Genomic DNA, 57671 nt, shown 5'->3' on the forward strand with positions numbered 1-57671 from the left:
CCGCCCGCCGATCTCGCCCTCCTCCTGCGCAAGCAGAATGGCAGCCCCTTTGGAGACAATCGGCTCGATGCCGATACGGTTGAGGCAGTGTACCGCCTCCGTCAGTTGCGCGATCAGCCGGCGATTGCGCTCGGCGTTTCTTTCGTAGATCAAAGACAGGTATTCGCAAACGTCTTGTGGCAGGTTCTGCGCGGTTCTTGTCGCCAGGGCGAGGGAAGAAACGGTTAGGCTTTCATTGGCCAGGGCTATGATGCCGTCCCAATCCGCGTTGCTCGGCGGATTGCCATTGAGGCACGACACAAGTGCAAGCAGGTTTCGGTAGCTAAGCCGCTTCATGATGCCGACTCAGCGCCTCCACGGCTTCGTCGAGCCGCGAGTAGGAAAGTTCGATCGCGCGAGCGCGGCGCATGACGCCGAGCAGGGTTTCGAACTGCGACAGGTCGAGACGCCCCGCCGGCGTGAAGGCCCCGGAAAAGAGCTCGGACAGGACCCGTGCCGGCTCCACGGCCGAAATCGTAACCGGACCCTTCCTGCGGCGGCGAAGAAGCACGATACTGCCAAGCGGAACCCCCTCATGCGGTGCGTAGGGGATCGATGCGAGATAGCGAACGCGCTTCTTGTCGAGGCGGCGGTGGATCGGGGCAGCGGCGATCGCATCGCGGACGACGCCGTCGATCAGGCCCCATGAGCCGCGCTTCAGTGCCGGCGCAAAAGGCACCCCCTGCACCAGGCCATCGGCACCCACAACCGCGATATCATCCCCAGCACAGGCAAAACCAGCTTGGAGAAGGGCTAGCGCGAGCGTCGTCTTGCCGGCACCCGGCGCGCCACAAATGAGCAGGCCCTGTCGGTTCTTTACGAGAAGCGCGGCATGGAGCGCGACATTCCTCCCGAGGCATGCGAGCACATCGTCCGTCAGCATGGTCTTCAGCGCAGGCGCCGCCTCTTCGGCCGCAATGATGGTTCCACGAGAGTGGTTGCGGCTGATGCAAGCTCCGTTGCCGAAGGCCGCCACCTCGTAGACGAGCGAAGACTTTCGCTCCGGCGTCTCCAGATGCTCGAAAACGGGCAGCACGAGCTCGGCGAGAGGACTATCGTAACAGACTATCGAGACAGCAGTTCCTGCCAGATCAAGCACCTGGCTGCGCAGTGGCGGGCCCTCCTCCTCATCAAGGAGGATGTCCAGCAGGCCCTGACGGGACCAATGCGCAAGGTATTTCCGCACGGAGGCGCGTGCCGTCGCCCGGCTGGCACCGCGCGCCACGAGGCCCGACACCAATTGCTGGAGCGACGCCGGCTCGGTGAGAGCGCATGTGAAATAGGCCGTGAGGTCATCGACCTCAAAAATCTGCTGCGACGATTCTACGAAAATCGTCTTGCGTTGGCCCAGCAGAAAAAAACGTGCCCCCGCGGAGATGCTGAACTTCATTCCAATCGCCCACACCTGCCGTCGCCCAAGGGCGACCCCGCACATGCCTCAAGCATGCGTGCCTATTTGTGATGGAAAATCCGAGTTCCCGCCAGCCCAGACTGCCTTGAACACACGAGAATCAAACACGTAAGGCGGTGTTTCGGCGTCTTGTCACGCAAAAGCGGGCCCGCGCCTGACGCATGGGCCCAGTCCGCTAATCCGCCTGAAAACATCGGTTATTGTAGCTAATAAGCAGGAAGCTTAGGATTCCCGGCTGCTCCGATCCATGGACTTAAGTCCCATGCGACAAGGGCAAAGGTCTTAGGACCATTGCATGCGGACTCTCGTGATACATACTGGCCTGTCGGCGGGCAGCTTTGTAAGCCGCTGAGGCGTTGGCAGGTCCCCGAGATAACCGCGATTTTCGGCAGCAAACCAGTCGCGGGACATGCGAGTGAGTTAACGCCAAAGAGTTATATCCCTTTTTAGCAATTGCTGTAATATAGACAGCGACGAAACCCGGAGGACGCAAGATGGAGAAGGCTCAAAGGGAACATTCTCCCGCCGAGGAAGATAGACGCGCGTTCCTGAAAGCTTGCGGCCGTTTTGCGGCCGTCACGCCACCTGCAGTGACGATGCTTTTGTCCACAAGCCTCACATCAAATGCAATCGCGAAATCAGGTAGCGGTGGCGGATCTGGCGGCGGAAAGGGCAAGGGTGCCGGCAAGGGTAATAAGGGCGGCAAGGGCAAAGGGAAATCCAAGCCCTAAAAACATTTAGCAATTCAGAGTGCTACAGCGACCTTTGCGCGTCTGATAAGACGCGCGGCGGGGGAGAGCCGATGCGTCGCTCTCGCGGAGCGCCTTCTGCGGCGTCCCCGCCTTTCCGATAATGCAGGCGACCTCGTGTCCTGGGCGGAACTGCGACCACGGTCTCGGTCGTCGTCTTTGCTCGGCAAGCAGCATCTATCGCACCGATGTTTCCGCTTACGCAGGAACCTCAAGCCAGTCACCTATCGATGTCCAATCCAACGCCGCCGTCCATGTCAGCCCCGAGCACATCGCGGAATTGACCGGAGCGGAGTGGTTTACGGCAACGTGATCGTTCTGCCACGGAATAGCCACAGAGCTTAATTGAAACCTCGGACGCCGAGCGGACAGTGATTCGCGCGGTCGCCCGCGCGGTTTGGCGCTTACCTGAAAAAATGAGCAGCCACTCTTTCGGAGGAGAACACCGAGAATGAAAGCACTCGCCTGCGCGTTTGTCCTTGGCCTGTCGATCGCAAATCCGGTAGCTGCGATGGATCAGACTCTCGTGCGACAGTTCGAGAAGCTCGACCCGCAGACGCGCCTGGAACAGCGTTGCGATACCGAGGCGATGGAGCGGATCAGCGCGGACAAGACGTCATTCAAGCCGGACAAGGTGATCGCCTACACCTTCGCCGATCCAATCTTCAAGGGCGACAAGATGAAGGCGCCGGGTGCGGTGTTCCGAAGTGGGGGCGATTGGTACAAGCTTGCCTTCAAGTGCCGCACCAACTCAGAGCACCTCGACGTGTTGTCGTTTGAATACAAGATCGGGGAACTTGTGCCGCGGGAACGCTGGGACCAGCTTTATCTTTACCCCTGACACAGCACGCGGACCCGTAGTCCTGCCCATACTGCCCGCACGGCTAGGGAACGCTGCTTTCACATCTATATCAGTGAAAGCAGAAAAGACGCCCCAGGTTCGAAATCCTAGAGCACGGCAATAAGGAACATCAGCGAGCCGAGCGAAAGCGCGGCCATGATGCTCATGAGCACTTTCATCATGTGTTCCGTCATTTCGTACATCCCAGCCTCATTCCCCGACGAACGAACCTAAAGCGCGCCGCATTCAATCGAACTCATGCGCCGCGCTTTAGGTCATTGCTTTATGCACGTCGTTGTCCCAAAACCGCTGCACACTTTTGGGCGACATGCATTAACCGCCAGACCGGCGAAACATGCGTCCGATGCGCCAGCCACGCGCCTGCCGGACAATGACAATTTTCTGACAAATCGGTTAATAAATCACCATATACATGGGGATTAGCCCGCTACGCGCAGACCGGCATGGACGAAGGCATCCGGAACTGCACCTCAGTTCCGTCTACCTATAGCGCATCGCGCTTGGTATCATGCATTCGCTCATGGGCACCGCTAAACGCCCAGCAGGAATGGATTGCATCGCATTGGAAACGACCCTGATAGGAAAAAAGGCGGCCACGAAGAGCCATCGCGCCGGCCAAGGGGTGCTACGCGTCGGTTTCATTCTCGCACGGAGCTTCACGCTCAGCGCCTTCTCGCTGTTTGCCGATGCCTTGAGGCTTGGCAGCGATATCGAGGACAAGTCGGGCCGGGTGAACTGCGACTGGGAGGTGCTTGGCAGCACGAGAAACTTCGTCATGTCCAGCTGCGGCATACAGGTGGCGCCCACGGCCTCGCTCCGCCCGCCGACCGAGTTCAGCTACATCGCCGTCGTTGGCGGGCGGCTCAACGTCGAAGAGCCGATCGACCGGGAAACGATCAACTATCTTCACCGGGCGGTACGGGCGGGCGTGCCGATCATCGGAGTGTGCACGGGAAGCTTCATCCTGGCCGAGGCGGGCGTGCTCGATGGGCATGCCGCCTGCGTCAGCTGGCTCCATCACAATGAGTTTCGATCACGCTTCCCCGCAATCGCGGTGACGTCAAAGCACATCTTTGTCGAGGACGGCAATGTCATCACCTGCGCCGGAGGCAGCAGCGTCGCTGACCTGGCCACCTATCTGATCCGCAAACATGTCGGCGAAGAAGCCGAGCGCAACGCGCTCGAAATCATGCAGATCACCCGCCGCAGAGATGCTACCGAAATGCAGACGCGAAATCCGCTCGGCACGGTCACCGTGCAGGACAAACGGATCAGTCTCGCCCTCATGGTGATGGAGCAGCATCTTGAGGACATCATCGGCATAGACGATGTGGCGAACGCGCTCGGCATATCGCGCAGGCAGCTCGAACGCCTGTTCCAGAACGAGCTCGGCGCCACGCCGGTTTCGGTCTATCTGAAACTTCGCCTCGACGCGGCGATGCGGCTGGTTGCATCCACCGAAAAGCCGTTGATCGACATTGCGCTCGAAACCGGCTTCGAGAACGTGTCTCACTTTATCCGGAAATTCAGGGAAGCGTTTTCGCTCACTCCCGGCGCGGCCCGCAAGCAGCTTGCGGCGGCAAAACGCCCGGCTTCTACAGCGCCCCGCGTTTTACCCAACGCGCAAAGCAGCCGTTAACCCGTTCGCATTACGCGGTTCCCAGCGGAATTACGCTAACCGAAAAGCAATAAAACCGCGCCCACTGCCATCAGAGCCAACCCGGGCCAGTTCCGCGCGAGGCTGAGAAAGCCCAATCCCTGCCGCTTCGGCTCGAGCGTCGGTCCGGTTCCACCCTGGTCGATTCGGTCCTGCGATTGGGGCGACGGGTTGCTCAAATCTCGACGGACGAGCGCCTCCCGCGCCATGAAGAGCATGCCGCAGACGAAAAGAACCGCGCCGACCAGAATTGTCCACACACGCGCCTCCTCCGGCGTTCCTACAGCGCCGCGCGTCCGATCAGACGCGCAAGGTCGCTGTCTTTGTGCCTCAGACTTACCGGTCAGCGGATGCGGCTTTGAGGCCGGACGATGTTCATCTGCAACTCGTGACTCGATGCGTACCTGCCGAGTACTTTGATCAGGCGCTTTTCTTCGGCTTTGTGTATGCCGGCCCGCCTGCAATAGTCTGCCACGTCCCAAACATGCCTGGCCCGAGACTTGTCGAGCGTTCTGATATCAGCATGTGTCATGCTTCGCCTCCCGGATAGCCTTCAAAGAACGCCGGCAGCGGGGTTTGGTTCCGCGGGGGCGGGAACTTGACTCGATGTAGCAGCAGGCCACGTCGACAAGCAGGTAACCTCGGTTAGGCGCCGGGTGTCATAGGCATGTCATCTAACGGTGATGTTTATTCGATGCCTGAGTCCGTCGGAATGGCGCCGCGACTCGTCGCTGGGTAGATGATGCTGAATTTGTTTGACGCCGCCGGTGCGTTCCTGGCCATCAATGTGTTGAGCCTGATGATTGCGGGCTGGCGTATCTGGCCGCGTCTGGGCTCGCAGCCTGAGACGCTGCATCGACCTCCAGTTTCTGTCGTGATCCCGCTATGCGGCCTCGAGGTATTTTCGCGGGAAACGCTGGAGAGCGCGTTTCGCCTGGATTGGCCCGATTATGAAGTCATCTTCTGTGTCGCCGACGCGGGGGATGCCGTGATCCCATTGATCGAGGAAGTGCGCGAACGCCACCCAGCTATTCCCGCAACGGTTCTTGTCGGTGACGACCTGATCAGCGCCAATCCCAAGCTGAACAACTGCGTAAAAGGCTGGAATGCGGCATCGCATGAATGGGTGGTTCTCGCCGATTCGAACGTTCTCATGCCGGCCGATTATCTCATTCGCCTGATGGCCGTGTGGCGGCAGGATACCGGATTGGTATGCTCGACCCCGCTTGGTTCCCGCCCGCATGGGTTCTGGGCGGAAGTTGAATGTGCGTTCCTCAACGCCCACCAGGCGCGCTGGCAATACGCCGGAGAAGCCCTTGGATTCGGCTTTGCCCAGGGCAAGAGCATGCTCTGGCGCAAAAGCATGCTGGATGCCCACGGCGGCATTCAGGCACTGGCGTCGCATATCGCCGAGGATGCGGCCGCAACGAAGCTGGTGAGAAGCCTCGGCTTGAAAGTGCACCTGGTCTCCTCGCCGTTCGAACAGCCATTGGGTACCAGGACCTTTCGCGAGGTCTGGGCGCGGCAGTGCCGCTGGGCGAGATTGCGGCGTGTCACCTTTCCTCAATTCTACTCGCCGGAAATCCTGCTCGGCGTGATGCCGCCACTTCTGTTGTCGCTGCTCGCCGCCTTCGTTGCAGGTCGCAGCCCGTTTGCGGTTACTGGTTTTGTCGTCGGTGCTGCCTATTTGCCGGAACTCGCCCTCACCTATCGGAAGAACTGGCACATGTCCCGATGGTCGCTCATCGCCATGTTCACGCGCGATGCTTTGCTTCCAATCATATGGGTTCGAGGCTGGCTGGCGGGCAGCGCCGATTGGCGAGGCAACAGGATGTCGATCGGCTCGCACGAGTCCCGGCTCGAAACGATTGCGCCCCGGCCGCTCGCAAGCACCTCGTAATCGCGCTGGTGAGGCAGATCAGCAACGGTGATCTGCGGCGTGATGACGGAAAGGACTCGCGTTTGCTGAAAATAGGCGTACCCTGCCTCCATCATCGGCTCGTTATACGGGCGCCGATGCCTGGAAGATCATAGCGCTTTCGCCCCAAGTTGATGGAATCCGGCGCTATGCCTCGTCTCCACCCTCCCCAATCCTTGCGCCGTGGCGAGATCGATCTGCTCGCCCTGTTGTTCGAGCAGCTGCTGGAGGAACGTCAACTACCAAACTGCGGCGAGGAGGCGGAAGCGCTCGCTGCTCGGTTGTTCTCGATTTTCCAATCCGGCGAGCGAAACGTCGAACGGCTGAGAATGCTGACCATGCATTCCTGAAGGCCACCGGCAGCGGATCAGCCAGACGTAAGGCAGACCGCAGGAAGGAAAAATCATGAGATCTTACGTTGGGAGCTTCGGGTATCGCTTCAGACCGGTCGAGTTTGCAATCAGGTCAACCCCCGCACTCTGCATTGGAATGATTGTTTTTATTACCCTGTACGGCGTTCTTTGGTGACCGCATCTTGAAAACGGAGCCGGGCGGAGCAGGCCATCCAAATCCTGGTGCGAAGCCGCTCCAATGCGCCTTGGCGACGAAGAGGCATGCTGTTGCAAGAGTTCCTGTGAAAAATGAAGAGATCCGCAGCCCGCTATAGTGACGAATAAGCCCAGCTGCCTCGCTCCCCTTCCACGCCGCGCAATCTCCAACGTCGTGATGATGTCGGCCGGCGCAGCCTCGCGGGTCGCCGTCCGTCCTATGTCACGACTCGTACTCTGTGAGCCTCTTACGAAGCTCGTGCGAGGAACGCGTCCCGGATTGGTAGAGGTAAAAGATCTGGCTTGCGAGATTCTTCGCGCGCTCGCCTCGGCGCGACCACCCCCTTCGTACAAGTTCGTCGTCAAAGACCCTGCGCAGATGCACCAGTTGAGCAGGATACATGGGGGAGCGAGTATGTGGGAATTGAAGATCAAGCATGGCGCTTTCCCTTACCGGGGCGAAAGCGTGACGAACTTCCGGCCATCGGCGCCCGTATCACTTGCCGATGATCAAACCAGTCTACGCCTATCTGCCGGAAGCGCGAGTCACTACAGCGCCGCGCGTCTTATCAGACGCGCAAAGGACGCTGTAGCACTTTGAATTGCTGCATGTTTTTGTCCTTATATCGGCTACGATTTAAGGAAACATGCAGTAGGGAAATCCGTTGCAGGGTGCGCAACGTGAAATTGGCCCGAGAGACTCGCCCGGAAGGGCTTAACCGATGGAGATTGGTTCCTAAATGGAATGGTGCCCGGAGGCGGATTCGAACCACCGACACGCGGATTTTCAATCCGCTGCTCTACCAACTGAGCTATCCGGGCATCCTGCCTTTGACGGCAACGGCTCTCTTCAGAGCCATCGGGGCGGTGTGTTCGCCCCGGAAGCGAGCGGGGTTATAACATCTTGTTCGGCCGTGTCCAGCACCAAATGACTCTTTTTTGAAAGGAATTCGGCGCGCGGTGGAAAAGGCGAAAAAGATAAGGCTATTCAGCAGGATCGCGCCGGATCGCCAACGATTTCGGAGCGTCTCACGCGGAAATCGAAGCAGGGCGACTGCCGCAGGGAACAGTTAAGATACGGCGGAAATCGAAGCACGGACCGGACGCATCAATAGGCGTCAGCGATCCTCGTCGTCCGCCTTCGACTCGTCATCGGCGACCGGAATCGCATAGGATCCGGAAAGCCAGCGATTGAGGTCGACGTTGCGGCAGCGCTCGGAACAGAACGGATAATGCTCGCGCGCGGACGGGCGGCCGCATTCCGGGCAGGGCCGCGTCGCGCGCAGGGGTTCGACGTTCGAACCGCTCTTCTTGCTTTCGCCGCTCAATTCTCTTCAGCCTTCCAGCCAGCGATTGTGCACGTCATATCCTTCACCGATGAGAAGATTGACGGTTTCGTAGAGTGGCAAGCCTACCACATTGGTATAGGAACCGACGAGCTTGACGACAAAACTGCCGGCAATGCCCTGGATGGCATAGCCACCCGCCTTGCCGCGCCACTGGCCTGAGGCGAGGTAGCTTTCGATATCGTGGCCCGAAAGACGCTTGAAGCGCACCTTGGTGTCGATGACCTTCTGGCGGATGGTGCGATCCGGGGTGACGAGGCAGATGCCCGTATAGACGCGATGGCTACGGCCGGAGAGAAGATGCAAGGCGCTCGACGCCTCGCTCACCAGCTCCGGCTTCGGCAGAATGCGGCGGCCAACGCAAACGACGGTGTCGGCAGCGAGAATGTAGCTGCCGTCCCAGCCCGGCTCCCCCTTGATCGCAGCAAGCGCCGCCTTCGCCTTCTCGGCCGACAGGCGCCGCGCCAGAGAGCGGGGATGCTCCGCACGCTTTGGTGTCTCATCAAGATCCATCGGCAGCAGGCGCGCAGGCTCGATGCCCGCCTGCGCCAGAAGCTCCACACGACGCGGCGACCCGGACGCCAGTATCAGTTTTTGGTTCACTGCCATCGAAGCGAGCCGTTGTTTCCCGGTTGGTAAGCGCTGTGTCGCCGGGACCTACTTGAAGCGGTAGGTGATGCGGCCCTTCGTCAGATCGTAGGGGGTCATTTCGACGAGCACCTTGTCACCGGCGAGAACGCGGATGCGGTTCTTGCGCATACGGCCGGCCGTATGAGCGATAATCTCATGCTCGTTTTCAAGCTTCACGCGGAAGGTCGCGTTGGGAAGCAATTCGGTGACCACGCCCGGAAATTCTAGGACTTCTTCTTTCGCCATACAGGATTGTTCTTTCTCGTTTTCATTCTGGGATGCGCCACGCATCCGCGAAAATTTGCCGGAAACTACACAATCGGGGAAGCTTTGTGAACCGCTTTGATCCGGCTTTTTCAGCAATTGTACGCCATGCTTCCTCAATCGGCATCAATGCCGTTTGCCCTTGGACGGAACGGCACTGATTTTTGACGGTCAGGCCTCCTCGCGGCGCGCGTGCTCGACAGCCAAGCGGCTGGCGATCAGCGTCGCCAGATGGTCACGAACTGAGCGATAGGCCGCAACGATCTGCTCGCGCGTCCCGGTCGCAACCGTTGGATCCGGTGTCGGCCAATAGACGACATCGACGGCCATGGACCGGGTCAGTTCAAGCGCCACGTGGTGGGCTTCCGGCGCGAGCGTCACGATGATGTCGAAGTAATCGTCCTCAAGCTCATCGAGCGTGCGCGGCTGATGGCGGTCGATCGTCAGGCCGACTTCGGCGAGGACCACATCGACGAAGGGATCTCGCTCCCCATGCCGCACGCCGGCTGATGCGACGTAAGTCCCCTTCGGCAGTGTTGCCTTGGCAAGAGCTTCGGCCATCGGCGAGCGGATGGCATTCATTCCGCACATGAAGAGAACCGAGCGGGGCGATTTCGCTTGCGGCAAGGCGGTACCGGTCATATCGCCCCCGTCAACCACGCCAATAGAGCACACAGACCAGTGTGAAGAGCCGCCGCGCCGTATCGAAATCCAGCCTGATCTTGCCGGACAAGCGATCCATCAGCGTCTGCGAGCCCTCGTTGTGAATGCCGCGGCGGCCCATGTCGATCGCTTCGATCTGGCTCGGCGTCGCCGATCGGATCGCGGCGTAATAGCTTTCGCAGATCATGAAATAGTCCTTGACGATCCGCCGGAATGGCGTCAGCGACAGGATATGCGTAGCGACATCCTCCCCGCCATCGGTCGAGATCGCGAAGACGAGCTTCGAGTCCACCAGCGACAGGTTCAGCCGATAAGGACCACCGGGATGCCCCACGGGCTCGAAGAGATTTTCCTCGAGCAGGTCGAAGATCGCAACCGCGCGCTCGTGCTCCACGTCGGGGGTCGAGCGGCCGATCGTTGTTTCGTCCAGCACGACATCGCAGAGCCGCAGGTTGCGATCGGCCTTCATCCCTCGCCCCCGAGATTGAGGCGAATGGCGACCGAGCGGGCATGGGCCTCAAGACCTTCCGACCGCGCGAGCGCGATCGCAGCGGGACCGAGCGCGCGCAACTGATCCGCACCGAGCCTGAGGATCGATGTCCGCTTCATGTAGTCGAGCACGCCGAGGCCGGACGAGAAGCGCGCCGAGCGCGCCGTCGGCAGCACATGGTTCGAGCCGCCGACATAGTCGCCGATGACCTCCGGCGTATGGCGACCAACGAAGATGGCACCGGCATTGCGGATCTTCGGAACCATCTGATCCGCATCCGCCATAGCCAGTTCCAGGTGCTCGGCGGCGATCCGGTTGGCAAGGGGTACCGCCTTCTCGAGATCCGGCACCTCGATGATGGCGCCGAAATCGCGCCAGCTTGCAGCCGCGGTTTCGGCACGCGGCAGCGTCTTCAACTGCCGTTCGACCGCCGCCGCCACCGCATCCCCGAAGGCCGCATCATCGGTGATCAGGATCGCCTGGGCGCCGGCGTCGTGTTCGGCCTGCGCCAGAAGGTCGGCGGCGATCCAGTCCGGGTCGTTACCATTGTCGGCGATCACCAGCACTTCCGACGGACCGGCAATCATGTCGATGCCGACAGTGCCGAAAACCTGCCGCTTGGCGGCCGCGACATAGGCGTTGCCCGGACCGACGATCTTGGCCACCGGCGCGATCGTCTCGGTACCATAGGCAAGTGCGGCGACCGCCTGGGCGCCGCCGATACGGTAGATTTCCTCGACGCCGGCGAGACGCGCGGCCGCGAGCACGGCCGGGTTGATCGCGCCGCCGCTTGCAGGCACGACCATGACGATGCGCGGCACGCCGGCAACCTTGGCAGGCAGTGCATTCATGAGAACCGAGCTCGGATAGCTCGCCGTGCCGCCCGGCACATAGAGCCCGACCGCGTCAATCGCCGTCCAGCGCGAGCCGAGCCCAACGCCCAGTCCATCTTCGTAGATATCGTCCTTCGGCAATTGCCGGCGGTGATGCGCCTCGATCCGGGTTGCGGCGACCTTCAAGGCGCCGAGAACCTCGGGCTCGACCGCATCGATCGCCGCGTCGATCTCAGCCGCGCCGACGGCCATCGCGGTTGTGGCGAAATCGATGCCGTCGAAGCGAGCGGAGTACTCCGCCAACGCCGCGTCGCCCCGGGCGCGAACATCGTCGATGATGGCGCGTACGGCGGCATTGACGTCTTCCGAAACTTCCCGCTTGGTTGTCAAAAACGCGGCAAACGCCTGTTCGAAGCCGCTGTCGAGATAGTTCAGCCTGGTTGCCAATGCGAGATATCCTTCTGGTGATGACCGGTCGGGTGCTCAGGCGCCTTCGGGATGCCGGGGTCTGAACGCGGTTTCCCACGCCCCGCCCGTGTCGGCAAGCTGTACCTCGATACATTCCACATCGAGCACGATCGATGCCTCTCCGGCGAGCACCAGTTCGATCGCACCTTCCGGCCCCTCGCCCTTCATGGAAAAACGCAGGGCCAGGAGGTCGAGAACCGCTTCTGCATCCCCCCGGTCGAAACCGAGCGAGCGCACGGCGACCACGCGCTTGAACGAGAGCACGGCCCGGCGCCGCTCGAAACTGCGCCGCTTGCCGTCGGCGTTTTCCCAGACGAACCGGTTGATGACCAAGGAAAGCTGACCACGGCGGGCGTCATAGGAAATGCCCGCCACCTTGAAGACTGCGTCCTGCACATGCGCGGAAACGACGCCAAGGTCTTCCTCGTCGAGTGCCAGCAGCTTCAGAGCATCCATGCGATCCATCCTGTTTTCAGGCGCCATCTTTTTGCGCCACAATCGCAATGGACATAAGGCGTCGCGCCAGAAACCGCAACGGTTCCGGGCGCATTACAGCGCCGCGCGTCCAATCGGACGCGCAAAGGTCGCTGTAGCACCTTAAATTGCCGCATCATTTTGTCCTTAAATCGATTCCGATTTAAGGAATCATGCAAGTTGAGCGGGACGAAATGGCGCGGGACGCGGTTTTACGCGCGATCCGCTCCCGCTTTTCCTGAAATCGAACCATCCTGCAATCCTGGACAGGGCGACCCGCCGGGAATTAGTCGCTGACGCGCTCCACGTGCGCGCCGCAGCGCGTAAGTTTCGCTTCCAGGCGCTCGAAGCCCCGATCGAGGTGGTAGACGCGCGAAACCATGGTTTCGCCCTCGGCCGCAAGCCCGGCAATGACGAGCGAGACAGAGGCACGCAGGTCGGTCGCCATCACCGGCGCGCCCTTCAGCCGGCTCACCCCTTCGATCTTCGCCGTCTGGCCCGAAAGCGAGATCTTCGCGCCGAGCCGCGCCAGTTCCTGCACATGCATGAAACGGTTCTCGAAGATCGTTTCCGTGATGTGGGAAATACCGCTCGACTTGGTCATCAGCCCCATGAACTGGGCCTGCAGGTCGGTCGGGAAGCCAGGGAAGGGATCGGTGACAATATCGACGGGCTTGATGCCGGCGCCGTTGCGGACGACGCGGATGCCGCTGTTCGTCTGGCTGATCTCTGCGCCCGCCCGCCGGATCGCTTCGAGCGCGGTGTCGAGGAGGGCGGCGTCGGTGTCTTCGAGAATGACGTCGCCGCCGGCCATGGCGACCGCCATGGCATAGGTGCCGGTCTCGATGCGGTCGGGCAGCACGCGATGGCGGGCGCCGGAAAGAGAGCGTACGCCCTCGATCGTGATCGTGCTCGTGCCCTGCCCGCTGATCTTCGCGCCCATGGCATTGAGGCACTTGGCGAGATCGACGACCTCCGGCTCGCGGGCGGCATTGCCGAGCACCGTCGTGCCGTTGGCGAGCGTCGCGGCCATCATCAACACATGGGTGGCGCCGACGGAGACTTTCGGAAAGACGTAGCGCGCACCGATCAGCCCGCCTTCCGGCGCCTTCGCGTTGACGTAGCCGCCGTCGATCTCGATATCGGCGCCGAGCGCGGTCAGCCCCTCTATGAAGAGATCGACGGGCCTCGTGCCGATGGCGCAGCCGCCCGGCAGCGACACACGCGCCTTGCCTTCGCGGGCGAGCAGCGGCCCGATGACCCAGAAGCTCGCGCGCATCTTCGATACGAGTTCATAGGGCGCGGTGGTGTCGACGATGTTGCGGCTGGTAAAATGGATCGTGCGGGCGTAGCTCTCGCCCTGGCGCTCGCGCCGGCCGTTGACGGAAATATCGGCGCCATGATTACCGAGGATGCGGATCAGTTGCTCGACGTCGGCCAGATGCGGAACGTTTTCCAGCGTCAGCGTATCGTCGGTGAGCAGCGACGCGATCATCAGCGGCAGGGCCGCATTCTTGGCGCCGGAAATGGGAATGACCCCGTGAAGTTGATTGCCGCCTACAATCCTGATGCGATCCATGAGGCCTCTTGAACGGGCTCAAAGCCCGCCTTTCCGTAAATTCAGTGTTGTTTGAAGGCGTCTCTTATTGGAGATGCCGTGAAATTAGAAGTGCGTTGAAATGCGGGTGACGGGAGACCGCCGAGAATTTCCGAAGAATTCACGACAATCGTCGCCATCTCTGTCTAATCGTCCGATTCGTCCGTTTTTGCGGCAGGCAATCCGGATGTCTCGTCGGCGGCGCCTGCGCGGCGCGCTCGCATCTGCTGCTTGCGGCGTTGGAGATTGTCGCGCAAGTTCTTTGCGAGCCGCAATCGCTTGGCGTCTGATTCCACGGTGCGGCCGCCCTTTGCTGCCTTCGGCGGGTGCTGCTTGTCGTCATCGTCCTGCATGGCCAATGCATTAGCGCAAAATCGGGACCTTCGAAAGCATGAGGCCGATTTCTGATGGATCGGGCCAAAAACTTCGAATTGCGGCTTGCGCTCGCCCCAAAGCTATGGCAATAGGCGCCTCGCTTGATGCGGCTTGTCACAAACCGGCCGCCGGAATGCTGCTATAGCTCAGGGGTAGAGCACTCCCTTGGTAAGGGAGAGGCCGAGAGTTCAAATCTCTCTAGCAGCACCAGTTTTCCCGAAATGAAATCAACATCTTGCCCATATATCAATGGGTTAGACTTCCGTTTGGTCCATCATATTGGTACAGCGGAGCTATGGACGACATGCCCCTTCCCCCTCGCTTGAAGCGCAACGGAAACGTCTACTGGTTTCGGTGCGCGATCCCTCGCGACATTTCGGCCACCTATCCGAAGACCGAGGAAAAGTTCTCGCTGAAGACGAGCGACTACCAAGAGGCCTTGAAGAAGCTACGGAAAGCCTCTGCCGAAGTCGACGAGCGGTTCGAAGAACACAGAAGGCGGCTTGCGAAGGAACGCGAGCCGGCCCTCCCTGAATTGACCGAACAGCAGATCAAATACGTCGGCCAAGTCTACTACACGCATCTGCTTCAGGAGGACGAGGAGGTACGGGAGAGCGGCTTCGTTGATCGCGACTTTGATGAGGATGCAGAAACCACCGAGGCGCTAGAGGCTGTCGTTCGTCGCGATTACGCGCGCGGAATGGTCGATGAGTTCATGGTCGGGGAAGCGGAGGAGGTGCTGACCTGGGATGGAGTCGGCCTGAAACTACAGCCTACCTCACCAAGTTGGCCGAAGCTGGCCCGCGAACTCCAAGCCGCATGGATAAAGGCTTCAGCAGCCAAACGGCAACGCAACGAGGGGACGCCGGTCGAGACCCCTGCCATGCCCGACGCGAAGACGGCGAAGGCTGGCAAACTGTTGTCCGTGATCATTGATGAATGGGTCGCTGAGAAGGGCAGAGGCAACGGGGAGTGGGTGGCCTCAACCCTGGCCGCGAACAAGCTGTGGGCAGAACGCTTCGTTGAGATGGCCGGAGACAAGCCCATCAACGAATACGTCAAGGCGGATGCGCGGGAGTTCAAGGTGGCGCTGCTGAAGCTGCCCCCGAACTGGACGAAGAACAAGGAAATCGGTCAATTGCCGATGAAGGACGCGGCAGCTAAGGCTGCTGCCTTGGGCATTGACCCGATGTCGAGTAAGAACGTGAACAAGGTTCTCGGCTTCCTCCGGGCTCTGTGGAATTGGGCAGTCGCCAATCATGACGATGTGTCGGGCAACCCCTTCGATGGGCTGAACGTCAAGATCAGCGGCAAGGCGCGTGACGAGCGGCATCCATTTACGACCGAGGAACTCATGAAGCTGTTTCGCTCGCCGCTCTTCACCGGTTGCCGTAGTGAGCGATACCACAACACTGTCGGTTCCTTTGTGCCCAACGATCAGGGCATCTATTGGGTGCCTCTGCTGGGCCTCTTCACGGGCTGCCGATCTGGCGAAATCATCCAGCTTCGTTTGGAAGACATCCGAGCCGATGCCGGGATCACCTATTTCCAAGTGACGGACGACGGGGAAGACCTGAACCTGAAGACAGCAGCATCTTTCCGCCGTATACCCGTCCACCAAACGCTAATCGATCTGGGTTTCCTGCAGTTCGTGGAGCAGCAGCGCAAGCGTAAACACAAGCGCCTATTTCCCGAAATGCCGAAGGCGGCGGATGGCTACTACTCAACCGCGTATTCGACCAAATTCAAGAACACGCTTAAGGCGATCGGCGTTAAGCACGAAAAGAACGCTTTCCATAGCTTCCGCCACAGCTTCGAGGACGGCTGCCGCAACAGTCGCATACCTGGGGACTTCATGAATGCGCTTCAGGGTCACGCCGAAAAGGGTATGGTTGGGCGCTATGGCAACGGGACGTACGGGCTTCACTTGCTGAACGAGGAAATGCAGAAACTCAGATACGAGGGACTGGACCTGTCACACCTGAAACGCAATTGAGATAAGTCATAACGTCCTCGCTAGTGGTAAAAATCTGACGCTTGGTGCCCGATGCGGATTACCTGTTCCGACCTCAGAGAGGCCATTACAGCGTTCGTGATCAATGCCTAGAAGCAGTCGTTTGATTATCCAAGCAGCGGTTCCCCCGCCCACAGGGCTCTTCGGCTCTGTTAGCTCGGGATTGACCAGCACCAACAAAGCATGTGGGATGCCATCAAGTCAGCCAATCGCAACCAGCAGCCTTGCTACTACACGCACACCCCTCTGGAGAATGCCTGTGCCGAAGCCGAGCGGTTGCTCACTAAGGACCCATGGCAGGCCGTGATCTGGTTTGCCGAATACATGAGAGCCGAGAGCAAGCGCGCAGCCGAGCAAGCGCGATGGCTCTGATCAGACGTAAGTTGATCTGAGATACGAAGACACCTACCCATTAAGGTTCGACGACGCTTAGCAGTTTCTTGGGACGATTTCCGTCAACCTGTTGAATTTCTTTCAAAAATCGAGCCTATTTGCCCGGTTTGATCTTGATCGGAAAAGCCCGGCCAGGAGGCCGCGTTACCGCCGAAGCTAATGGGCCAGATGAGTGGCAGCTTTCCGGCGAAGCTGACCAGTACCTGCCAGTCCGTTTCCCACCCTAAGCGGGCCTACGGCTCCGGTACCAAGCGTCAGATTTTGACCACCAGTTAGCCGGGGTCGCACCTGAAGGTCAGTACTCTCGGAGTTGCACGGATCGGATCATAAACGACCCCGGTTATATATCGAGGGCGGACGCAGAATCAGATGAGAGCCTGCGTCGAAGCGTTGAAATTGCCACCGATCGACCACGCTGGAGGAAGCCTCCGTGCTGTGATGAGTGTTCACACAGCCTCTGCGCGCTTTGCCTCGACTATTTGATGGAGGGCTTGAAGCAACTGCCCTTGATTGACCCTCTGGATCAAGCCGCCCGTTCCAATAGACCGCCCAGCGGCGGTGGCATAAGCTTGTTCGACATCCTCGTCCTTCAATATGGTAGGTGGATTTTTGACCCCGAGATTTGCTCGCTTTATCTCGTGTTTGATGTACACATCGGCCATAGCTCTGGCTTCTGATTCGCCTGACAACGGTGAGAGAACAGCTTGTGATCCCTCGTCAAATCCCAGGCGTTGGTAGAGAGGATAATTGTAGTTGCGAAGGTTTGCTGCTCCATTAGGGGTTGACGCAGATAGCATAAGTAGCGAGTAACCTTCGACGCCCCGAACTGCTTCGTCGAAGAAATATCGTAGATCTTGAAGAAACCCCTGTATTCTAGATGCGCTTACTCCAGATGAAAACAATGTTTCCACCTCATCTAAGCAGAGCATAATACCGTCAACTACATTCTGCTTTCGCGCGAGTGTCAGCAACTCACTCAGCAAGCGTGTCATCAGCGCCGCACTGCCAAGGCGGGAAAATACACCCAGGTATCGCTTTTCCGTATTGCTCAGCGCTGCACCCGCCAGCCATTTTTTCGCGAGATCACGTAGGGGTTCAAACTGCATTCTTCCGTCCCTGTCCGGGGGAACAAAGCCTTTCTGCATCGCGCGGAAGAGCAACTGTAAGACTGACCGGAGTTCCACCTGGCGAACGGTCTCAAATGCCGCCTCGTTTTCAACACTTCGGACCACGGCCGTTAGAAGATCGTACTCGCCTTTAATTTTCACAGCTTCATCCGCTTCGCGGTAGATTTCGCGAACAAGATGGATGGCCGAACTCGCGCCCGCTAACACTTCTACGACGATGAACGGCCGAGGAGCGCTCTCCCGAAAGTTTTTCATCAAGTATTCGCAATGCCGAAGGAAATGCGTTTTTCCTCCACCCGTGCCGCCCAAAACACCAATCGAACGCCTTTGCGGGTTCTCAACAAGGACCTCACGCACGAGTGACACGAATTGGTCGCGCGCGCCGACTTGGTTATAAAGGACTTCTTCGATGATGGTTCGCGCAGCCGGAAAAGGATTCCGCTTGAAGCCGAACTTCGATAAGAACCGGTCCTCTTCACTAGATTGTTCTGGTACCCGACCCAGCAGCTCTGCGAGTGAGTTCATCGCTTTACCCTTCCGAGCGTCAGAACAGGCCGACCACCAATCTCTATTCTGTCTAGTGGCACGACTACTTCATCCAAATCTAAGAGCGATCCCGTCAAAATCTTATCGGCTCCCGTCGGCTTTCCGCCCGCAGCATATTGCAAAGAATACTCTGTCGACAACCGCTTGGCGTAGTCCTGAGCCGCCCGCGCGGCAGCCCATGGTGACATTCTCGTGGCGCGACAAAACCGTGGCAAAAAGTCCGCCACCTTGGCTATGTTGTCCACCGCCACTTCATCAAATGCGCGGTTGGCGGCTTCAAAATACTCGTCTTGCTCTGGCCTATTTGATCCATCCAACCATTTATCTCCGTCCGTCCAGGCTTGGCCCAGTAGCGTGTGATACCTTACGAGCCTGACGCTGGCGTCTTGTGCTGCTTCAGCATTCAATCCGGCTTCAAGAATCTTGTTCACATCTTTCCGGTCAAGACTGCCCTTTTCTTTCAATGCGCTTAGGATCAATTCGTAGGCGTCGTAGTTTTGAAATTGCTTACTAATTTCGTCGAGGTCGCCAGCCCTGAGGTTTGAATCCAGCGCGTCCAGCTCTTTGCGCGCGAGCAAGACTGCACCATCAAAATCAATCAGGTTGGCTCGTCTGAGTACTTCATAGGCTCTCGTAGCATTGCCCTTTGCGGGGCGACCCTGATCGGAAAGCCCCTCCAACAACTCATCAAGCGAGCCTTTCCCAGCGGCATACAGCACGCCCGCCAACTTCATCACGAGTGGCAGTGATGCTTGCGGTACTGCCGCTTTAGACAGCGTGGGCACTTGATCGTTAGCAACAATCATGGGAGCTTGAATCGGAGCTTCCGCTTGCTTTGCCTCTTCCGTTTGAGTTTCTTGATTCTCGTCGGCCGAAGCCGGTTTTTCTGCAACTTGTTCCTTGGGCCAAGTCACGTCGAGGAGTTCATCTCGCCAGTCATGCGGCAGCTTCCCCGGCCAATAGCATGCAAGACGAAAGTGCTCACGTTCGCCGCACAGACGAACACTACCAAAAGAATGCGTCAGGTCCCACAGAAAACCTCTTAGGGTTGTCCCCACATAGGTTTGGCCCCATGCGTCATAGCGCACATTTGGGACTTTCTCCGTGGCTAGTGTGGGCGTAGCAAGACAGAGATTCTCTATTCCTTCAGCGTTGAGAACTCGCGAAAGAAGGACGTCAGAGGTTACGACAACTTGCTTGGCCCGAGTGCGGGTAGATCGCAAGATCGAATGCACCCCTTCAATCAACAAACGATCCTCAAGGACTTCGCTGTCGTCGGAGTCAAAGCCGTTCCGATCCGGCATTTTCATATATCGCAGCAGCGACGGATCAAGCTCGAGCACTTGATAGCGGTGATGATTTCGTTCGAGAAACCCGAGGCCAGCATTCACGAAAGCACGCGACCGCAGCGCTTGACTTAAATTTGTCTCCTTCTTGTTCCGTGACATAGCCTTGAGCGCGGCCTCGCGAGCCTGAATCTGGGTGATTGACATCACAAACGGCAATACCCACAGCGTGCTTCCCCGTAGCACATTCATTAGCCAATGCAGAGTGCCATTGTAGAGGCTGTTGGTGTCTGGAAGGAGGACGATTCCCTTTGCTTTCTTGAGTTCCTGCAACTGTTCCGCAGTTTTGCCCGACACGATCGGCGCCAGCAATCCCAAACGGGTGGCGCACAAACTCACTGTGTCTGTAAGCACATGAATATTGCGCCTGTTGCTGAACTCAGCTTTGTTGCCATTCTCCCCTTTCTTCTTCCCCTCTCCTGTTGCCAAGAATTTCTTGTCGAGGGCGAGCTGAAACTTGAATGACCGTTCAGATTCGTTCTCCGTTGCCGCCACCCCAAGTTCTATGTCCGCGAGTTCGCGCCAATCGTCTGCCTCAAGGTGGGTGGAGTCAGTATAAGAAATCTTGTACGCGCCAGCGGAAAGCGACTGATAGCGCTCGTCGTCGCCAAACGCGGGTGAAGTAAGTAAATTTTTCACTCGAAGCGAATCCAAACATTGCGAGAGCTGAATGCAGAAAGATGCTCGACCGCAGATTGACAAAGAGTTTTTACGGCATCGGCTAATTTCACTTCGATGGTGACCACTGCACTACCTTCCGCCGAGCTTTCAGTTATTTCCAAGGAGGTCCACTGAGCGTGTTCCTCTGGATGATCCCAGTCGACCGATGCCACATTGGCTGCAAATTCGGCTAACCGGTACCAAGTCCCGACGTCCATGTTTGGCACGAAACTGAGAATTGCTGCAGTGGTTAGCCCAACTCCATCATCTCCGTCCACGCCAAGTGCTCCCACCCAAATCTCTTCTGAATCAGGCTGCGGATGTGCGTCTGAGATAACTGCCCTAATTGCCACCAGCATCTTCCCCCTAATGCAATACGATAACTTTGAAACAAAAAATGAAAGTTAATGATAGGGGGTATTGCAGCACCCCTCGCATGTAACACAACTTTCTTGGAGGCCTTGCTTGAAATGCAACCCGTCTGTTCGAAAAAACAGGACGACGGTCACCACCCTGGAGGTTCAAAAGCCACGACCACACAGTCCAACACCCCTGGCCTTATCGGTGATCTCCCATAAAGTCGCCATCGAACGGGCAAGGCGGTCCAGCTTTGTCACCACCAGCGCGTCGCCTATTGTTATCGTTCTTCCGCTTTGTTGTTCGTAGACCAGTGGGGCTCCAGGCGCCCCAGCCATCGCTTCAATGTCGAGCAATTTCAATGGCTTACTCGGATTTGGTTGCTGCCGGTAGTATACATCAGTAGTACACGCGCGGTGAACAACTGAGGCTTGCGCTTTATCCTTTACACCCGTCACGTTGGCATTCTATCGTCCGTCTCACTGATTTGGGGGCGCATACGTGGCAAAAGAATTGAATGGTGACCTCAGCTTCACGGCTGAGCTTTTTAAGGCAGCGGACAAGCTTCGGGGTAATCTGGAGCCCTCGGAATACAAGCATGTCGCGCTCGGCCTCATTTTCCTGAAGTACATCTCGGATGCCTTCGACGGGCTACATGCCAAGCTCGAAGCGGATGAATACGCGGATGCCGAAGACCCGGAAGAGTATCTCGCCGAGAACGTCTTCTGGGTGCCGAAGGAGGCACGCTGGAGTTTTCTACAGGCGAACGCCAAGCGTCCGGAGATCGGCAAACTGATCGACGAGGCCATGGAGGCGATCGAAAAGGCGCCCTCAAACGAGGGGCTGAAGGGCGTGCTACCGAAAAACTACGCCCGCCCGACGCTGAACAAAACGATGCTCGGAGAGCTGATCGACCTTTTCTCCAACATCGGCATGCATGACAGCAACGACAGGGCTAAAGACCTGTTGGGTCGCGTCTATGAATATTTCCTCTCGGGCTTTGCCAGTTCGGAAGGCAAACGCGGCGGCGAGTTCTTCACCCCTCGCTCGGTAGTGCGCACTCTTGTCGAGATACTAGAACCCTACAGGGGCCGCGTCTATGACCCTTGCTGCGGCTCGGGCGGCATGTTCGTGCAGTCGGAGAAGTTCATCGAGGAGCACGGTGGACGGCGTAACGACATCGCCATCTATGGCCAAGAAATCAACCATACCACATGGCGGCTCGCGAAGATGAACCTCGCGGTGCAGGGGATCGATGCCGACATCCGCTGGAACAACGAGGGCAGCTTCCACCGCGACGAGTTCCAGGACCTGAAGGCCGATTTCATCCTCGCCAATCCGCCCTTCAATATTTCCGACTGGGGCGGTGATCGGCTGGCAGACGATGCCCGCTGGAAGTTCGGCACACCTCCTAAGGGCAATGCCAATTTCGGCTGGCTGCAGCACATCATCCATCATCTTGCACCTCGCGGCACGGCCGGCGTAGTTCTCGCCAACGGCTCGATGTCCTCGCAGCAGTCGGGCGAGGGCGATATTCGCAAGGCGATGATCGAGGCCGATCAGGTTGACTGCATGGTGGCACTGCCGGGGCAGCTCTTCTTCTCGACGCAGATACCCGCCTGCTTGTGGATACTGGCCCGCGATAAGAGCGCCAATGGCCATCGCGATCGGCGCGGCGAAATCCTGTTCATCGATGCCCGAAAGCTTGGTTTCATGGTTGACCGTGTGCGTCGTGAGTTCACGAATGAGGACATCGAGAAGATCGCGGGCGCCTATCACCGTTGGCGGGCCAAGCCCGAGACGCGGGCGCAGAACGGCTGGGCGGACTATCAAGACGAGCCGGGCTTCTGCAAGTCAGCGACATTGGAGGATGTGCGCTCGCATGGCCACGTTCTGACACCCGGGCGCTACGTCGGAGCGGCTGATGCTGAGGACGATGGTGTGCCGTTTGCCGAGAAGTTTGAGGCGCTCAGGGATACGTTATTGGCGCAGTTTGCTGAGGGACGGGCTTTAGAAGAGCGGATTGAAGCTGCTCTCAGCGGGGTGCAATAATGACCGCAACGACTGGGACGCTTCGCGAACTTTGCGAGCTAATCGTTGATTGCCCCCATTTCACGCCTGAATGGACTGACAGCGGCTACATTGTCATTCGCAATCAAAACATTCGTGACGGCAAACTTGACCTTAGCCAGCCGAGTTACACGCATCGTGAGGATTTTGAGCGGCGCATCAGGAGAGCAAAACCCAGAGCCGGTGACATCATCTTCACACGCGAGGCGCCAATGGGTGAAGTCTGCATGGTGCCAGAGGGGCTTGAGTGCTGTGTCGGGCAACGGCAAGTGCTGTTGCGCCCCAAGAGCAGCGTAGACGGGAGTTATCTATTTTACGCTCTTCGCTCGCCCTATGTGCGGCATCAAATCTTCTGGAACGAAGGAACAGGCTCCACCGTAAGCAACGTGCGAATTCCGGTTTTGGAGGCACTAAGAATTCCTCGGCTTGGAGTGGCCGAAAAGCCGATCGGCCAGATGCTCGGCTCTCTCGACGACAAGATCGAACTCAACCGGAAAATGAACGAAGCCCTGGAGGCGATGGCGCAGGCGATCTTCCGTGACTGGTTTGTGGACTTCGGCCCGACGCGCCGCAAGATCGAGGGCGCATCCGATCCCGTTGAGATCATGGGCGGCCTCGTCGCCAATGTCGAGCGGGCGCGGCAACTCGCCGAACGCTTCCCGGCAAGGTTCGAGGGCAACGGGCTGCCAGAGGGATGGGGCCGGAAACCTCTGCTTGATGAGGCGCAACTCATCTCGGGCGGGACGCCGAAGACGGATCGGGAGGAGTATTGGGACGGCGGCGTTGCTTGGGCAAGCGCAAAGGATGTCAGTCAGTGCGGGGAAACCTACTTGCTGGCCACTGAGCGGACGATCTCGGAAGCGGGCCTCCAAAACAGCAGCACTAAGCTGGTACCGCAATTCTCTACCGTCGTGGTCGCCCGAGGAGCGACGACTGGTCGATTGTGCATGTTCGGCGAAACAATGGCCATGAACCAGACCTGCTACGCATTGAGCAGTCGTAGCAAGCGCCCCTTTCTCCTCAACAACATGTTCAAAGCGCTGGTCGACAGCCTTGTTCAGGCCGCGCACGGGTCGGTGTTCGATACAATCACGACTAAGACCTTGGCCACAGCCGACGTTTTGGAGGCGGAACGAGTTGCAGCGGCCTTCGAGGAAATCGCCACACCTTTGTATCGGACGATCGAGAACAATGCACGGCAGAGTGTAATCCTCGCCGCGACCCGCGATCTCCTTCTCCCTAAGCTCATGTCCGGCGAAATTCGTCTCCCAGAAGCTCAAGAGGTCTTGGAGGCGGCGCAGTGACCACACAGGCAGAATTAATCAAACGGCAGGCAACTGCGAGACTGGACAAGGAGGCTTCGGTCCATCGGTCCAATCATCAGAACGTCCACGCCCGCCGATATGTCATGCCCAATGCTGCGCTCGGTGGCATCGAGGTCGTGATCATCGTAAAGGGCAGCAATCTGCAGCTCTGGTGCGAGGCGAGGGCGATCGATGGTTCCGTGGCGCGTGCGCTTGGCGGGGAGGAGCGGCCGGGCAATGAGACCTACAGTGAGCCAGGCAAGTATGGCCGCCACTCCGCGCTGAAAACAATGGATCGACTGCATCGCGGAGACGCGTGGCGTTTCGTGCCGAGGACAGTTGGAGACTTGGACCACATCCTTAACGCAGTGAAGGGCGAGGGGAGATGATGGATACCTCCAGCGCCCGCTACGATCTGGCCGATGCGGCTCGATCCGCCCTGTTTCGTCTTGCCGCGGAATACAATCAGCGTGCGGCGGGCCGCATTATCCACGTCCTCCAGCGTCGACAAGCTTCCGGCGTCTTTGGTGGTGACTACGACCACAAGAGCCTTTGGGACGAGCTTTGCCACGATGCGCAAAATGGTCCGCACTTTGATGACGATCCTTGGGGCGGCATGTTGGATGCCCTCCTCCAAAAAGAAGTCAAGCGACTGACTGCTGCAGAGTTCGATGCCCTTTGGCTGGCCGCACTCCCAGATGTGGGCGACTTGAGAACAGCTTCTCGCGATGTCGGTGTGATCAAGGAAGAGTTTCGAGCAGCGCTGCTGCAGCGAGCCGGTGAGCGCAACCTTGAACGATTCGAGGTCTGGTGATGAATGACATCCTCTACACGCAGCCAGTTTCTGAACACAGTACGAGTGGCTTCAACGAGGGCCTTGTCGAAGAGGCCGTGATTGGTACCTTCAGGGAACTGGGCTACAGCTACGAGCTCGCTGCAGTGATCTCTCCTGACGGCAGCGCACCCGCCCGAGAAGCCTACGGTGATGTGCTGCTGCTAGCGCGGCTAAGGGCTGCTGCCGAACGGCTGAACCCGATGATCCCGGCAGATGCCCGCGAGCAGGCCATCCATCAGTTGCTGGTGACTGAAACGCCGTCGCTGGTGGAGGAAAACAGGCGCATCCACAAGCTGATCACCGAGGGTGTCGATGTCGAGTTCGGCATCGGCGATGGCGAGGTGAAGGGCGACAAGGTTTGGCTGATCGACTTCGACAACCCGGAGAACAACGACTGGCTTGTGACCAACCAGTTCACTGTCGTCGAGGGCAAGTTTACCCGCCGTCCGGACGTGATGGTCTTCGTCAACGGCCTGCCACTCGGTATCATCGAACTGAAGAACGCAGGCAGCGAGGCGGCGACGATCGACCATGCCTTCCAGCAGCTTCAGACCTATAAGGCTCAGGTGCCCTCGCTCTTCCGCACCAATGCCGTGCTTGTTGCCTCCGATGGTATGCTGGCCCGCATCGGTTCCCTGACGGCGGACGAGGAGCGCTTCATGCCTTGGCGCTCGGTGACGGGCGCGGCTGGCGACTTCACGCCGCACGGCCCTTACGAAATGGATACGCTGCTGCGGGGCGTGTTCGACAAGGAACGGTTCCTCGCCCTCATTCGCGACTTCATCGTGTTCGGTGACCAGGGGGCGGGACCGTTCAAGATCATTGGGGGCTATCACCAGTTCCACGGTGCCCGGAAGGCGATTGCGAGCGCCATCGAGGCAGCGAAGCCGGATGGCAACCGCAAGATCGGCGTGATCTGGCATACGCAGGGCTCCGGCAAGAGCTTTCTGATGGCGTTCCTCGGCGGGCTGATCGTTCGTTCTCGGGACCTGGAAAACCCGACGCTGATCGTGCTGACCGACCGCAACGACCTCGATGACCAGCTCTTCGGCACATTCAACCTTTGCCGCGATCTTATCCGTCAGACGCCCGAGCAGGCCAACAGCCGGGACGATCTGCGACGCCTGCTCAACCGGGCTTCGGGCGGGGTGATCTTCACCACCGTTCAGAAGTTCACACCCGAGGCGGGCGAGGAGCGGTTCCCGATGCTGACGGACCGGCGCAACGTGATCGTCATGGCGGACGAGGCGCACCGAAGCCAGTACGGATTTGACGCCAAGTTGGACAAGGAAACCGGCAGGCGGCGCTATGGATACGCCCACTACATCCGCGAGGCTCTGCCGAACGCTTCCTTCATCGGCTTCACCGGAACGCCGATCGAAGCGGAGGACGTCAACACGCCCGCGATCTTCGGCGAGTACATCGACATCTACGACATCAGCCGGGCGGTTGAGGATAAGGCGACCGTTCCGATCTACTACGAGAGCCGGCTGGCCCGCATCGAACTGAACGAGGACGAGAAGCCGAAGATCGATGCCGAGATCGAGGCCATGCTCGAAGACGAGACGTTGAGCGAGCAAGAAAAACAGAAGGCCAAGTGGACGACAGTCGAGCGTCTGGTTGGTTCAGAGAAGCGCCTGTCACAGATCGCAGCCGATCTTGTTGCGCACCTTGAGCATCGCATCGAGGGCATGGACGGCAAGGCGATGGCGGTCTGCATGAGCCGCCGCATCTGCGTCGACCTCTATAACGAGATCGTTGCACTTCGCCCCGAGTGGCATTCGGACGACGACGACAAGGGGGCGATCAAGATCGTGATGACTGGCTCGGCTTCCGACCCGCTTGAATGGCAGCCACACATCGGCATCAAGAAGCGGCGCGACGATCTCGCCAAGCGTGCACGCAAGCTCGACGATCCACTGAAACTGGTGATCGTGCGCGACATGTGGCTAACCGGCTTCGATGCGCCCTGCATGCACACCATGTACGTCGACAAGCCCATGCACGGCCACGGCCTCATGCAGGCGATTGCCCGCGTCAACCGCGTCTTCAAGGATAAGCCGGGCGGGCTGATAGTCGACTACATCGGGATCGCCCAGAACCTGAAGAAGGCATTGGCGCAGTACTCCCAGTCCGATCGCGACAAGACGGGGATCGATGAAGAGGCAGCGGTTGCCGTTCTTCTGGAGAAGTACGAGATCGTGCGTGCGATGTTCAACGGTCACGACTACAGCCTCGGCATTGTGGGCGCCCCGCAACAGCGCTTGAAGGCGTTGGCTGATGGCATCGACTGGATACTGAAGTGGCAAGAGAAGGAGGCGGCCAAGGTCGAGGGTGTCGAAGCCAAGAAGAAGGCGCACCGCCGCTATCAGGACGCAGTGCTGGAACTGAGCAAGGCCTACGCCTTGGCTTCTGCAAGCGATGCCGCAGCGGAAATCCGCGATGAGGTCGGCTTCTTCCAGGCGGTGCGTGCCGCGCTCGTGAAGACGACCGCCACCGGCAAGATGTCGGACAAGGCCAAGTCGCTTGCCGTCGAGCAACTTCTCAATCAGGCTGTCGCCAATGCCGAGATCGTCGACATCCTCAAAGCTGCCGGGCTACAGTCGCCTGACATCTCTGTCCTATCGGATGAGTTCCTCGCAGACGTCCAGCGCATGGAGAAGAAGAACCTCGCGCTGGAGGCGCTGAAGAAGCTGCTGAACGGCGAGATCAAGAGCCGCTCAAAATCCAATGTGGTCCAGTCCAAGGCATTCTCCGCGCGGCTGGAAGAGGCCGTGGCTCGCTACCATGCCAACGCGATCTCCACAGTCGAGATGATCCAGGAACTGATCGCGCTGGCCAAGGAGATGCAAGCAGCGGCGGCGAGAGGTGAAGAACTTGGCCTCTCGGAGGAGGAGATCGCCTTCTATGACGCGCTTGCGGCCAATGATAGCGCCGTCCAGGCCATGGGGAGCGAACAACTCCGAGTGATCGCCCATGAACTTGTCGAGCAGATGCTCAGATCAGCGACCGTCGACTGGCAGCACAAGGCGAGCGCTCGCGCCAAGATGCGTGTTCTCGTGAAGCGCATCCTGAAGAAGTTTGGCTATCCGCCCGATCTGGAGCAGGAGGCGGTTCAGACCGTGCTGGCTCAGGCGGAGGTGTTGTTGAAGGAGATTGCTTTCCAATGAGGTTCGCGCTTCGAACCGCCTTAACGGCGGGGCCAACCCCTGATGGGGTTCATGCCGACGAGGCAATTCTTCGTTCTGTAATTTCCCCGCCTTGACGTGGCTTATCGGTGACGGCTGGCTGCGCGGTGTTTCGCGAAGAGCACTGACTGGTCAAAGGAGAGGGGAGGTCTGGGAAATTTTCTACACCCGATCACCCGATCACCCGATCAGCCAGATTACGCGATCACGCGATACTGGAAATCGCCTCCTATCGGCTTGTTTTTCCTCTTTAAAAAAATCCTCGCCAATCCTACTCACACAAAGCTGTTGGCGTATATAAACCAACTCCGACCATAAGCTCCCGAGAGGGATTTCGCGGCTATACAATGGCCTTGTCTATCTAAACACTTGAATTTATTGTATTTTTCTACCATTTTACGGCTGTGTCGCTGATGTAGGCAACACGGCGCGGATGCAAGCCCGCGTATCCAAAAGAAGGCGGAGAGGTCGAGGGTCCACACCTCAGCCAAGTACTCCGTCTTCTTAGGGCCAACGTGGATGCAAGCCCACGTCGATCTCACTGCCAGGCCGGGGGTCCAAACTTCGGCCACTAATCTTTCAAAGCAAAAGGGAAATGAAATGGCGCCGATCAGAAAGAAATCTAAAGCCGGGAAAAAAACGGAGGAACTCCGCGACTCTTTGTGGCCCGACCTGGATAAGACCCTCTTGTGGGACTCCCACAGTGAAGAGGGGTACACCCCGGTTCCTCGAACTATGCCGATCATCATCAAAATGATCGACGACCTCACGAAAGGAACACCCGCAGGCAACACCTATTTCGAGCTGTGGTGCCGCGCTCGGGCGGAAATGTATGTTTCCCTTGGCGCTGCAGGGTCACTTGCGACGCACTCCGGCTACTCTGGTCAGCGGGCCGTTCGCCAATGGCAAGATCGTATCGATCTTCTCGTTGAGCTTGGGTTCATTCGCATCAAAGGCGGTTCCGCTGGTAAGTATTCCCATGCAGTCGTCCTAAATCCCCACAAGACGATGAGACGTCTTCGCGAGGCGGGGCATCAAGGCATCTCTACCGAGAAGTACGATGCTCTGGTGGAACGGGCAAATGAGATAGGTTCGACTGATTTCAAGGTTCAACCGACCGCTCCATTAACTGCCACCCCTGCAGCAACGACCTAACGCCTGTTTCGTTCGTGTTCCTGGCAAGCCTCTGGGTTGTCCTTCAGGCGGGCCATCTTGCGATGATATGCAGCCCTCTTAGCCGCATTCTGGGGACAGTTGGGGTCTTTAGGTGCTCAGTCCTTGCGCTTGGGCTGCGGGGTAATGGTGGCGTTCACCAGGTTTCCTTTGAGGGGTGTGGTTGATTGTCCGTAGCCGAAAACAAACATAATCAGGGTAAGAGAAACGCACGCCCGAGAATTAGGACGCGGTCTGACCCGAGACACGTTTCGCCAGTCGAGCTAAGGTAGACCGTGAGCAGCCCGTGGCAGCAACGATGGTGTTCCAGCTCAGGCCGCTCTCAAGCATCTTGACGATGCCAGCGTTGCGCTCCTCATCTTCAGGGCGGCCCTTATAAGCTCCTCGGGCCTTAGCCGTAACGATGCCCTGCGCCTGCCGCCTTCTGCGGTCCTCGTAGTCTTTGCGGGCAATGGCTGCCAGCATGTCCAGCATCATCCCGTTGATGGCATCGAGCATGCGGCTCTGAATATCATCCTTGCCAGCCGTGGCCATCATCCAAGAGGTTGGCAGGTCGAGTGCAACCACCTTCACCCTGCGGCTCTGTATCTCGGTCTTAAGGCGCTCCCAATCGTCAGCGTTCAAGCGGCTGAGGCGGTCTACCTGCTCAACGAGGAGGACATCGCCGGGGTGGCAGTCGTTCAGAAGACGGAACAGCTCGGGGCGCTTTAGAGAAGCCCCGCTTTCGTTCTCCACGTAGCTGGCAGCGATCTTCAGCCCACGCTCCTCAGCGAACCTGAATAGGTCGTCTCTGGCACGGTTGGCATCTTGGTCTTTTGTGCTGGCACGAAGGTAAGCGCGGACATGCATTGAAGCCACCTTGGTTCGTTTAGGGTGGTTCACTTATCTTTGGTTCGTTTTAGATTGTCAATAGGCACTTATCGAACCAAGTCTCGAGTGGTTCCTCCGACGTGTACCGAAATCGAACCAGCCGCAGCTTGCATGGTTGACGTGATCTATGGGCTGTGATGTCCCTTAGGCTGCTTCATCAGACGTGGCTCATCAAATGGACGCCAGCGCGTATTTGGAAGGCTCGATAAAGGTAAGCTCGCCGGAGGATGTCGATCTCTTGCTTGCTCGTGTCACCGCGTCTGCAACGCAGGTTCGGCAGTGGATTAACGCCTTTACTGGTGAGCCGCTCGAATTCTTGCGACGCCTGAAGTTCGAGGCAGTTGGCTATCACCCGATCGGACACCACCCGCTCAATATCATCGAACAGGTCAATCAGACGTGGACGTATGCAACCGCCCTGCTGGCCGCAAGGCAACTGTTTGCCCTGCACCCCGAAGCTGGCGGCTACCACCTCGCTCCCGGCGCGCATGCCTCACAGCCCTTGGACATCATGAGCGAGGTGGAAGGCTTGGTTGGCGCAGAAACGTTTGCTGCCGTGACACCACGTAACAACCATTGCCAGCGACTTATCGAAGTTGACGAACCGTCCCGAGGCCCATCGGTACGTGTTCTTTATGTCACCACGCTTTCCTGGCAACCTCCGCCTACCGCAGTTCGAGAGGGACGGAGTGCAAGTCTGGTCCGTCGACTTTTGATCGCTGGCCTCCCATGCATGGCGTCCCCGGGGTACCGGGGGGGAACCCCGATCTCCGTATATCTGATCTGGGCTCAGAAATTTTTACAGCAAACATTCCGCCTATAGACCGTGGATGCGCGTTCACGGTCGGTCATTTTCCAGCGTGTTGTACGCTTGCGTATAGGCCTAGGCGACATAAGTACAACATGACGCTTCAAACGCTGGACCATCAAGGGGGCTCCCCTTCAGGGCCTTGGCCCGCTTCAACTGCGCAGACCGAATGGAGAGGAACCGGCTGACCAACTGCTGGGAGACATCCAGAACTCCAGCCATCTGTTGTTGGGTGAGTTCGGGGAAGAAGTCCGCCAGCCAGCAGACCATCATCTGGACAGACATTTCCTTGCGACCATGCGCAGCTTGGAAATAAGCGAGGGCAGACTTTGCATCGAGAACTGGTCCGGCGAAGGTCTCCCGTTCAATGGTGGCAACAGCATCCTTCCACCGTTCCTTGATCCATTGGACGGCACTAGGTCCGATCACGTCGAAGGGGAACTTGTCGGTCTTGCGATGAAGACGCTTGCCCCAGCCTCGCTGAACGGCCCAATCGGCAATCCGGTGACGGCTGTTCCGGCCACCACCCTCGACTTGCAGGAAGTTCATCTGCCGAAGGACGGCGGTGGTCTGCCTCCGACCGAGGCCGAAGAGCGTCCCAAGTTCGGTGATTGTGATCCAATCGCCCTTGTCGACCGACACCAGTTCGCCGGTCTTCCGGTCCAGTATCTCCTCGACATAGATCATGCTGCCACCGACTGCCGACCAGGTGTCGATGATCGCGTGTAGGTCGTTTTCAGCCGCTGCCGCCTTTCTTGATCCATTTCCTTGAAGCGGACGATACGGGGACCGTGATGCTCGTTCTCGGCAACCGTCAGACGGGCCGCTCGTTCGATGTCGGGGAAGGTCATTCGGGGATAAGCGCGCTCACGGTCCCACATCTCCATTCGTCCCCGGTGCCCGAGAACAACCAGATGCCGGCAAGCGTCGGCAGCGGGATTGCGGGTGTTGGTGATGATGATCTCGCCATTGAAGGAGACCGAATAGCCTTGGCCCTTGCTGGTCATCTTCACAGGCTCGATGAAAACCCGCAGGGGCGATTTATCTGTTGCGTGCATAGGTTACTCTCTGTCCGTCGTGCGGGCTTGGGTGTTGCGTTGCTTTGTCGTTGAGATGTCTCCTCGTTGCTGGTCGTGCTGACGAAATAACCCCACGACTCACCACTGGCACAAGCCAGCCGCGAGACGCAGGGGGGGCCTGAACGACAAGAACGCAACGAAGAGAGTTTGCCGGTCCATGATGACCAGCATCCGCCCTCCCGAGATCGGGGTCGATGGAGCGACTATGCGGGTGGAGACGAAGACCGGGGCATGGACAAGGACTGACGAGGGTGGTCCTCTCGTCGGTCTATCGGGTGTCGTTAAGGTGACCTGAGTGGGTCGTTAAGGAGATCTGTTGTTGAGACAGGATTTCCATCATCATCAATGACCTAATGAAACCAGAGATAAACCCTGATTTCATCAGTTCAACCTCTCTCCACCTTAATCCACCTATCCATATGGAGGGGGTAATTAAAGGTTGCGGTTCTGCACGTCACAACCATACAGCTACTCTATGCCTTCCCGCTTGCTATCGGATGTTGCCTTGGCGGTCGATGTTCGGGACCGCCCCCGCAACATCTGTCACGGGAGCAGGAGGGTCATGGCAAGAGGTGGTTAGCGTTTGGAATTGGTCAGACGCTTCTTGGCGATTTCAAACGCCTTTTCGAGGAATGCGTCTCCCTCGTCCTCGTTGATGGCCTCTGTCTCATCAGCGGGAACACCGTTCTCGATGCCGTACGCTTTCTCGATCAAACCGACTAGCGCATATAGCTTGGCCTGTTCCGGGGTCATGGTGGGGTTCCAACCAAGAAGGTCATTGGTCATACCAGTGAAGTCATCCCACAGACTGGCAGCCTTTGGGTGACCGGGGGAAACGATGGTGTCGATGATCTCATCAGCGTTGACAAGAACAAGTTTGACGTCTTGCCCGCGCTGGTCAATTTCCGTGTAGACGGGGTTCAGAGAAAGGATGGTGGTCATGGTCGTTGTCATGGCTAGTCCCTTTGGCCCGCGAAGGGGCGGTTGGTGCGATATGCATATGGTGGGGGTAATCACCCGAAACCTTGCGCGGCATCGTAGACGGGCGTTCGCCTCCAAATGGCCAATGATACCGGCCACCCCCCAAGTGCCTCTCCACGGTCGATACCCCGGAACGGGAAATGGCATTCCAACGACAAAGCCACCGAGGATCGCTCAACGGGGCCTGACGTGGTGCCAAAGCGATCTCCCCGAACCGAGAGGAACGAGGAGACCGCAAGCAGGACCAAGGACCAGGGATGCGATGAATTGCTCATCAGCCGCACTCCCGACTGTCGGGTTGCCATGAAGCGGCGGTGCGGTGGGGCTGACCGAGGGTCAGCAAGAGGGCTGTCTCAGCGCCATCTATGCGTATGAACGGGGTAATCGAGCGCCCATTCTTATCCTTGTGCAGGTGGCAATCTCAATTCTCTATCTCTATGCGTGGGGTAATTGTCGGCGATGGGGTTCGACTTCAGGCATCGTCGTCGAGACACTGTAGATAGGCCTCAAGCGGAACTTCGATCACAGCCACTTTGCTCAGATTGATAACTCGACAGTCGGGGCCATCTTCGTAAACGCGCAGAAATGCATTAGGTCCTATGCCGCCGAGATTTGAACTCAAGATAAACAACTCGGAGGCAGTATCGTTTGAGAGGTAGTGGGTCGACGCTCGGCCGTCGGCATAGATGACCCGAACACAATTCATCTCTTCGATTATCTTCTCTTCGTCCTCGGAAGCTGACTCCGCGTCCGGTGCGCTTGCGGTGATGCGGCGGATTACTTCGATGCGTTCGGCTGCTGCTAGGTGGCCCAACTGGCTCACCGGGATGCTCTTGGTCAACGACTGATAGACTTCCGGCGAAGAGAAGAAGGGCATCACCTCTGTGTCGTCGGAGATCAACTCGAACTCGATGAGATGGCTTGGGTTAAGGAAGATAAGCCGGTTGTTCAGCGCGCCAATCTCAACCCATCCTGCCGGTGCCTCTAGATCGATCGTGGGGCGGAAGTGACGAAGCACCCTTTCTGCCTCCGGCTCGTCAATCGGGTATTCCAGATCGCCATGAGCGAACGTGATCTTAAAGGTGCCAAATGGCGTCCCCTGCTTATCGCGCGCGAAACCGGCCGCGTCTCGCTGCCGTGGATGAAGTTCCACTCCCAAGAGTTCGTCGACGCTGCACCCGAACATGATTGCAAGGTCCTTGAGCTGCGCGACCGGGATCGACGACAGTCCGGTCTCCCACCTAGCCACCGTCTGCTGCGTGGTGTTCAGTCGCTCAGCGACATCCTTCTGCTTCAATCCGTATCGCGTGCGAAGTTCTTTGAGCTTATTCATGGACACATCTCCCGTGTTCTGAAACACGGCTTACATGTTTCCTTCGAACACGTCAATCGCGTTTTGAACACACAGAACGTGTTACCCCGGAGTTCTTGGAGGCGTTTTTACCACGGCTTTTTCCGAACGCTCGCTGTATGCTTCGGGAGCTACGAACCGCCATCACACAGTGCACCAAAGCGCGGTGTCGGAGGACAACTCGTCGTGCCACATACCAACGGCACTGCGAGACCCTCCGAGATCAGAATTTCCCCTAGGTCTCGTCCATCGGCTGTCAATTTGCCGCAACTCTGCCCATGATTGCAGGCGACTGTGCCCTCGGTCCCCGCCGGACAAGAACACGCTACTTTCGATAGCTGGGGTTTGATGTCGACACGATCTCCTTCAGTCGAGCAGTCGACCGCTCCCCGAGTTCGCGTCGTGGTCATGTCTGCGGCTATGTTAGCCCATGACGGCAAAAGGAGTGTTTCTGCAGTACACGAGGCGACGCCGGAGGACGGTTGAAAACAGAAGCCTTAGGCACCTGCGCACGGCAGCCCCCCATTGAAACTGGTACAGCAAGATGGTACATTCCCCATGAGATCAATCGGCGTAACTGGCTGATTTCATAGTGAATAATGGTCGATCTGAGAAACTTCAAATCTCTCTAGCAGCACCAGCCTATCCCCTTGAAATCGCTGGATTCCTTGCACTCAACAACGCAGGCGCTTCGCACCGACAAGTGCGGGTTTCTTCCGCTATAAACAATGGCGCCGCTCACGACGTTTACGCAGGCGTCCATCAGCCTCGGGTGCACATCGCGGAAGCGCCGCCCATCACCCGCGCAGGCCCGGCGCTTCCTGTCCGGTGCGCTCCACGTATTCGATGTAACCACCGCCATATTGATGGATCCCGTCCGGCGTCAGCTCCAGCACCCGGTTGGAGAGTGCCGACAGGAAGCGGCGGTCGTGCGAGACGAACAGCATGGTGCCCTCATAAGCCGAGAGTGCCTTGATCAGCATCTCCTTCGTATCGAGATCGAGGTGGTTGGTCGGCTCGTCGAGGACGAGGAAGTTCGGCGGGTCGAACAGCATTGCGGCCATCACCAGCCGCGCCTTCTCGCCGCCGGAGAGCACCCGGCACCGCTTCTCGACGTCATCGCCGGAAAAGCCGAAACAGCCGGCCAGCGCCCGGAGCGGCGCCTGTCCGGCCTTGGGAAAGCGTTCCTCCAGCCATTGCAGAATGGTGCTGTCGCCGTCGAGCAGGTCCATGGAGTGCTGGGCGAAATAGCCGAGCTTGACGCTGGCGCCGAGCAACACGCTGCCCTTGTCCGGCGCGGTCGTGCCGGTGACGAGCTTCAGCAGCGTCGATTTTCCGGCGCCGTTGACACCCATGATGCACCAGCGTTCGCGCCGGCGCACCATGAAGTCGAGGCCGTCATAAATCGTCCGGCTGCCATAGGCCTTGTGGACATTCTTGAGGTTGACGACGTCTTCGCCGGAGCGCGGAGCTGGCAGGAATTCGAACGCGACCGTCTGGCGCCGGCGCGGAGGCTCGACGCGGTCGATTTTTTCAAGCTTCTTCACCCGGCTCTGAACCTGCGAAGCATGCGAGGCGCGGGCCTTGAAGCGTTCGATGAACTTGATTTCCTTGGCGAGCATGGCCTGCTGGCGTTCGAACTGGGCCTGCTGTTGCCGCTCGTTCAGCGCCCGCTGCTCCTCGTAGAAGCCATAATCGCCAGAATAGGTCGTCAGCGCACCCGCATCGATCTCGATGATCTTGGTGACGATCCGGTTCATGAACTCGCGATCGTGCGACGTCATCAGCAGGGCGCCGTCATAGCCTTTCAGGAAATCTTCCAGCCAGATCAGGCTTTCGAGATCGAGGTGGTTGCTCGGTTCGTCGAGCAACATGATGTCCGGACGCATCAGCAGGATGCGGGCGAGCGCCACGCGCATCTTCCAGCCGCCCGAAAGCTTCGCGACATCGCCGTCCATCATCTCCTGGCTGAAGTTCAGTCCCGCCAGAACCTCGCGGGCACGCCCTTCCAGGGCGTAGCCATCGAGTTCCTCGTAGCGCGCCTGCACCTCGCCATAGCGTTCGATGATCGCATCCATTTCATCCAGGCGGTCCGGATCCGACATCGCCGCCTCGAGCTCGCGCAGTTCCGCCGCCACGGCGCTGACCGGTCCTGCCCCTTCCATCACCTCGGCGACGGCCGACCGTCCGCCCATCTCGCCGACGTCCTGATCGAAATAGCCGATCGTCATGCCCTTCTCGACCGAGACCTGTCCCTCGTCGGGCAGTTCCTCGCCGGTGATCATCCGAAAGAGCGTCGTCTTTCCCGCCCCGTTCGGGCCGACGAGACCAATCTTCTCGCCACGGTTCAACGCCGCCGAGGCTTCGATATAGAGGATGCGGTGACTGTTGGACTTGCTGATATTATCGATACGGATCATGGGGAAAACGACCTGGGTGGGGTTGTGCGCCCCCCTATGCCACGGCGTGGTGCCGCTGTCACGCGAACCCGCATCCTTTGCCATCGACGCTGGCCGCCTCGGTCGAAGAGGCTGCCATCGTTCAGATGCGCATAGCGCTGTAAGTCTCGACCCGGTGGCCAAAGCGTCGAAGCTCTTCTGCGGCAATCGTGATTTGCGTGGTCGGGCCGTGTACAATGGCGGCCCCTTTCACGGGAGGGCTTCCCCATGCGCATTCGCACCTTGACTGTCCTCGCAGCGCTGCTTGCCGGCACCTGCCCATTTGCGCAGGCTCAGCAGACAAAGCCGGTGTCAATCGAGGTCTTTCCTTTCGAATTGGAGGACAAGAGTGCTGGGGCAGGAATAATCTCGGCCGATGACTACGACAGGCGGTATCTGTCCGAGTCGGCGCAGGTCGCGAGGGATATGCTCTCAAAGTCCGGGCGTTTTTCGGTAATCGATGTGCCGGCGGGGGATGAACAGGCGGCTGCACCGCACGGACTGCGAAACTGTGGGGGCTGTGAGGCTTCTATTGCCAAAGCGCACGGGGCGTCCCTTGCCTTGCTGGGAGTCGTAACGCGCGTGAACCGAACAGAGCACACGATGTTCATTCGCATCCTTGACGCTGAAACCGGAAAGCCGGTTTCGACGGGGTGTACCAATCTTCGCATGGGCGCGAACCACGCTTGGCCCGCTCGGCGAAATGGCTGATGACAAACAGGATTTTGCAGTAGGCAACACAGTCCTGCCGAAGATGTCAGGCGGACTGCTTCTCCAGACGAGTAACAGGCAGCGGGCTCGGCAGCCGACCACATGGTCCAACCAGCCACGTCCTACCCAGGCATGTGATCGTCCAACAGCAGAAATCGCTACCAAACGCTCCGCGCGTCGCTTAAGCTTCTGCTTATGGAAGCGCAGAGATACGACCTGAAAGAGGAATCGGACGGCTCCTGGACGGTGATCGACAAGGAAACCGGGCAGGCCGCGGAGCTGAACGGCGAACCGCTGGCGCACCTCGATATTCATCTGGCGAACGAATATTTGCCACTGTTGAAACTGAGGGACACCGTTTCCGGCCTGATCAGGAAACCCGATGACGAGGGGCCGGCCTGAAATCGGCGAGCTGTGCCAGAAGCTGGTCGCAGGTGAATTTCTTCCTGCCCATCAGATCCAGGATGCGGCGGGCGGCCTCATTGGCTTCCACACCATCCCTTCCGACGTTGTGCAGAGCGCACCAGACATCCAGTGCGCCGCGCATGATATCGACATCATCCGGCGAATAGGCTTGACGCACGAACCCCTCCCAAGGTGTGTACCTCAATGCATTCATCAATGGCATCATGGGGCATTCTGGGGCAAATTCAAGAAAATATTGAGGTACCCCAATAAGTCATACCATTGGCATCCCTTTCAGCGCCGTTTCGTCCTTCGCACGTGCCGCGCGGCGCACCTTTGAAGATGTGAAAAGGGTGCGCCGCTATTGCTATTTGCGTCATGAACGACGCCCGTCATCAAACCTTAAAACAAATCCGTATAACTCCGCGGGCGGAAACCCCGCCAGGCGCATGATGCGCCATGACCTGCCTCTCGGCATTTGATTTTTTTCCAAAATTTCGGTGTTGTCATGCGTTTATCCGTGAAGCTCCCGCTCGCAGCGGCGGGTCTGGCCGTTCTTTCCATCGCCGCTACCAGCCTTGCCAGCCTCACCGTCAGCGGCAGAATGTCCTCTCAAGCGGTGGTCGAGAAACTCGAAGCCCTGGCGGATGCCCGACGCAACGAATTGCGCCATTACCTGACGACGATCGAAAATGACCTGCGCAATCTGCAGGAGCAAAAAACGGTCGCGAAGGCATTGAGCGACCTCAGCAGTGCGATGGCCGGGATCGGCAGCGATGCCGCAGGCGAACTTGCGCGGCGCTACGCGACGGAGAACCCCAATGCCGAGGACAAGCGGGCACTGCTCAGCTCTGCCGGAAAGGACAAGTATGACGACCTGCACGGCCGCTACCATCCGTTCTTCCGGCGGTTTGCCGAGGCGCACGGTTACAAGGATGTTCTGCTCGTCAATCTCAATGGCGACGTCGTCTACACGTTGAACAAGAAAGGCGATTTCGCCGTCAATCTGTTGCGGGCACCGTGGAAGGGCACTGGCCTTGGCCGCATCTTTGAGGCGACCGCCGAAGGTACCGACAAGAACAGCCTTGCCTTCGCCTCCTACGAGAGCTACGGCCCGCTTGGCGAAAGACCGTCGGCCTTCATTGCCATTCCGATCGCGTCGCTCGACGGCAAGATCGGTACGCTCGTGCTCGAAATGCCCGACGCAATGATCGGCCAAATCGTCGGCAACACGACCGGACTCGGCGAAACGGGTGAGACGATCCTCATCGACCAGAACGGCTTCTTCCTGACGGACAGTGCCAGGACGAGCGAAAACGACATGCTGCGTACGCGGGTGGACCGACCGGCAGCGGTCACCCAAAGCGAGGCGATCGCCAGCAGCGCGCTTCCGGATTTCCGCGGTGAAGAAGCGCAGATGGCGGCGACCACCCTCGATGCCTTCGGCACCCGCTGGACTGTCGCCGCCGTCATGACTTCGCGCGAGGCCTTCGCGGCTGTGACGGCGCTGCGCAACTGGACATTGCTGTCGGCACTCATGGTCCTGATTGCCGCGATCGTCACTGCAATCTGGTACTCACGCCGCCTGACGGATCCGATATCGGCTCTGGTGAAGGATATGGATCGGCTCGCCGGCGGCGATACGGCGATCGCCTGCGCGGGCCAGACGCGCAAGGACGAAATCGGCGACATGGCCCGCTCCGTCGTCGTCTTCCGCGATGCGGCGATCGACCGGGTTCGCCTCGAGAAGGAGGCGGAAGACACGCGGGCATCGATCGAGGACGAGCGACGGGCACGCGACGTCGCGCGGATAGAGGAGGCCCGTCACATCGGCGAAGCGGTCGATGAACTGGCGACAGGGCTCGAACGACTTTCGCACGGCGACCTGACCACATGCATCGACCAACCGTTCGTCGAAGGACTCGATCGCCTGCGCCTGGACTACAACATGTCTCTCGACCGGCTCGCGCTCACACTCCGCGATGTGAAGACGAGAATCGCCCACATTCACGGCGACGCCGGTGAAATGCGAGATGCAGTAGACCAGCTTGCAAAGCGCACGGAGCATCAGGCGCTGTCGCTGGAGCAAGCGGCGGCGGCGCTGGGCACCATCACGCTTACCGTACGGCGCACCGCCGAACATGCCACCTCCGCCACTGAGATTGCAGCCGCTGCGAAAGAGAGTTCCGACAAGTCAAGCGATGTCGTCAGCGATGCGGTTGATGCCATGGGCAGGATCGAATCCGCCTCGCATTCGATTTCGCAGATCATCGGCACGATCAACGACATAGCCTTCCAGACCAATCTTTTGGCGCTGAATGCCGGGGTCGAAGCCGCACGCGCCGGCGAGGCGGGCAAGGGGTTCGCGGTTGTCGCACACGAAGTGCGGGAGCTTGCCCAGAAATCCGCCGTCGCGGCGCGTGAAATCAAGACCATCATCACCGCGTCTGCAGACGAGGTGGCGAATGGCGTATCGCTCGTGAGGGCGGCAGGCGACGCACTCAGCCGGATCTCCGGACAAATCCACGCTATCAACGACCAGATCTCGGAGATCGCCGCCGATGCGCGCGCCCAGGTGAGCGGCCTCCAGCACGTCAACGAAACCGTGCGCGCGCTCGACCGGATGACGCAGCAAAACAACGCGATGGTCGAAGAAAGCACGGCGATGACGCATCGTCTTTCGAACGAGGCGTCCGGCCTCTCGGAGCTCGTCTCGCAGTTCCGCATAGCCCTCGACCAGCCCGCCGAGATTGGCTACGTGACCGACACCGATGCCGAATTTGTGCGCCGGCGCGCGTGATCGCCGGCCACGGCGACCTTAACGCAAGCTTAAGATTCTATTGCTAAATCTGATAATGCGATGATGGACAATCGCAATCCCTTCTTGAAACCGGCGCTTGCCGGTTTCTTTTTTGGGGACCAATTAGACCCTGACAGTCTGCTCGACGAAATCCTCGGTTCCGAAGAACTTCAGATAGCGCTGCACTTCCTTGGGGTCTCCTGTCGCCTTGCGCGGGTTGTCCGAAAGCTTGACCGCGGGCCGACCATTGGCTTCGCTCACCTTGCAGACGATCGATATCGGGTTGAGGCCGCTGATTTCGGTCGGCGCGCAGCCGGCGAAATCGTTGGTAAGGTTGGTTCCCCAGCCGAAACTCATGCGCACGCGGCCCTCGAAATGGCGATAGGTCTTGATGATCGTGTCGACGTCGAGCCCGTCGGAAAAGATCAGCAGCTTTTCTCGCGGGTCGCGACCCATCTTCTTCCACCAGGCGATGATCTTCTCGCCGCCTTCGATCGGCGGGGCGCTGTCCGGTCGAAAGCCGGTCCAGTCCGCCACCCAATCCGGTGCGTCGCGCAGGAAGGCTGCAGTCCCGAAGGAGTCGGGCAGGACGATCAGCAAATTGCCGCCATAGAGCTGGTTCCAGTCCTGCAGAACCTTGTAGGGCGCCGCGGCAAGCTCCTTGTCGTTGCGTGCGAGCGCCGCCGCCACCATCGGCAGTTCGTGCGCATTGGTGCCGAGCGCCTCGAGATCGGTGTCCATGGCAAGCAGCACGTTGCTGGAGCCGGAAAACGAGCCGCCGATCCCTTCCTTCAATGCCTCGACGCACCACCGCTGCCAAAGAAAGCTGTGCCGGCGGCGCGTGCCGAAATCGGAAATCCGCAGGTCGGGATATTGTCGCAGCTGCTCGACCTTCGACCACATCTTGGCCTTGGCGCGCGCATAGAGCACGTCAAGCGTGAAGGGCCCCAGGCCTTTCATCGCGGCGCGCGAGCGCAGCTCGTTGATGATCGCCAGCGCCGGGATCTCCCACATCGTCGTTTCGACCCAGCGGCCGCGAAAGATCAGTTCGAACTGGCCGTCGCGGCGCGACAACTCGTATTCGGGTAGCTGGAACTTGGCGAGCCAGGCGAGGAATTCCGGCGAGAAGATCTGCTTGCGGCCGTAAAACGTGTTACCGGCGAGCCAGATCATCTCCTTCTTGCTGAAACGCAGTGTCCGCGCGTGGTCGAGCTGGTCGCGCAGTTCCTGTTCGTCGATTTCCTCGGCGAGGCGCACGGTCTTGGTGCGGTTGATCAGTGAAAAGGTTGCTTCGACATCCGGATGGAGCTTCCAGATCATCTGCAGCATCAGGAGCTTGTAGAAATCCGTATCCAAAAGACTGCGAATGATCGGATCGAGCTTCCAGGTATGGTTATAGACCCGCCGTGCGATATCGGTCTTTGGCATCTGCGACTACGCTCCTTCTGGATCATCCTGGCACTCGGCCGAGCCTGATCGATTTCGTTCTTTCGAGCGGTCCCGCTCCAGTGTGCGGCTAGACCAGCGTAACGCCCGCATCGCGCATGCGCTGCGTCATCGCCGCGAGAGATCCGTTCAGATCGATGCCACGGCAGGCGCCGAGCACAACGGAGGTGGAAAAGCCCTGGGCGACCGCATCGAGCGCCGAGAAGGCGACGCAGAAATCGGTCGCAAGACCGCAGAGCTTGACCTTGGAGATGCCACGCTCACGCAGGTAGCCGGCCAGGCCGGTGGGGGTCCGGTGGTCGTTCTCGAAAAAGGCGGAATAGCTGTCAATCTCAGTACGGAAGCCCTTGCGCACCACCAGTTCCGCCGTCGTCCATTCAAGACCGGGATGAAAATCGGCGCCCGGGCTGCCCTGAACACAGTGATCGGGCCAGAGCGTCTGCTCGCCATAAGGCATGGTGATCGTGGCAAAGGGCACCTCGCCGGGATGGGTCGATGCGAAGCTGGAATGGCCGGCCGGGTGCCAGTCCTGCGTGAGGATGACATGGGGCGACAGCTGGATGAGGCGATTGACGACGGGCACGACTTCATCGCCGCCGGCAACGGCAAGGGCGCCGCCGGGGCAGAAATCGTTCTGTACATCGATGACGATCAAGGCTTCCTCAGCCATGGGCCCACCTCGCGATCCGGCCGGACCGTGCCGGCCATCAACAAAATCGATTTAGCCCGAAGATCAATCACAGAATTTGCTTGGCAGCAAGCAGGTTCGCTGGCCGCCGAGCTCCATTAGTTCTGCAGATTGTCCAGGTTGTCCGCGATGTTGACGCCCGTATTCGCAATACCGATCGGCCGCGCCACGAAGTCGAGGAATTTCGAAATGTCGACGGAAGGATGACGCGATGCATAGATCACGTCGCGATTCTTGATCGGGAAGGTCTGGCCGACGATCAGGCTATCCGGATTGGTCATGTTGAAGCGATAGACGATCGGATAGCGCCCGACGCTGTCGGGCTTCATGCCCTTGCTCAGCATCGTGTTGAACCGCTCCCGCCCGAGCAGGCTCATGACGATATCCGGCTCTTCGTAACGGAAGACGAAATAGCCCTTGGCATCGACCGTCCGGTCCGAGCCGCCGCCCGCGAGCGCCACGGCTTCGAGCAGGTTCAGGTCATTGGCGCCGAACTCGACGCGCTGGTTCGCCCTGACCTGGCCAAGAATCGTGAACGTGCGCGGATCGCGGGTCACGAAGACCTGGTCGCCCGGCTTGACGTGAATATTTTCCGACGGGTTTTCGATGATCGATTTCAGCAGGACCGTGCCGGTCTTCTTGCCGCGCACGAGCGTGACGTAGGTCTCGTAAGGCTGCGCCGACGGACCGCCGGCCTTGGCGATGACTTCGTTGATCGACTCGCTGACGAGGTTCAACGGCACGACCGACGGACGGCCGACGGCACCGGAGACCGTGACGATGCGCGATGCCGTGGACGTGCTCGTCACGATGACATCGGGCTCCACGGCCTTCTGCTTCAGCGCTTCGAGAATTGCCTGGCGCGCCTGTTCCAGCGTCAGGCCGGCAAAGCGGACCGAACCGACGTAGGGAATGGCCGCCTTACCATCGGGCTGGACGACCAGATCGATGTTGGTCTGTTTTGATTCCGTTGTGGAAAACAGACCGTCGCTGCCGGCCTCGAAGATCGAAATTTTCAGCTGGTCGCCAACGCCGATGACGACCTGACCGACGCCGCCGCCAATGCCGAAGCGCCGGCTGAGCGTCGTTGAAACATAGTCCGAAACCAACCGTGCCGATTGGCCATCGACGTCGACGATATCAAAGACGGTCGCATTCTTTCTGCCGATCTGCGCACCGGACTGGCCAGCGTCCGCGACGATATCGGTTGTGAGAGGGCCTTCTCCCGGCACGGCCTGACATCCCGCAAGCGCGGTGCAAAGCAGAAGGGCAGTCACTCTTTTCACTACGATACTCCGTCTTCGGCACAGCGATGACTCTGCTTACAGATCTGCGCCGTATGTTTCCCCGGCAGGGAATCCGCCGGTCACTGCAAAGCACAATCGCCGTTCCACAACAAGCCACCTCACCGCCGGGCAACCAAAATATTCGGAACTGCGCCTTTCCGGTCATACCTCCTCGACATTGTTTACGATCCGTCGCCGTAATTGTCTGGATGGGGTCTTGCGACCTGTGTATCTAAGCCTTTGGGGTTGAAAGCTAGGTACTTTGAGTTAAAAGCTCACTAATACAGCGGGGACGGCTGGACGAATAAAATCGGGGAAAATAACAAATCGGTAATCTCACCAATTGCAATTTACGTTTGGCACGGCGATTGGCTAGGACAATTTTAACGGCAGTTTAGAGCGTTCGATCATACATGACTGTTGAAATCATAGGGCGTGCATGCCTTGCCCCCGGAGCGAAATCGCCTGAGGCGCTGTTTAGGATTCTTCGCCAGGGCAAATGCACCGTATCCAGCGTTCCCTCTGACCGCTGGGATTTGGCGCGCTTCTGGCATCCCGTCATGGGTGTGCAAGGAAAGACCTATTCTTTTGCGGCCGGCGTGCTCGATCAAGTCTACGATTTCGATCCGGCTGTCTTCGGCATGTCCCAGCGGGAAGCCATGTATATGGATCCGCAGCAGCGCGTGCTGCTGCAACTCGCCTGGCGCGCGCTTGAGGATGCCAATATTTCCATTGCGTCCCTCCATGGCGAGAATGTCGGCGTCTATGTCGGCGCGTCGAGCCTCGACCACGCAAACCTGACCGTCGAAGATCCGGCCGCCGCCGGTCCCTATTTCATGACCGGTAACACGCTGTCGATCGTCTCAAACCGCATTTCCCACATCTTCGGGTTGAGCGGGCCGAGCATGACGGTGGATACCGCCTGTTCCTCTTCGCTCGTGGCTCTCGATCAGGCGATGCGGGCGCTCAACGCCGGCGAGATCGACACCGCGATCGTCGGCGGCGTCAATATTCTTGCCCATCCCCTTCCCTTCGTCGGCTTCGCCCAAGCGCGGATGCTGTCGCCGGAAGGCCTCTGCCGGGCCTATGACAACGACGGCGCCGGATATGTACGCGCCGAAGGCGGCGTCGTCTTCATCCTGCGCCGCTCGGACCGGGCGCGCCGCGAACGCGACCGCAGCTATGCCAGGATCGTGGCGACCGGTGTCAACTCGGCCGGTCGGACCAACGGCATTTCACTGCCCTCACGCGAAGCACAGGCCAACTTGCTGAGAGCCATTTACGAAGGCAACGGCATCGACGCGAACCAGGTCGCTTTCGTCGAGGGCCATGGTACCGGCACGAAAGTGGGCGATCCGGCGGAAGTATGGTCCATCGGCACCGTCATTGGCGCCAAACGCAGGGCGCCGGTGCCGATCGGCTCCATCAAGTCCAATATCGGTCACACCGAGCCGGCCTCCGGTCTGTTCGGCATGATGAAGGCCGTTCTGGCGCTTGAACATAACTACCTGCCGGCGTCGCTGCACTTCGATACGCCGAACGAACACATCGATTTCGATGGACTGAACGTTCGCGTTACCGCCAACCCGATCGAATTGCTGAAGGGCAAGCGTGCACGGCTTGCCGGCATCAACTCCTTCGGCTTCGGCGGCGCCAACGCGCATGTGGTCATCAGCGACCCGGAGACGGCACCGGAAGAGAAAGCCGCGCCTTCGTCGGCTGGTCACGTGTTCATGGCCAGCGCCCACACGGCGTCGAGTCTTGAGAACCTGCTGAAGGAGTACAAGGCGCGCTTTGCGAGTGCCTCAAAGGAAGAGACGCGCGCGATGATCGCCGCCTCCGGCGCCAACCGCACCCATATGCGCCATCGCTTCGCGGCGCGCAGCGATCACCCCGAAGATATCGTGCGGGCGATCGCCAGCCATCTGGACAAGCCCGGTTCCGACATCGGCGAAGTGGGCGAAGCGCCGGTGAAGGATGCAAAAGTCGCGTTCGTCTTCTCGGGCAACGGTTCTCAATGGGCCGGCATGGGCGTCGAAGCCTTCCGCGAGAACCTGCACTTCCGCCAGTCCTTCACGTCCGTCAGCGCGCTCTTCAAGTTCCATTCCGACATCCTCCTGACCGATCTTCTGATGGATCCGGAACTCGACAAGAAGCTCTCGGATACGAAGATCGCGCAGCCGCTGCTTTTTGCTGTCCAGGCTGCTCTCTCCGACTCCCTGATCGCGATGGGCATCAAGCCTGCTGCGGTCTTCGGCCACTCGGTCGGCGAGATTGCCGCTGCCTATGCGGCCGGCGCCCTGTCGCTCGTCGATGCCGTGTCGATCGTGGCCAAGCGCTCGCTGCATCAGGACCTGCTAGCGGGCCAGGGAACGATGGCCGCGGTGATGCTCGGCGAGGCAGCCGCCCGGGCATTCGCGGAGGCGCGCGGTCTCAACGAACTCTGCGTCGCAGCCGTCAACGCGCATAATTCGGTCACCATGTCCGGTCCGGCCAACGAAATTTCCGCTTTCCGCGACGCTGCCCGCAAGGCCAAGATCCCGGTCCAGATTCTCGACATCAACTACCCGTTCCACCATCCGGTCATCGACCAGGCAAAGCAGGCCTTCCTTTCCGATATTCCGGATATTGCCCCAAGGCGGACAGAGCTGACTTTTCTCTCGACCGTGACCGGGGCCGCACTCGAGGGAACTGAGCTCGATCCGGACTATTGGTGGAAAAACGTCCGGGAACCAGTCCGCTTCCAGGCGGCTGCGGAGGCCGCACTCGAACTCGGCTGCCGGCTCTTCATCGAAATTTCCCCGCGCCCGATCCTGGCATCCTATGTCAAGGAAACGATCAAGCAGGCGGCCTTCCCGGCGGCGGTCGTTCCGACATTGCTCCGCGACGTCGGCGAGAGCGGTCACGATCCGATTTCGGCATCGATGGCGCGCGCCGTCGCGCACGGCGCGGCGGTCGACCGGCCCCGCGTCTACGGCAAGCGCAACGCTTTCGTCGAATTGCCGGCACTGCCCTTCGAACCGGTAGAATTGCGGCCTGCGGCCACGACCGATTCCACCGACCTCTTCGGCCGCTCCGGCCGGCCTTATCGCCTGACGGGCTGGCGCAGCGATCCGAACAGCGGAAGCTGGAAAAACCACATCGATGCGCATCTCTTCCCGGACCTTGCCGAGCATGTCGTCGACGGCAAGCCGATTCTGCCGGGCAGCGGCTTCATCGAAGTGGCGGTTTCCGCCGCGCAGCAATATTACGGTAGCGACGAGGTGGAGATCACCAATCTGGAAATCGTTCGCCCGCTGGAGCTCAACGACAGCCGCATCATGGAGCTCTCGACCATCCTGTCGCCCGAGACCGGTGACATCGAGATCCGCTCGCGCGAGCGCCTCTCGGAGGACGATTGGACGGTGCACGCCGTCGCGCGGAGCCGCAAGCCCGTGCCCGGAAAGAACAACGCCTCCCCGTCATTCGCCAAATTGGCGAAAACGGCGAGCGTCGATCCGTCGAAAGCCTACGAGACGGCGAAGCAATTCGGTCTCGACTACGGTCCGAGCTTCCAGCTGCTTTCAAGGGCGGTCGCATACGGCGACCGGATCATCGACGTCGAGCTGAAGGCGCCGAATGGGGCGGGGCACCCGCTCGTCAGCTATTCCCTTCATCCGATCTCCGTCGACGCCACATTCCACGGGCTCGTTGCGCTCTTCGACCGCTTTACGGGCGACAAGGGCGGCGCACCTTATATTCCGGTACGCTTCGGTTCCGTGCATGTCGTCAACGCTGGACGGCCAATCGCCCGTGCCACGATCGAGATCGAGCGCGTCAGCGCCAATTCGATCAAGGCAAGGTTCCATTTCTTCGACAAGTCGGGCGAAGCGATTGCGCATTTCGACGATTGTCGTTTCCGCCGCACTTATTTGCGAAAGCACAAGACGCTGGATGGGCTTTCCTTCCATTACGAGACCGTGCTGTCCGAGACGACGCTTCCCGGTGCCAATCCGGCCGTAGCCATGCCGTCCTTGCTGGCGACGCCCGCCGATGGCGACGACAGCGTGGACAACGCGACCTTGCTGTTCAACGCGGCGATCTACCGTGCCTGCCAGGAAATCGGGCTGAAGCTTGCAAGGGGAGCCGCCACGATCCGCGGCGATGCCCTGCCCGGCGACTTCGCCTTCCAGTGTTTCCTGACAAGCTGCCTCTACGTATTGGAGGACGCCGGGCTCAGCGAACATCAAAACGGGGTCTGGACTGTTGCGCGGGAGTTCAGCCTTCCGACCGTGGCCGAAATCCTCGGCGAACTCTATGGCGAGCGCCCCGATCGCGCGGTCGAAGCCGTACTCATCAACAATGCCTACGCCGAGGCCTTGAGCCGGCTCGACGCACTTCTCGCTGCTGGACCAGAAGGCGACCACACGCACGCCTCGAGCGCGGGCTTCATCAGCGACGCAACGCTCGACCACCAGGCCGTGCATTCCGTTGCGAGCCGGCAGCGCATGGAACGGGTATTCGGCGCGACGGAACGGGCACTGGCTGCGCAAACCGCCGGTATCCCCTTGCGCATTGTCGAATTCGGAAGCGTTTCGACGGGTTTCACGCGTCGGCTCGCCGACCTGGCGGCGCGTCATGGCGCGAGCCTGATCGTCGCCGAACCGCGTGACAACTTGCAACGCAACCTTGAGCTTGCATTCGAGAACGATGCGCATGTGCGTGTTCTGAAGAAAAGCGAATTCGCGACAATCGTCCCCTTCGATCTCGCCGTCAGCGCCTCGGACAATCTCTACCAGCTGATCGAGGATGAAACCGCGCTGCGCAGTGCATTGCGCTCGATGCTGCGTGAAGGCGGCGCGCTTGCCGCGGCCGTCAGCGCACCCTCGATCTTCGGCGACTTCGCTCTTGGCCTTTCCGACGGCTGGTTTGCCCGCAGCCAGACGGCCGAGTTCCCGATCGGCAACCTTGCAGCTGTACCGCATTGGCAGAAATGCCTTGCGGATCTCGGGCTGCGCGACATCGACATCGCGGACCATGAGTGCGCACACGGCAACATCATTCTGATCGAGGCCCGCGGCGCGGCCGCGACGACAGCATCCGGCGAAGCGGTGCAGGCGAACAAGACCGTTGCCGCCTCCTACCTGGTCATCCAGGTAGACGGTGCGTCGCCCGACGCGGCGTCGATGCCCAGCGATGCCGTGCCAGTTTCGCTCGTGGGCGACATGGCTGCGGACGTTGGCACGTTGCAGACCGCACTTGGCGCGTTGGGCGAGAATCCTGTTCGTGCAGTGCTTGTTTCGCCGGCGACACGTCACGCAAGCGACACCGATTCCGCCTCGTTGCAGGCTCACGTGCTTGCGCTCAGCGCCTTCGCCGAAGCGCTAAGGCAGCGTGTCGGAGATGCTGACCTATCCGGCGACGACCGCCCTCGGTTGGTGATCGTCGCTCCGGGCGGCGCGCCGGTTGCTTCGCGGGCAGATGGCGTCGCGTCCAGTTCCGGTGTGAATTCCGGCCTCTGGGCCTTCGCTCGTGTTCTTCAGAACGAATACGAATTCCTCGACGTCCATTCGCTCGACCTGGACGGGCATGACGACGCACGCCAGGAGGATAGCATTGCTTCGGCGCTGTCGCTGTTGACGGTGTCCGGTTCAAATCGTGAGTGGCTGCTCAACAAGGCCACTGGATTGCTCTCGGAAATCCGCGCCGTTCCCGGCCCGGCTGTCAGAACGGAAGGCAAGACAAGCGCCTTCGCGGCGGCGACCATCCGCCAGCGCGTCAGCTCGCAGGTTGCGAGCATCGCCTGGGAGGAAGCGGATGTGCCGCAGGCCGGACTGGGCGAGATCGTCGTCGCGGTCGCTGCTACCGGCCTGAACTTCCGCGACGTGATGTGGGCGATGGGCCTTCTTCCCGAGGAAGCGCTCGAGGATGGCTTTGCCGGCGCGACGATCGGCATGGAGCTTTCCGGCCATGTGGTCGCGGTCGGCAAAGGGGTCGACGACCTTGCCGTCGGCGATGCTGTCATGGCGATCGCGTCTTCGGCATTCTCGACGCATGTGGTCGTTTCCCGCGCCGGCGTTGCAAAACTGCCGCAGACCATCAGCCCCGTAGCCGCTGCCACCGTCCCGGTCGCCTTCCTTACCGCCTATTACGCGATGGTCGAGCTCGGCCGCATCCAGGCTGGCGAGACCATCCTCATCCATGGCGCTGCCGGCGGCGTCGGCCTCGCCGCGCTCCAGGTCGCCAAGCTCAAGGGCGCCAAGGTCATAGCGACGGCTGGAACGCGCGAAAAACGGCGCTTCCTGGCAATGCTCGGTGCCGATCACGTCTTCGATTCGCGGTCGCTCGGCTTCGTCAACGACGTGCGCGCCGTCACCGGCGGAGAGGGTGTCGATCTGGTACTGAACTCGCTGTTCGCCGAGGCGATGGAACAAAGCCTCGCGCTGGTGAAGCCTTTTGGCCGGTTCCTGGAACTCGGCAAGCGCGACTACTACGCGGACAGCAAGATCGGATTGCGGCCGTTCCGGCGCAATGTCAGCTATTTCGGCATCGACGCGGACCAGCTTCTGGTCAATGCGCCTGCGCTCACCAAGCGCATCTTCATGGAAATCGGTGTGCTTTTCGAGGAAGGCAAGCTGACGCCGCTGCCCTACCGCGCCTTCGATTTCGATGAAATCGGTAATGCCTTCCGCCTCATGCAGAATGCCGGCCACATCGGCAAGATCGTCGTCCTGCCGCCGGTCGCCGGCAAACACGAGATCGCCGCGAAGCCGCATAAGGGCGTCAAAGTGGATCCGGACGGTGTGCATCTCGTCGTCGGCGGCATCGGCGGCTTCGGGCTGGCGGCCGCCAACTGGCTGGTCGAGAAGGGTGCGCGCAGGATCGCGCTGTGCTCTCGCCGCGGCCAGGCGGATGCCGAAACGAGCGCGATGCTCGCACGCTGGAACAAGGCGGGCGTGTCCGCCTCGCTCCACGCCTGCGACATCACCGATGCGACCGCGGTCGACGGCCTCCTCGCGACGCTTCGCGCCGAGGCGCCGCTGCGTTCCATCGTCCATGCGGCGATGGTGCTGGACGACGCCCTGATCAGCAATCTCAACCGCGAGCGCAACCGGCCGGTGATTGACACGAAGGCCAAGGGCGCAGCGGTCCTCGACCAACTGACGCGTGGCGATGAGCTCGACAATTTCATCCTGTTTTCGTCGGCCACGACGCTCGTCGGCAATCCCGGACAGGCCAACTATGTCGCGGCCAACGGCTATCTCGAAGGCCTTGCCCGCGCCCGACGCGCGGAGGGTCTCGCAGGTCTCGCCGTCGGCTTTGGTGCGATAGCCGACGCCGGTTACCTCGTGCAGAACACCGATGTGAACGATCTTCTGGCCAAGCGCATCGGCAAGACCGCCTTGAAGGCCCAGGTGGCGCTGGACATGGTCGAAAGCCACATTGCCTCCGATCCCGGCACCGTCGATGTGGCGGTCGTGATGATCTCGGAGATCGACTGGACGGCGGCACGCAACCTGCCGGTTGCCCGTAACGCGCTCTTCGAAGTGATCCTGCGCAGCGCGGATCAGCACTCGTCCGGTGCCGAGGGAACGCAGATGGACCTCGTCGCGATGATCGAGGGGAAATCGCCGCAGGAAGCGGAAGACATCCTGTTCGATCTGGTGGCGGGCGAGATCGCCGCGATCCTTCGGGTGTCGAAGGATACGGTGACCCGCGGCAAGATCCTGAAGGAAATCGGCCTGGACAGCCTGATGGCAGTGGAACTCGGCATGAGCTTCCAGCAGAACACCGGCTTCGACATGCCCTTGAGCGGCGTCGCCGACAATACGACCGTGGGCGACGTTGCGCGCAAACTCTACGAGAAGGTGAGCAAGCGGGACCAGGGCGAAGATGGCGAGGCGGCCGATGACCGGCTGGTAACCGAACTTGCACAGCGCCACGCCGGGGCGGACAGGGAAAAAGCACTGAGCCAATGAGCAACGACGGAAACGGCCAGACCTTCTCCAAGATGAACAGTAGCCTCAAGGAGAACCTGCTGGACAGGATGAGGAACACGCACCAATCGTCCGAGCGCAACCGGATGGCGCGCTCGGAACGGGAGTTGCCGCCGCCTCCCCGTCGCCGCCAGGCGCGTTTCGAGGACCTTCCGGAATATAAACAGGTGCTCACGCAAAAATTTGCGAGCGAGCAGCTGGGTATTGCCAACCCCTTCTATCGGGCACACCAGACGGCAGCCGGCGCGACGACCGTGATCGACGGCCGTACGATGATCAACTTCGCCTCCTACGATTACCTCGGGCTGAACCGCCACGCCCACGTACTCGACAGGGCACGCGACACGATCGGGAACTTCGGGATTTCCGCCTCCGCGAGCAGGCTCGTGGCCGGCGAGCGGCCCGTGCATGTCGAGCTCGAGGAAAAGATCGCGCGCTTCTACGGCGTCGAAGCGGCGGTTTGCTTCGTCAGCGGTTATCTCACCAACGTTGCCGCCATCAGCTGCCTGATGGGCCCCAAGGATCTCGTCATCCATGACGAGTTCATCCACAACAGCGCGCTCGCCGGCATCAAGCTTTCCGGCGCCACGCGCCGCCTCTTCAAGCACAACGACACGGCCGACCTCGAGCATGTGCTGCGCACGGTCGCCGGAGAATACCGTCACATCATGGTCATTGTCGAAGGCATCTATTCGATGGACGGCGATGTCGCGAACCTTCCCGCGCTGCTGAAGCTCAAGGCCGAATATGGCTTCTGGCTGATGGTCGACGAGGCTCATTCGCTCGGCGTTCTCGGGCTGCACGGCAAGGGTCTCGCCGAACATTTCGGCGTCGATCCCCACGAGGTCGATATCTGGATGGGAACGCTGTCGAAAACGACGTCGAGCTGCGGCGGCTATATTGCCGGGAGCGAGGCGTTGGCGGCGGTGCTCAAGGCATCGGCCGGTGGCTTCGTCTACAGCGTCGGCCTGGCACCGGTGCTCGGCGCTTCGGCGGTCGCCAGCCTCGATATCCTCGAACGCGAGCCGGAACGCACGGCGGCGCTCAGGCGCAACGGCGGTCTGTTCCTCAAGCTCGCCAAGGAGGCCGGCCTTGATACGGGTTTGAGCGGCGGCTTCTCGGTCGTTCCCGTCATCGTCGGCGATTCGTTGCGCGCCGTGCAGCTTTCCAACGATCTGCTCGCGGCGGGAGTGAATGTGCTGCCGATCATCCATCCTGCCGTGCCGGAAGGCTTGGCGCGGCTGCGCTTCTTCATTACCAGCGACCACACCGAGGAGCAGATCCGCCGTACCGTCGCGCTGACCGCCGAGCGCCTCAAGGATTTGACCGAACGGAATTTCGGGCTTGGCGGCGTCGATATCGAACAGATGTTGAAGGCGCTGTCGGCGCGCTAGATCATTTCGATGTTTCATTGAAACAACGAAGCCCCATTGAGCCGCAGGCGGAACCTCAGCATGACCCATGTGATCATCACCGGTGGCTCGAGTGGCATTGGCCTGGCACTTGCTTCGATCTACGCCGCGCGCGGGGCCCGGCTCTCGCTGATCGCCCGCTCGCGAGAGCTTCTGGAGCAAGCGGCCCAAAAGCTCGTCACGGAATACGGCGCCGGGAGCGGCGACATTCGCATAGAGACGGCCGACGTTGCTGAAGAGCAAGAGATCCAATCGGCGATATCCCGCTGTATCGAAACCTTCGGCCCGTGTGACATTCTCGTGACCTCGGCCGGCATCGTCGAACCGGCGCCTTTCGAGGAGCAGCAAAGCACGACCTTTCGCCGCCAGATCGAAACGAACCTCTCCGGCACGGTGCATGCCGTACGCGCCGTCTATCCGGAAATGAAGCGCCGGCGCGCCGGCCACATCATGATGGTCTCCTCGGGCGCCGGCTTGATCGGCATTTACGGCTATACCGCCTATTGCGCATCGAAATTCGCGTTGCACGGATTTGCGCAGGCGCTCAGGAGCGAGGCGCGCCGCTACAATGTCGGAGTGTCGGTGAGCTTTCCTCCGGATACCAAGACACCGCAGTTCGAGCGCGAACTTGGCCTGCGGCCGCCGGAAGCAAGCGTGGTGATGGGAGCGGTGCGGCCCTGGACCGCCGAAGCGGTCGCAAGCAAGATCGCGAAGGGCATCGACCGGCGCCGGTCCGAAGTCTATTTCGGCCTCACGCTTTTCCTGCTCGGTCGCTTCGGGCCGGCGGTCAGACCGCTCCTCGACTGGTGGTTCGACAGGGCTATTGCCCGTAACAGTGGACGGTGACCGCCACGGGGCACAGCCGCGCTTGTGCCGGCCTACATTAGCATTTAAGTGTCGAACGACGGCCTGCTGCCGAGGCGGTGTCGGCGGTGAAATGGCTCAAAGGTATCGGCTTGGCGCTTCTTCCCTTCCAGCTGCATGACTACCCGGCGGCGCTGACCCTGTTTTGCTATCTCCTGTCCTGTGCCGTGATTTTCTTCACGGATCGTTTCGCCCTGCCGGCGCGCGAGCGCCGGAGGAACAGGCCTCCCTACGGACGCAATCAGGACATCATCGACGCTATCGCGCGCCTTCCGGTCATAGCGCTCGTCTTTGCCGGTTTTTTCGCGATTTCCTGGCGGCCCCTCTATGCCGCCGCCGGCGTCATGAGCTTCTTCATCATCTTCACCGGCATTTCCCGCGCGAAGTTCAAGTTCATCCGCGAGCCGCTGGTATTCTCGGATATTGCCCTCGTCGCGGACGTCTTCAAATACAAGACGATCTTCTACGCGACTAAGCTCAATATCCTGTTTTGGATCGTCGCCTTTTGTTACGTGTTCGGCGTCTCCGCACTCTACATGTATTTCGAGCCGAACATCTTGCCCGCAAGAGGCAAGTTGTTCTGGATTCTCTTGATGGTCGTCGTTGCCAGCGCGCCCTGGGGCCTTTTGTTCTACGGGCCGGTGAACCGGCCGACAGCGGCCCTCGTGCAAGGGCTCGTCAAGGCCGTCAAAGTCAAGATGAATACGGTGCGCTTCGGGACGTTTGCCTCCGTCGTCTTCCATTTCATCATATGGCTGGGCGTGAAACGCGAAAAAATCGTCGCCGAACTCTCCGAACGGCTTCGCGCCGCAGTGCTCGATCTTATCGGGCACGAAGAAGCCCCGCTGATCGTCGTCTGGCAATCGGAATCCTTCATCGACATGCGCCATTTCGGCGTCAAGACAATCAAGCTGCCGACAATCGACCGGTTGCGCAAGCAGGCGATACAGTGGGGCCGCCTCAGCAACGTATTCGAGGGCGGCTATACCTTGCGCACCGAATTCGCCGTACTGAGCGGGCTTGTGCCGGACGATATTCATGTCGATGCGAGCTATCCCTATCTGCGCGCCTCCCACTATGCCGACGTCGTCTGGCCGGGGAAATTGAAGCGCGCCGGCTGGCATACACACTTCATCCACCCCTATGACCGCACCTTCTTTCTCCGGCACAAGGCGATGCCGCAGCTTGGCTTCGAAAAGCTCACCATGCTGGACGCCTTCGACCACAAGCCCGAGCGCGACGGGCTCTATGTCTCCGACGCGACGCTGACGGAACGAGTGATCGCGGAAGCGGAGAAGCTGCCGGAAGATGAAAGCGGCTTCTTCTTCGTCGCGTCCATGGCCAATCACGGCCCGTGGGAGCCCGGTCGCGTGGGCACACTCACAAATCCAGTCGATATCTATTTGGCAATCTTGCAGCAGTCGGATGCCGCCCTGAAGCAGTTGGTCAACAGTCTCAACAAGCTCGAGCGCCCCGTCTGGCTCGTCTTCTACGGCGACCACGCACCTCTCCTGAAATCCTTCGCCGACCCGTTCCCGGATCCCCGCACGGATTATTTTATCGTGCCGCTCGCCAAGGCCCGCCCCGCCCAATCGGGTGCGAAAGCACCGAAGGACGAGCACCCGTGGAACCTGATACGGTCGCTGCTCAGACATGCGAACCTGCAAAAGGATGCGCTGCAATAGCGGCGGCGACTGACAATGACAGGGGACACGACGATCAATCGCTCGACACTACGGACATTCCTGTTTCTGCAGGGGCCCTCGTCGTCGATCTTCGCCAAGATCGCAAACCGGCTCGAGGCATTGGGCCACACATGCCTTCGCATCAATCTCAATGTCGGCGACCAGATCTTCTGGCGACGCCGAGGCGCTTTCAACTATCGCGGCTCCATGTCGGGGTGGCCGGCCTTTGTTGAGGCCTTTATCCGTCGTCACGCCGTGAGCGACCTGGTTCTGCTCGGCGAAGAGCGCCCCTATCACCAAGCCGCGATCGCCGCTGCCCGCCGGACAGGTGCCGCCGTCTTCATCGTGGAGATGGGCTATTTGCGCCCGGACTGGCTGACGCTGGAGCGTGGCGGCATGTCGTCCAACTCGCATTTTCCGGCTGAACCGGACCAGATCCTCAGCGCGGCAGCCGGCCTGCCGGAACCGGACTGGCGGCGGCGTTACGAGCAGTCCTTCCTCGCCGAAGCAAGCTGCGATCTGCTCTACAATCTTCCGAACGTCTTCCTTTGGTTTCTTTTTCCGGGCTATCGCCGGCACGGGATCTTTCATCCCTTGGCGGAATATGGCGGGTGGCTCTTGCGCCTCGCCACGCAGAGGCGGCAACAACGCGCAGCCGATGCCCTCATCCGCTCGCTGGCCTCGGCGGGAAGCGATTATTTCGTCTATCCACTGCAGCTGGAGACCGACTACCAACTGCGCGCGCACTCGCCGTTCAACAGCCAGAAGGAAGCGATCCGCGCGATCCTCGCCTCCTTTGCGTACCACGCCCCCGCGGGCAGCAAGCTTGCGATCAAGACCCACCCTCTCGACAATGGCCTCATCCGCTGGCGCAAGATCGTTGCTGAAGCGGCGGGCAAGACCGGAATCGCAGACCGGGTCGCCTTTCTCGACGGCGGCAATCTGGACGCTTTGGTGCAGGGGAGCGCAGGCGTCGTCACGGTCAACTCGACGGCCGGCCTGCATGCATTGAAACAGGGTAAGCCTGTAAAGGTGCTCGGCAGTGCCGTATTCGATATTGCGGGGCTTACCGACCAGCAGCCGTTGGATACATTCTGGCAGGCGCCTCAGAGGCCGGATGCCGCCTTGAGTGCCGCCTTGTTCAGATTGATGGCCGCGGCGATCCAGGTCCGTGGCAATTTCTATTCAAGCGCGGGCACGAGCGCCGGTGCAAACGCTATCGCTGAGCGTTTGCACCAGGGTACGGTCAACGAGCCTGGGGCTTTCGTAGACCCTCCGCCCCGGCGAAAGCCGGCGAAAAGTGCGCCGTCCGCCGCCTTTGGCATTCGTTAGATCGCGATCGAAGATCCATCAGGCCACGCCGGCGCGCAAGAGATCGTGGATGTGCAGGATGCCGGCCGGGAGCCCGGCTTCGTCGACCAGAAAAAGGACGGTCACCTTGTGCTCCTGCATGAACTCCATGGCGGCGCTGGCAAGCACGTCGCCTTTGATGACCCTCGGATTGCGCGACATCACGTCCTCGACCCGCTGAGCC

At 59.8% G+C, this 57671-nt stretch carries 50 protein-coding genes and 2 tRNA genes (1 of these 52 cut by a window edge); 23 read left to right on the plus strand and 29 right to left on the minus strand.

Annotation, left to right across the window (positions count from 1 at the left end; genetic code table 11):
• Both GHK62_RS34190 and GHK62_RS09730 read right to left on the minus strand, forming a co-directional pair.
• On the minus strand, window positions 1–336 hold a 336-nt coding region (locus tag GHK62_RS34190; protein WP_234886836.1), incomplete at its 3' end, for a nucleotidyltransferase family protein.
• Window positions 323–1429 carry a phosphoenolpyruvate carboxykinase (ATP) gene (locus GHK62_RS09730; protein WP_153438487.1) on the minus strand — a complete coding sequence of 369 codons (1107 nt, stop codon included), beginning with the start codon at window positions 1427–1429 and terminating at the stop codon, window positions 323–325. The genes GHK62_RS09730 and GHK62_RS34190, both read right to left, overlap by 14 nt.
• A gap of 515 nt (window positions 1430–1944) precedes the next feature.
• Here GHK62_RS09730 and GHK62_RS09735 point away from each other — a divergent pair.
• From GHK62_RS09735 to GHK62_RS09745, 3 genes are all read left to right on the plus strand, one after another.
• Entirely contained in the window at window positions 1945–2181 is a 237-nt protein-coding gene (locus GHK62_RS09735) for a hypothetical protein (protein WP_153438489.1), read from the plus strand.
• Window positions 2182–2650: 469 nt separating this feature from the next.
• Complete coding sequence (locus GHK62_RS09740; protein WP_153438491.1) at window positions 2651–3040, plus strand: DUF930 domain-containing protein; 390 nt, start codon at window positions 2651–2653, stop codon at window positions 3038–3040.
• 583 nt (window positions 3041–3623) lie between these two features.
• On the plus strand, window positions 3624–4700 hold the full coding sequence (locus tag GHK62_RS09745; protein WP_153438493.1) for a GlxA family transcriptional regulator: 1077 nt from the start codon (window positions 3624–3626) through the stop codon (window positions 4698–4700).
• A 35-nt stretch (window positions 4701–4735) separates the two neighbouring features.
• Here the strand turns inward: GHK62_RS09745 and GHK62_RS09750 are convergent, their stop codons facing one another.
• Together GHK62_RS09750 and GHK62_RS09755 are read right to left on the minus strand one after the other, a co-directional pair.
• A complete protein-coding gene (locus tag GHK62_RS09750; protein WP_184108428.1) occupies window positions 4736–4978 on the minus strand; it encodes a hypothetical protein in 243 nt (80 codons plus the stop codon).
• A gap of 83 nt (window positions 4979–5061) precedes the next feature.
• Entirely contained in the window at window positions 5062–5250 is a 189-nt protein-coding gene (locus GHK62_RS09755) for a hypothetical protein (protein WP_153438495.1), read from the minus strand.
• Between the two features lie 210 nt (window positions 5251–5460).
• Here GHK62_RS09755 and GHK62_RS09760 point away from each other — a divergent pair, with 210 nt between their 5' ends.
• Together GHK62_RS09760 and GHK62_RS09765 are read left to right on the plus strand one after the other, a co-directional pair.
• Window positions 5461–6618, plus strand: a complete 1158-nt coding sequence (locus GHK62_RS09760; RefSeq protein WP_153438907.1) for a ceramide glucosyltransferase — start codon at window positions 5461–5463, stop codon at window positions 6616–6618.
• A gap of 167 nt (window positions 6619–6785) precedes the next feature.
• A complete protein-coding gene (locus tag GHK62_RS09765) occupies window positions 6786–6986 on the plus strand; it encodes a hypothetical protein (RefSeq protein WP_153438497.1) in 201 nt (66 codons plus the stop codon).
• 944 nt (window positions 6987–7930) lie between these two features.
• Here GHK62_RS09765 and GHK62_RS09775 read toward each other — a convergent pair.
• The 10 genes from GHK62_RS09775 to GHK62_RS09825 all read right to left on the minus strand — a co-directional run bounded on the left by GHK62_RS09775 (window position 7931) and on the right by GHK62_RS09825 (window position 14308).
• Window positions 7931–8006: transfer RNA gene (locus GHK62_RS09775), tRNA-Phe, on the minus strand.
• A gap of 296 nt (window positions 8007–8302) precedes the next feature.
• A complete protein-coding gene (gene yacG / locus GHK62_RS09780) occupies window positions 8303–8512 on the minus strand; it encodes a DNA gyrase inhibitor YacG (protein ID WP_153438500.1) in 210 nt (69 codons plus the stop codon).
• A gap of 6 nt (window positions 8513–8518) precedes the next feature.
• A complete protein-coding gene (locus tag GHK62_RS09785) occupies window positions 8519–9139 on the minus strand; it encodes a Maf-like protein (protein WP_153438502.1) in 621 nt (206 codons plus the stop codon).
• A gap of 48 nt (window positions 9140–9187) precedes the next feature.
• Window positions 9188–9406, minus strand: a complete 219-nt coding sequence (gene infA / locus GHK62_RS09790) for a translation initiation factor IF-1 (protein WP_004435948.1) — start codon at window positions 9404–9406, stop codon at window positions 9188–9190.
• Between the two features lie 189 nt (window positions 9407–9595).
• On the minus strand, window positions 9596–10066 hold the full coding sequence (locus GHK62_RS09795) for an arsenate-mycothiol transferase ArsC (RefSeq protein WP_153438504.1): 471 nt from the start codon (window positions 10064–10066) through the stop codon (window positions 9596–9598).
• Between the two features lie 10 nt (window positions 10067–10076).
• Complete coding sequence (locus tag GHK62_RS09800) at window positions 10077–10556, minus strand: UPF0262 family protein (RefSeq protein WP_153438506.1); 480 nt, start codon at window positions 10554–10556, stop codon at window positions 10077–10079.
• Window positions 10553–11857, minus strand: a complete 1305-nt coding sequence (gene hisD, locus GHK62_RS09805; protein ID WP_153438508.1) for a histidinol dehydrogenase — start codon at window positions 11855–11857, stop codon at window positions 10553–10555. The genes GHK62_RS09800 and hisD overlap by 4 nt, the downstream gene beginning before the upstream one ends.
• A gap of 36 nt (window positions 11858–11893) precedes the next feature.
• A complete protein-coding gene (locus GHK62_RS09810) occupies window positions 11894–12334 on the minus strand; it encodes a DUF2948 family protein (protein ID WP_153438510.1) in 441 nt (146 codons plus the stop codon).
• A 304-nt stretch (window positions 12335–12638) separates the two neighbouring features.
• Window positions 12639–13931: a UDP-N-acetylglucosamine 1-carboxyvinyltransferase gene (murA, locus tag GHK62_RS09820; protein WP_153438514.1), complete on the minus strand. Its 1293-nt coding sequence runs from the start codon at window positions 13929–13931 to the stop codon at window positions 12639–12641.
• Window positions 13932–14095: 164 nt separating this feature from the next.
• Window positions 14096–14308 carry a hypothetical protein gene (locus tag GHK62_RS09825; RefSeq protein ID WP_153438516.1) on the minus strand — a complete coding sequence of 71 codons (213 nt, stop codon included), beginning with the start codon at window positions 14306–14308 and terminating at the stop codon, window positions 14096–14098.
• Window positions 14309–14459: 151 nt separating this feature from the next.
• Here GHK62_RS09825 and GHK62_RS09830 point away from each other — a divergent pair.
• The 3 genes from GHK62_RS09830 to GHK62_RS09840 all read left to right on the plus strand — a co-directional run bounded on the left by GHK62_RS09830 (window position 14460) and on the right by GHK62_RS09840 (window position 16710).
• A tRNA-Thr gene (locus GHK62_RS09830) sits at window positions 14460–14534 on the plus strand.
• Window positions 14535–14619: 85 nt separating this feature from the next.
• On the plus strand, window positions 14620–16320 hold the full coding sequence (locus GHK62_RS09835) for a site-specific integrase (RefSeq protein WP_234886837.1): 1701 nt from the start codon (window positions 14620–14622) through the stop codon (window positions 16318–16320).
• Between the two features lie 201 nt (window positions 16321–16521).
• Complete coding sequence (locus tag GHK62_RS09840; RefSeq protein ID WP_153438518.1) at window positions 16522–16710, plus strand: hypothetical protein; 189 nt, start codon at window positions 16522–16524, stop codon at window positions 16708–16710.
• Between the two features lie 467 nt (window positions 16711–17177).
• On the opposite strand, the gene GHK62_RS09845 is transcribed toward GHK62_RS09840, so the two are convergent.
• The 4 genes from GHK62_RS09845 to GHK62_RS34195 all read right to left on the minus strand — a co-directional run bounded on the left by GHK62_RS09845 (window position 17178) and on the right by GHK62_RS34195 (window position 21225).
• The gene (locus GHK62_RS09845) at window positions 17178–18383 is read right to left on the minus strand and encodes a P-loop NTPase family protein (RefSeq protein ID WP_153438520.1); all 1206 of its coding nucleotides are present in this window, start codon (window positions 18381–18383) and stop codon (window positions 17178–17180) included.
• Entirely contained in the window at window positions 18380–20389 is a 2010-nt protein-coding gene (locus GHK62_RS09850; RefSeq protein ID WP_153438522.1) for a hypothetical protein, read from the minus strand. Before GHK62_RS09850 ends, GHK62_RS09845 begins: the two co-directional genes overlap by 4 nt.
• Window positions 20386–20763, minus strand: coding sequence for a hypothetical protein (locus GHK62_RS09855; protein ID WP_153438524.1), 378 nt, complete (start codon window positions 20761–20763; stop codon window positions 20386–20388). Before GHK62_RS09855 ends, GHK62_RS09850 begins: the two co-directional genes overlap by 4 nt.
• A 168-nt stretch (window positions 20764–20931) precedes the next feature.
• Window positions 20932–21225: a recombinase family protein gene (locus GHK62_RS34195; protein ID WP_234886838.1), complete on the minus strand. Its 294-nt coding sequence runs from the start codon at window positions 21223–21225 to the stop codon at window positions 20932–20934.
• Window positions 21226–21268: 43 nt separating this feature from the next.
• Between GHK62_RS34195 and GHK62_RS09865 the strand changes: the two genes are divergently transcribed.
• From GHK62_RS09865 to GHK62_RS09890, 6 genes are all read left to right on the plus strand, one after another.
• A complete protein-coding gene (locus GHK62_RS09865; RefSeq protein WP_184108427.1) occupies window positions 21269–22819 on the plus strand; it encodes a class I SAM-dependent DNA methyltransferase in 1551 nt (516 codons plus the stop codon).
• Window positions 22819–24141 (plus strand): restriction endonuclease subunit S, encoded by a 1323-nt coding sequence (locus GHK62_RS09870; RefSeq protein ID WP_153438526.1) that lies wholly within the window; start codon window positions 22819–22821, stop codon window positions 24139–24141. Before GHK62_RS09865 ends, GHK62_RS09870 begins: the two co-directional genes overlap by 1 nt.
• Window positions 24138–24530 carry a hypothetical protein gene (locus tag GHK62_RS09875; RefSeq protein ID WP_153438528.1) on the plus strand — a complete coding sequence of 131 codons (393 nt, stop codon included), beginning with the start codon at window positions 24138–24140 and terminating at the stop codon, window positions 24528–24530. Before GHK62_RS09870 ends, GHK62_RS09875 begins: the two co-directional genes overlap by 4 nt.
• On the plus strand, window positions 24527–24955 hold the full coding sequence (locus GHK62_RS09880; RefSeq protein ID WP_153438530.1) for a hypothetical protein: 429 nt from the start codon (window positions 24527–24529) through the stop codon (window positions 24953–24955). The genes GHK62_RS09875 and GHK62_RS09880 overlap by 4 nt, the downstream gene beginning before the upstream one ends.
• Window positions 24955–28146, plus strand: coding sequence for a type I restriction endonuclease subunit R (locus tag GHK62_RS09885; protein ID WP_153438532.1), 3192 nt, complete (start codon window positions 24955–24957; stop codon window positions 28144–28146). The genes GHK62_RS09880 and GHK62_RS09885 overlap by 1 nt, the downstream gene beginning before the upstream one ends.
• Window positions 28147–28764: 618 nt before the next feature.
• Window positions 28765–29319 (plus strand): hypothetical protein, encoded by a 555-nt coding sequence (locus GHK62_RS09890; protein ID WP_153438533.1) that lies wholly within the window; start codon window positions 28765–28767, stop codon window positions 29317–29319.
• A gap of 240 nt (window positions 29320–29559) precedes the next feature.
• Here the strand turns inward: GHK62_RS09890 and GHK62_RS09895 are convergent, their stop codons facing one another.
• Window positions 29560–30186: a recombinase family protein gene (locus GHK62_RS09895; protein WP_153438535.1), complete on the minus strand. Its 627-nt coding sequence runs from the start codon at window positions 30184–30186 to the stop codon at window positions 29560–29562.
• A 196-nt stretch (window positions 30187–30382) separates the two neighbouring features.
• On the opposite strand from GHK62_RS09895, the gene GHK62_RS09900 reads away from it, so the two are divergent.
• Window positions 30383–31030: a hypothetical protein gene (locus tag GHK62_RS09900; RefSeq protein WP_153438537.1), complete on the plus strand. Its 648-nt coding sequence runs from the start codon at window positions 30383–30385 to the stop codon at window positions 31028–31030.
• 60 nt (window positions 31031–31090) lie between these two features.
• Here the strand turns inward: GHK62_RS09900 and GHK62_RS09905 are convergent, their stop codons facing one another.
• From GHK62_RS09905 to GHK62_RS09925, 5 genes are all read right to left on the minus strand, one after another.
• Window positions 31091–31702 carry a hypothetical protein gene (locus GHK62_RS09905; protein WP_184108425.1) on the minus strand — a complete coding sequence of 204 codons (612 nt, stop codon included), beginning with the start codon at window positions 31700–31702 and terminating at the stop codon, window positions 31091–31093.
• A complete protein-coding gene (locus GHK62_RS09910; RefSeq protein ID WP_153438539.1) occupies window positions 31699–32073 on the minus strand; it encodes a hypothetical protein in 375 nt (124 codons plus the stop codon). Before GHK62_RS09910 ends, GHK62_RS09905 begins: the two co-directional genes overlap by 4 nt.
• A 597-nt stretch (window positions 32074–32670) precedes the next feature.
• Entirely contained in the window at window positions 32671–33036 is a 366-nt protein-coding gene (locus GHK62_RS09915; protein WP_153438541.1) for a hypothetical protein, read from the minus strand.
• A gap of 511 nt (window positions 33037–33547) precedes the next feature.
• The gene (locus GHK62_RS09920; protein WP_153438543.1) at window positions 33548–34408 is read right to left on the minus strand and encodes a helix-turn-helix transcriptional regulator; all 861 of its coding nucleotides are present in this window, start codon (window positions 34406–34408) and stop codon (window positions 33548–33550) included.
• Between the two features lie 815 nt (window positions 34409–35223).
• The gene (locus GHK62_RS09925; RefSeq protein ID WP_153438915.1) at window positions 35224–36846 is read right to left on the minus strand and encodes an ABC-F family ATP-binding cassette domain-containing protein; all 1623 of its coding nucleotides are present in this window, start codon (window positions 36844–36846) and stop codon (window positions 35224–35226) included.
• A gap of 246 nt (window positions 36847–37092) precedes the next feature.
• Here GHK62_RS09925 and GHK62_RS09930 point away from each other — a divergent pair, with 246 nt between their 5' ends.
• A complete protein-coding gene (locus GHK62_RS09930; RefSeq protein WP_167528203.1) occupies window positions 37093–37575 on the plus strand; it encodes a DUF2380 domain-containing protein in 483 nt (160 codons plus the stop codon).
• A 195-nt stretch (window positions 37576–37770) separates the two neighbouring features.
• A complete protein-coding gene (locus tag GHK62_RS09935; RefSeq protein ID WP_153438545.1) occupies window positions 37771–37977 on the plus strand; it encodes a hypothetical protein in 207 nt (68 codons plus the stop codon).
• Here GHK62_RS09935 and GHK62_RS09940 read toward each other — a convergent pair.
• On the minus strand, window positions 37946–38158 hold the full coding sequence (locus tag GHK62_RS09940; RefSeq protein WP_184108424.1) for a hypothetical protein: 213 nt from the start codon (window positions 38156–38158) through the stop codon (window positions 37946–37948). The genes GHK62_RS09935 and GHK62_RS09940 overlap by 32 nt on opposite strands.
• 330 nt (window positions 38159–38488) lie before the next feature.
• Here GHK62_RS09940 and GHK62_RS09945 point away from each other — a divergent pair, with 330 nt between their 5' ends.
• Window positions 38489–40780: a methyl-accepting chemotaxis protein gene (locus GHK62_RS09945; protein ID WP_153438548.1), complete on the plus strand. Its 2292-nt coding sequence runs from the start codon at window positions 38489–38491 to the stop codon at window positions 40778–40780.
• Between the two features lie 123 nt (window positions 40781–40903).
• Here GHK62_RS09945 and pncB read toward each other — a convergent pair whose 3' ends face one another.
• From pncB to GHK62_RS09960, 3 genes are all read right to left on the minus strand, one after another.
• Window positions 40904–42208, minus strand: coding sequence for a nicotinate phosphoribosyltransferase (pncB, locus tag GHK62_RS09950; protein WP_153438550.1), 1305 nt, complete (start codon window positions 42206–42208; stop codon window positions 40904–40906).
• Window positions 42209–42296: 88 nt separating this feature from the next.
• Window positions 42297–42896, minus strand: a complete 600-nt coding sequence (gene pncA, locus GHK62_RS09955; protein ID WP_153438552.1) for a bifunctional nicotinamidase/pyrazinamidase — start codon at window positions 42894–42896, stop codon at window positions 42297–42299.
• Between the two features lie 116 nt (window positions 42897–43012).
• Window positions 43013–44200 (minus strand): polysaccharide biosynthesis/export family protein, encoded by a 1188-nt coding sequence (locus GHK62_RS09960; protein WP_184108423.1) that lies wholly within the window; start codon window positions 44198–44200, stop codon window positions 43013–43015.
• A 413-nt stretch (window positions 44201–44613) separates the two neighbouring features.
• Here GHK62_RS09960 and GHK62_RS09965 point away from each other — a divergent pair, with 413 nt between their 5' ends.
• From GHK62_RS09965 to GHK62_RS09985, 5 genes are all read left to right on the plus strand, one after another.
• Window positions 44614–52158: a type I polyketide synthase gene (locus tag GHK62_RS09965; protein ID WP_153438557.1), complete on the plus strand. Its 7545-nt coding sequence runs from the start codon at window positions 44614–44616 to the stop codon at window positions 52156–52158.
• Complete coding sequence (locus GHK62_RS09970; protein ID WP_153438559.1) at window positions 52155–53570, plus strand: aminotransferase class I/II-fold pyridoxal phosphate-dependent enzyme; 1416 nt, start codon at window positions 52155–52157, stop codon at window positions 53568–53570. The genes GHK62_RS09965 and GHK62_RS09970 overlap by 4 nt, the downstream gene beginning before the upstream one ends.
• 60 nt (window positions 53571–53630) lie before the next feature.
• Window positions 53631–54434: an SDR family oxidoreductase gene (locus GHK62_RS09975; RefSeq protein ID WP_153438561.1), complete on the plus strand. Its 804-nt coding sequence runs from the start codon at window positions 53631–53633 to the stop codon at window positions 54432–54434.
• Between the two features lie 86 nt (window positions 54435–54520).
• A complete protein-coding gene (locus GHK62_RS09980; RefSeq protein ID WP_184108422.1) occupies window positions 54521–56137 on the plus strand; it encodes an LTA synthase family protein in 1617 nt (538 codons plus the stop codon).
• Window positions 56138–56152: 15 nt separating this feature from the next.
• Entirely contained in the window at window positions 56153–57469 is a 1317-nt protein-coding gene (locus tag GHK62_RS09985) for a capsule biosynthesis protein (protein ID WP_153438563.1), read from the plus strand.
• Window positions 57470–57487: 18 nt separating this feature from the next.
• Here GHK62_RS09985 and GHK62_RS09990 read toward each other — a convergent pair whose 3' ends face one another.
• A protein-coding gene (locus GHK62_RS09990) for a KpsF/GutQ family sugar-phosphate isomerase (protein ID WP_153438565.1) crosses the window boundary here: on the minus strand, window positions 57488–57671 show its 3' portion. It continues 827 nt past the right edge of the window; 184 of the gene's 1011 nt are visible here — the last part of the coding sequence; its start codon lies beyond the right edge, outside the window; the stop codon is at window positions 57488–57490.

Origin of the sequence: Sinorhizobium terangae, assembly GCF_009601505.1 — a bacterium.
GTDB classification, from domain to species: domain Bacteria; phylum Pseudomonadota; class Alphaproteobacteria; order Rhizobiales; family Rhizobiaceae; genus Sinorhizobium; species Sinorhizobium terangae.

Excerpts from the sequence above, each read along its gene's own strand:
- GHK62_RS09730 (WP_153438487.1), bottom strand. The coding sequence starts at position 1,429 with ATGAAGTTCAGCATCTCCGCGGGGGCACGTTTTTTTCTGCTGGGCCAA.
- GHK62_RS09735 (WP_153438489.1), top strand. The coding sequence starts at position 1,945 with ATGGAGAAGGCTCAAAGGGAACATTCTCCCGCCGAGGAAGATAGACGC.
- GHK62_RS09740 (WP_153438491.1), top strand. The coding sequence starts at position 2,651 with ATGAAAGCACTCGCCTGCGCGTTTGTCCTTGGCCTGTCGATCGCAAAT.
- GHK62_RS09755 (WP_153438495.1), bottom strand. The coding sequence starts at position 5,250 with ATGACACATGCTGATATCAGAACGCTCGACAAGTCTCGGGCCAGGCAT.
- GHK62_RS09760 (WP_153438907.1), top strand. The coding sequence starts at position 5,461 with ATGCTGAATTTGTTTGACGCCGCCGGTGCGTTCCTGGCCATCAATGTG.
- GHK62_RS09765 (WP_153438497.1), top strand. The coding sequence starts at position 6,786 with ATGCCTCGTCTCCACCCTCCCCAATCCTTGCGCCGTGGCGAGATCGAT.
- GHK62_RS09785 (WP_153438502.1), bottom strand. The coding sequence starts at position 9,139 with ATGGCAGTGAACCAAAAACTGATACTGGCGTCCGGGTCGCCGCGTCGT.
- infA (WP_004435948.1), bottom strand. The coding sequence starts at position 9,406 with ATGGCGAAAGAAGAAGTCCTAGAATTTCCGGGCGTGGTCACCGAATTG.
- GHK62_RS09795 (WP_153438504.1), bottom strand. The coding sequence starts at position 10,066 with ATGACCGGTACCGCCTTGCCGCAAGCGAAATCGCCCCGCTCGGTTCTC.
- GHK62_RS09800 (WP_153438506.1), bottom strand. The coding sequence starts at position 10,556 with ATGAAGGCCGATCGCAACCTGCGGCTCTGCGATGTCGTGCTGGACGAA.
- GHK62_RS09810 (WP_153438510.1), bottom strand. The coding sequence starts at position 12,334 with ATGGATGCTCTGAAGCTGCTGGCACTCGACGAGGAAGACCTTGGCGTC.
- murA (WP_153438514.1), bottom strand. The coding sequence starts at position 13,931 with ATGGATCGCATCAGGATTGTAGGCGGCAATCAACTTCACGGGGTCATT.
- GHK62_RS09835 (WP_234886837.1), top strand. The coding sequence starts at position 14,620 with ATGGACGACATGCCCCTTCCCCCTCGCTTGAAGCGCAACGGAAACGTC.
- GHK62_RS09840 (WP_153438518.1), top strand. The coding sequence starts at position 16,522 with ATGTGGGATGCCATCAAGTCAGCCAATCGCAACCAGCAGCCTTGCTAC.
- GHK62_RS09845 (WP_153438520.1), bottom strand. The coding sequence starts at position 18,383 with ATGAACTCACTCGCAGAGCTGCTGGGTCGGGTACCAGAACAATCTAGT.
- GHK62_RS09870 (WP_153438526.1), top strand. The coding sequence starts at position 22,819 with ATGACCGCAACGACTGGGACGCTTCGCGAACTTTGCGAGCTAATCGTT.
- GHK62_RS09880 (WP_153438530.1), top strand. The coding sequence starts at position 24,527 with ATGATGGATACCTCCAGCGCCCGCTACGATCTGGCCGATGCGGCTCGA.
- GHK62_RS09885 (WP_153438532.1), top strand. The coding sequence starts at position 24,955 with ATGAATGACATCCTCTACACGCAGCCAGTTTCTGAACACAGTACGAGT.
- GHK62_RS09890 (WP_153438533.1), top strand. The coding sequence starts at position 28,765 with ATGGCGCCGATCAGAAAGAAATCTAAAGCCGGGAAAAAAACGGAGGAA.
- GHK62_RS09895 (WP_153438535.1), bottom strand. The coding sequence starts at position 30,186 with ATGCATGTCCGCGCTTACCTTCGTGCCAGCACAAAAGACCAAGATGCC.
- GHK62_RS09900 (WP_153438537.1), top strand. The coding sequence starts at position 30,383 with ATGGACGCCAGCGCGTATTTGGAAGGCTCGATAAAGGTAAGCTCGCCG.
- GHK62_RS09905 (WP_184108425.1), bottom strand. The coding sequence starts at position 31,702 with ATGATCTATGTCGAGGAGATACTGGACCGGAAGACCGGCGAACTGGTG.
- GHK62_RS09910 (WP_153438539.1), bottom strand. The coding sequence starts at position 32,073 with ATGCACGCAACAGATAAATCGCCCCTGCGGGTTTTCATCGAGCCTGTG.
- GHK62_RS09915 (WP_153438541.1), bottom strand. The coding sequence starts at position 33,036 with ATGACCACCATCCTTTCTCTGAACCCCGTCTACACGGAAATTGACCAG.
- GHK62_RS09920 (WP_153438543.1), bottom strand. The coding sequence starts at position 34,408 with ATGAATAAGCTCAAAGAACTTCGCACGCGATACGGATTGAAGCAGAAG.
- GHK62_RS09925 (WP_153438915.1), bottom strand. The coding sequence starts at position 36,846 with ATGATCCGTATCGATAATATCAGCAAGTCCAACAGTCACCGCATCCTC.
- GHK62_RS09930 (WP_167528203.1), top strand. The coding sequence starts at position 37,093 with ATGCGCATTCGCACCTTGACTGTCCTCGCAGCGCTGCTTGCCGGCACC.
- GHK62_RS09935 (WP_153438545.1), top strand. The coding sequence starts at position 37,771 with ATGGAAGCGCAGAGATACGACCTGAAAGAGGAATCGGACGGCTCCTGG.
- GHK62_RS09945 (WP_153438548.1), top strand. The coding sequence starts at position 38,489 with ATGCGTTTATCCGTGAAGCTCCCGCTCGCAGCGGCGGGTCTGGCCGTT.
- pncB (WP_153438550.1), bottom strand. The coding sequence starts at position 42,208 with ATGCCAAAGACCGATATCGCACGGCGGGTCTATAACCATACCTGGAAG.
- pncA (WP_153438552.1), bottom strand. The coding sequence starts at position 42,896 with ATGGCTGAGGAAGCCTTGATCGTCATCGATGTACAGAACGATTTCTGC.
- GHK62_RS09965 (WP_153438557.1), top strand. The coding sequence starts at position 44,614 with ATGACTGTTGAAATCATAGGGCGTGCATGCCTTGCCCCCGGAGCGAAA.
- GHK62_RS09970 (WP_153438559.1), top strand. The coding sequence starts at position 52,155 with ATGAGCAACGACGGAAACGGCCAGACCTTCTCCAAGATGAACAGTAGC.
- GHK62_RS09975 (WP_153438561.1), top strand. The coding sequence starts at position 53,631 with ATGACCCATGTGATCATCACCGGTGGCTCGAGTGGCATTGGCCTGGCA.
- GHK62_RS09985 (WP_153438563.1), top strand. The coding sequence starts at position 56,153 with ATGACAGGGGACACGACGATCAATCGCTCGACACTACGGACATTCCTG.